General features: G+C 72.9%; 51 protein-coding genes and 2 pseudogenes (1 of these 53 cut by a window edge). 25 read left to right on the forward strand and 28 right to left on the reverse strand.

Going from position 1 to position 55588, the window contains the following annotated elements:
• The 3 genes from ACFP1Z_RS09590 to ACFP1Z_RS09600 all read right to left on the reverse strand — a co-directional run.
• Nucleotides 1-173: AAA family ATPase (locus ACFP1Z_RS09590; RefSeq protein ID WP_390315899.1), on the reverse strand; the 173-nt coding region annotated here is incomplete at its 3' end.
• Nucleotides 174-229: 56 nt separating this feature from the next.
• Nucleotides 230-1291 carry a FecCD family ABC transporter permease gene (locus ACFP1Z_RS09595; RefSeq protein WP_390315555.1) on the reverse strand — a complete coding sequence of 354 codons (1062 nt, stop codon included), beginning with the start codon at nucleotides 1289-1291 and terminating at the stop codon, nucleotides 230-232.
• The gene (locus tag ACFP1Z_RS09600; protein WP_390315556.1) at nucleotides 1288-2346 is read right to left on the reverse strand and encodes a FecCD family ABC transporter permease; all 1059 of its coding nucleotides are present in this window, start codon (nucleotides 2344-2346) and stop codon (nucleotides 1288-1290) included. The genes ACFP1Z_RS09595 and ACFP1Z_RS09600 overlap by 4 nt, the downstream gene beginning before the upstream one ends.
• A 169-nt stretch (nucleotides 2347-2515) precedes the next feature.
• Between ACFP1Z_RS09600 and ACFP1Z_RS09605 the strand changes: the two genes are divergently transcribed.
• From ACFP1Z_RS09605 to ACFP1Z_RS09620, 4 genes and pseudogenes are all read left to right on the forward strand, one after another.
• Nucleotides 2516-3547 carry an ABC transporter substrate-binding protein gene (locus tag ACFP1Z_RS09605; RefSeq protein ID WP_390315557.1) on the forward strand — a complete coding sequence of 344 codons (1032 nt, stop codon included), beginning with the start codon at nucleotides 2516-2518 and terminating at the stop codon, nucleotides 3545-3547.
• Between the two features lie 32 nt (nucleotides 3548-3579).
• Nucleotides 3580-4395, forward strand: coding sequence for a siderophore-interacting protein (locus ACFP1Z_RS09610; RefSeq protein WP_390315558.1), 816 nt, complete (start codon nucleotides 3580-3582; stop codon nucleotides 4393-4395).
• Between the two features lie 76 nt (nucleotides 4396-4471).
• Nucleotides 4472-4927: pseudogene (locus ACFP1Z_RS09615) on the forward strand (HAD family hydrolase); the annotation flags it as partial.
• Between the two features lie 186 nt (nucleotides 4928-5113).
• Nucleotides 5114-6544, forward strand: coding sequence for a M14 family zinc carboxypeptidase (locus ACFP1Z_RS09620; RefSeq protein WP_390315559.1), 1431 nt, complete (start codon nucleotides 5114-5116; stop codon nucleotides 6542-6544).
• Nucleotides 6545-6614: 70 nt separating this feature from the next.
• On the opposite strand, the gene ACFP1Z_RS09625 is transcribed toward ACFP1Z_RS09620, so the two are convergent.
• The 3 genes from ACFP1Z_RS09625 to ACFP1Z_RS09635 form a co-directional block, all read right to left on the reverse strand.
• Complete coding sequence (locus ACFP1Z_RS09625) at nucleotides 6615-7367, reverse strand: transglycosylase SLT domain-containing protein (protein ID WP_390315560.1); 753 nt, start codon at nucleotides 7365-7367, stop codon at nucleotides 6615-6617.
• A 313-nt stretch (nucleotides 7368-7680) separates the two neighbouring features.
• On the reverse strand, nucleotides 7681-10590 hold the full coding sequence (locus ACFP1Z_RS09630) for an FAD-binding and (Fe-S)-binding domain-containing protein (protein ID WP_390315561.1): 2910 nt from the start codon (nucleotides 10588-10590) through the stop codon (nucleotides 7681-7683).
• An 11-nt stretch (nucleotides 10591-10601) separates the two neighbouring features.
• Nucleotides 10602-11768, reverse strand: a complete 1167-nt coding sequence (locus ACFP1Z_RS09635; protein ID WP_390315562.1) for a pyridoxal-phosphate-dependent aminotransferase family protein — start codon at nucleotides 11766-11768, stop codon at nucleotides 10602-10604.
• A gap of 97 nt (nucleotides 11769-11865) precedes the next feature.
• Between ACFP1Z_RS09635 and ACFP1Z_RS09640 the strand changes: the two genes are divergently transcribed.
• The 10 genes from ACFP1Z_RS09640 (at nucleotide 11866) to ACFP1Z_RS09685 (ending at nucleotide 20420) form a co-directional block, all read left to right on the forward strand.
• Entirely contained in the window at nucleotides 11866-12609 is a 744-nt protein-coding gene (locus ACFP1Z_RS09640) for an IclR family transcriptional regulator (protein WP_390315563.1), read from the forward strand.
• A 155-nt stretch (nucleotides 12610-12764) separates the two neighbouring features.
• Nucleotides 12765-14498 carry an L-lactate permease gene (locus ACFP1Z_RS09645; protein WP_390315564.1) on the forward strand — a complete coding sequence of 578 codons (1734 nt, stop codon included), beginning with the start codon at nucleotides 12765-12767 and terminating at the stop codon, nucleotides 14496-14498.
• A 39-nt stretch (nucleotides 14499-14537) separates the two neighbouring features.
• The gene (locus ACFP1Z_RS09650; RefSeq protein ID WP_390315565.1) at nucleotides 14538-15107 is read left to right on the forward strand and encodes a TetR/AcrR family transcriptional regulator; all 570 of its coding nucleotides are present in this window, start codon (nucleotides 14538-14540) and stop codon (nucleotides 15105-15107) included.
• Between the two features lie 14 nt (nucleotides 15108-15121).
• Nucleotides 15122-15730 (forward strand): DUF4865 family protein, encoded by a 609-nt coding sequence (locus ACFP1Z_RS09655; RefSeq protein WP_390315567.1) that lies wholly within the window; start codon nucleotides 15122-15124, stop codon nucleotides 15728-15730.
• 139 nt (nucleotides 15731-15869) lie between these two features.
• On the forward strand, nucleotides 15870-16130 hold the full coding sequence (locus tag ACFP1Z_RS09660) for a Prokaryotic metallothionein (RefSeq protein ID WP_390315568.1): 261 nt from the start codon (nucleotides 15870-15872) through the stop codon (nucleotides 16128-16130).
• A gap of 30 nt (nucleotides 16131-16160) precedes the next feature.
• Nucleotides 16161-16733, forward strand: a complete 573-nt coding sequence (locus ACFP1Z_RS09665; protein WP_390315569.1) for a hypothetical protein — start codon at nucleotides 16161-16163, stop codon at nucleotides 16731-16733.
• Nucleotides 16730-17611: an MNIO family bufferin maturase gene (gene bufB / locus ACFP1Z_RS09670; RefSeq protein WP_390315570.1), complete on the forward strand. Its 882-nt coding sequence runs from the start codon at nucleotides 16730-16732 to the stop codon at nucleotides 17609-17611. Before ACFP1Z_RS09665 ends, bufB begins: the two co-directional genes overlap by 4 nt.
• Nucleotides 17604-18269 carry an HvfC/BufC N-terminal domain-containing protein gene (locus ACFP1Z_RS09675; protein WP_390315572.1) on the forward strand — a complete coding sequence of 222 codons (666 nt, stop codon included), beginning with the start codon at nucleotides 17604-17606 and terminating at the stop codon, nucleotides 18267-18269. The genes bufB and ACFP1Z_RS09675 overlap by 8 nt, the downstream gene beginning before the upstream one ends.
• Nucleotides 18270-18288: 19 nt before the next feature.
• Nucleotides 18289-19533 carry a ferritin-like domain-containing protein gene (locus ACFP1Z_RS09680; RefSeq protein ID WP_390315573.1) on the forward strand — a complete coding sequence of 415 codons (1245 nt, stop codon included), beginning with the start codon at nucleotides 18289-18291 and terminating at the stop codon, nucleotides 19531-19533.
• An 80-nt stretch (nucleotides 19534-19613) separates the two neighbouring features.
• On the forward strand, nucleotides 19614-20420 hold the full coding sequence (locus ACFP1Z_RS09685; protein ID WP_390315574.1) for a maleylpyruvate isomerase family mycothiol-dependent enzyme: 807 nt from the start codon (nucleotides 19614-19616) through the stop codon (nucleotides 20418-20420).
• Here ACFP1Z_RS09685 and ACFP1Z_RS09690 read toward each other — a convergent pair.
• The 10 genes and pseudogenes from ACFP1Z_RS09690 to ACFP1Z_RS09735 all read right to left on the reverse strand — a co-directional run bounded on the left by ACFP1Z_RS09690 (nucleotide 20398) and on the right by ACFP1Z_RS09735 (nucleotide 32465).
• Nucleotides 20398-21924 carry an ABC transporter ATP-binding protein gene (locus ACFP1Z_RS09690; RefSeq protein WP_390315575.1) on the reverse strand — a complete coding sequence of 509 codons (1527 nt, stop codon included), beginning with the start codon at nucleotides 21922-21924 and terminating at the stop codon, nucleotides 20398-20400. The two genes, ACFP1Z_RS09685 and ACFP1Z_RS09690, sit on opposite strands and share 23 nt — an antisense overlap.
• A complete protein-coding gene (locus tag ACFP1Z_RS09695; protein WP_390315576.1) occupies nucleotides 21921-22712 on the reverse strand; it encodes an ABC transporter permease in 792 nt (263 codons plus the stop codon). Before ACFP1Z_RS09695 ends, ACFP1Z_RS09690 begins: the two co-directional genes overlap by 4 nt.
• On the reverse strand, nucleotides 22709-23659 hold the full coding sequence (locus ACFP1Z_RS09700; protein WP_390315577.1) for an ABC transporter permease: 951 nt from the start codon (nucleotides 23657-23659) through the stop codon (nucleotides 22709-22711). The genes ACFP1Z_RS09695 and ACFP1Z_RS09700 overlap by 4 nt, the downstream gene beginning before the upstream one ends.
• The gene (locus ACFP1Z_RS09705; protein ID WP_390315578.1) at nucleotides 23656-25203 is read right to left on the reverse strand and encodes an ABC transporter substrate-binding protein; all 1548 of its coding nucleotides are present in this window, start codon (nucleotides 25201-25203) and stop codon (nucleotides 23656-23658) included. The genes ACFP1Z_RS09700 and ACFP1Z_RS09705 overlap by 4 nt, the downstream gene beginning before the upstream one ends.
• Before the next feature lie 125 nt (nucleotides 25204-25328).
• On the reverse strand, nucleotides 25329-26147 hold the full coding sequence (locus tag ACFP1Z_RS09710; RefSeq protein ID WP_390315579.1) for a class I SAM-dependent DNA methyltransferase: 819 nt from the start codon (nucleotides 26145-26147) through the stop codon (nucleotides 25329-25331).
• Nucleotides 26144-27442, reverse strand: a complete 1299-nt coding sequence (locus ACFP1Z_RS09715; protein ID WP_390315580.1) for an MFS transporter — start codon at nucleotides 27440-27442, stop codon at nucleotides 26144-26146. The genes ACFP1Z_RS09710 and ACFP1Z_RS09715 overlap by 4 nt, the downstream gene beginning before the upstream one ends.
• Complete coding sequence (locus ACFP1Z_RS09720; RefSeq protein ID WP_390315582.1) at nucleotides 27426-28577, reverse strand: dipeptide epimerase; 1152 nt, start codon at nucleotides 28575-28577, stop codon at nucleotides 27426-27428. Before ACFP1Z_RS09720 ends, ACFP1Z_RS09715 begins: the two co-directional genes overlap by 17 nt.
• 731 nt (nucleotides 28578-29308) lie before the next feature.
• Nucleotides 29309-30355 (reverse strand): annotated as a pseudogene (locus tag ACFP1Z_RS09725) (PLP-dependent cysteine synthase family protein); the annotation flags it as partial.
• Nucleotides 30352-31212 (reverse strand): Rossmann-like domain-containing protein, encoded by an 861-nt coding sequence (locus ACFP1Z_RS09730; protein ID WP_390315583.1) that lies wholly within the window; start codon nucleotides 31210-31212, stop codon nucleotides 30352-30354. The pseudogene ACFP1Z_RS09725 and the gene ACFP1Z_RS09730, both read right to left, overlap by 4 nt.
• Nucleotides 31209-32465 carry an ATP-grasp domain-containing protein gene (locus ACFP1Z_RS09735; protein WP_390315584.1) on the reverse strand — a complete coding sequence of 419 codons (1257 nt, stop codon included), beginning with the start codon at nucleotides 32463-32465 and terminating at the stop codon, nucleotides 31209-31211. The genes ACFP1Z_RS09730 and ACFP1Z_RS09735 overlap by 4 nt, the downstream gene beginning before the upstream one ends.
• 128 nt (nucleotides 32466-32593) lie before the next feature.
• On the opposite strand from ACFP1Z_RS09735, the gene ACFP1Z_RS09740 reads away from it, so the two are divergent.
• From ACFP1Z_RS09740 to ACFP1Z_RS09750, 3 genes are all read left to right on the forward strand, one after another.
• Entirely contained in the window at nucleotides 32594-33943 is a 1350-nt protein-coding gene (locus tag ACFP1Z_RS09740) for an alpha/beta fold hydrolase (RefSeq protein WP_390315585.1), read from the forward strand.
• A complete protein-coding gene (locus ACFP1Z_RS09745; RefSeq protein ID WP_390315900.1) occupies nucleotides 33829-34086 on the forward strand; it encodes an alpha/beta hydrolase in 258 nt (85 codons plus the stop codon). The genes ACFP1Z_RS09740 and ACFP1Z_RS09745 overlap by 115 nt, the downstream gene beginning before the upstream one ends.
• Nucleotides 34087-34172: 86 nt before the next feature.
• Nucleotides 34173-35621 (forward strand): purine-cytosine permease family protein, encoded by a 1449-nt coding sequence (locus ACFP1Z_RS09750; RefSeq protein ID WP_390315586.1) that lies wholly within the window; start codon nucleotides 34173-34175, stop codon nucleotides 35619-35621.
• Here the strand turns inward: ACFP1Z_RS09750 and ACFP1Z_RS09755 are convergent.
• From ACFP1Z_RS09755 to ACFP1Z_RS09775, 5 genes are all read right to left on the reverse strand, one after another.
• Nucleotides 35596-36096 carry a peptidylprolyl isomerase gene (locus tag ACFP1Z_RS09755; RefSeq protein ID WP_390315587.1) on the reverse strand — a complete coding sequence of 167 codons (501 nt, stop codon included), beginning with the start codon at nucleotides 36094-36096 and terminating at the stop codon, nucleotides 35596-35598. The genes ACFP1Z_RS09750 and ACFP1Z_RS09755 overlap by 26 nt on opposite strands.
• A gap of 115 nt (nucleotides 36097-36211) precedes the next feature.
• On the reverse strand, nucleotides 36212-36982 hold the full coding sequence (locus ACFP1Z_RS09760) for a dienelactone hydrolase family protein (protein WP_390315588.1): 771 nt from the start codon (nucleotides 36980-36982) through the stop codon (nucleotides 36212-36214).
• Nucleotides 36983-37069: 87 nt separating this feature from the next.
• Nucleotides 37070-37363 carry a hypothetical protein gene (locus ACFP1Z_RS09765; RefSeq protein WP_390315589.1) on the reverse strand — a complete coding sequence of 98 codons (294 nt, stop codon included), beginning with the start codon at nucleotides 37361-37363 and terminating at the stop codon, nucleotides 37070-37072.
• Between the two features lie 50 nt (nucleotides 37364-37413).
• Nucleotides 37414-39111: a cytochrome bc1 complex cytochrome b subunit gene (gene qcrB, locus ACFP1Z_RS09770; RefSeq protein ID WP_390315590.1), complete on the reverse strand. Its 1698-nt coding sequence runs from the start codon at nucleotides 39109-39111 to the stop codon at nucleotides 37414-37416.
• A 231-nt stretch (nucleotides 39112-39342) separates the two neighbouring features.
• A complete protein-coding gene (locus ACFP1Z_RS09775) occupies nucleotides 39343-40035 on the reverse strand; it encodes a transglycosylase SLT domain-containing protein (protein ID WP_390315591.1) in 693 nt (230 codons plus the stop codon).
• 533 nt (nucleotides 40036-40568) lie between these two features.
• On the opposite strand from ACFP1Z_RS09775, the gene ACFP1Z_RS09780 reads away from it, so the two are divergent.
• The 4 genes from ACFP1Z_RS09780 (at nucleotide 40569) to ACFP1Z_RS09795 (ending at nucleotide 43515) form a co-directional block, all read left to right on the forward strand.
• Nucleotides 40569-40730 (forward strand): lasso RiPP family leader peptide-containing protein, encoded by a 162-nt coding sequence (locus ACFP1Z_RS09780; RefSeq protein WP_390315592.1) that lies wholly within the window; start codon nucleotides 40569-40571, stop codon nucleotides 40728-40730.
• Nucleotides 40731-40899: 169 nt separating this feature from the next.
• Nucleotides 40900-42774: an asparagine synthase-related protein gene (locus ACFP1Z_RS09785; protein WP_390315593.1), complete on the forward strand. Its 1875-nt coding sequence runs from the start codon at nucleotides 40900-40902 to the stop codon at nucleotides 42772-42774.
• Entirely contained in the window at nucleotides 42755-43012 is a 258-nt protein-coding gene (locus ACFP1Z_RS09790; RefSeq protein WP_390315594.1) for a lasso peptide biosynthesis PqqD family chaperone, read from the forward strand. The genes ACFP1Z_RS09785 and ACFP1Z_RS09790 overlap by 20 nt, the downstream gene beginning before the upstream one ends.
• Nucleotides 43009-43515: a lasso peptide biosynthesis B2 protein gene (locus ACFP1Z_RS09795; RefSeq protein WP_390315595.1), complete on the forward strand. Its 507-nt coding sequence runs from the start codon at nucleotides 43009-43011 to the stop codon at nucleotides 43513-43515. The genes ACFP1Z_RS09790 and ACFP1Z_RS09795 overlap by 4 nt, the downstream gene beginning before the upstream one ends.
• On the opposite strand, the gene ACFP1Z_RS09800 is transcribed toward ACFP1Z_RS09795, so the two are convergent.
• From ACFP1Z_RS09800 to ACFP1Z_RS09810, 3 genes are all read right to left on the reverse strand, one after another.
• Entirely contained in the window at nucleotides 43422-43661 is a 240-nt protein-coding gene (locus ACFP1Z_RS09800; protein ID WP_390315596.1) for a hypothetical protein, read from the reverse strand. The two genes, ACFP1Z_RS09795 and ACFP1Z_RS09800, sit on opposite strands and share 94 nt — an antisense overlap.
• Nucleotides 43662-43740: 79 nt before the next feature.
• Nucleotides 43741-44421, reverse strand: a complete 681-nt coding sequence (locus ACFP1Z_RS09805; RefSeq protein WP_390315597.1) for a TNT domain-containing protein — start codon at nucleotides 44419-44421, stop codon at nucleotides 43741-43743.
• Between the two features lie 167 nt (nucleotides 44422-44588).
• Nucleotides 44589-45314, reverse strand: coding sequence for a Mut7-C RNAse domain-containing protein (locus ACFP1Z_RS09810; protein WP_390315598.1), 726 nt, complete (start codon nucleotides 45312-45314; stop codon nucleotides 44589-44591).
• 213 nt (nucleotides 45315-45527) lie between these two features.
• On the opposite strand from ACFP1Z_RS09810, the gene ACFP1Z_RS09815 reads away from it, so the two are divergent.
• Nucleotides 45528-47594, forward strand: a complete 2067-nt coding sequence (locus ACFP1Z_RS09815; protein WP_390315599.1) for a phosphocholine-specific phospholipase C — start codon at nucleotides 45528-45530, stop codon at nucleotides 47592-47594.
• 45 nt (nucleotides 47595-47639) lie between these two features.
• Here ACFP1Z_RS09815 and ACFP1Z_RS09820 read toward each other — a convergent pair whose 3' ends face one another.
• From ACFP1Z_RS09820 to ACFP1Z_RS09835, 4 genes are all read right to left on the reverse strand, one after another.
• Entirely contained in the window at nucleotides 47640-48650 is a 1011-nt protein-coding gene (locus ACFP1Z_RS09820) for an acetamidase/formamidase family protein (protein WP_390315600.1), read from the reverse strand.
• Nucleotides 48643-50145, reverse strand: a complete 1503-nt coding sequence (locus ACFP1Z_RS09825; RefSeq protein WP_390315601.1) for an APC family permease — start codon at nucleotides 50143-50145, stop codon at nucleotides 48643-48645. Before ACFP1Z_RS09825 ends, ACFP1Z_RS09820 begins: the two co-directional genes overlap by 8 nt.
• 133 nt (nucleotides 50146-50278) lie before the next feature.
• On the reverse strand, nucleotides 50279-51091 hold the full coding sequence (locus ACFP1Z_RS09830; protein ID WP_390315602.1) for a putative protein N(5)-glutamine methyltransferase: 813 nt from the start codon (nucleotides 51089-51091) through the stop codon (nucleotides 50279-50281).
• Nucleotides 51092-51306: 215 nt separating this feature from the next.
• On the reverse strand, nucleotides 51307-51696 hold the full coding sequence (locus ACFP1Z_RS09835) for a YunG family protein (RefSeq protein WP_390315603.1): 390 nt from the start codon (nucleotides 51694-51696) through the stop codon (nucleotides 51307-51309).
• A 138-nt stretch (nucleotides 51697-51834) separates the two neighbouring features.
• Here ACFP1Z_RS09835 and ACFP1Z_RS09840 point away from each other — a divergent pair, with 138 nt between their 5' ends.
• The 3 genes from ACFP1Z_RS09840 to ACFP1Z_RS09850 form a co-directional block, all read left to right on the forward strand.
• Nucleotides 51835-53517, forward strand: coding sequence for an FAD-binding oxidoreductase (locus ACFP1Z_RS09840; RefSeq protein ID WP_390315605.1), 1683 nt, complete (start codon nucleotides 51835-51837; stop codon nucleotides 53515-53517).
• Between the two features lie 217 nt (nucleotides 53518-53734).
• Nucleotides 53735-54340: a carbonic anhydrase gene (locus tag ACFP1Z_RS09845; protein ID WP_390315606.1), complete on the forward strand. Its 606-nt coding sequence runs from the start codon at nucleotides 53735-53737 to the stop codon at nucleotides 54338-54340.
• A gap of 177 nt (nucleotides 54341-54517) precedes the next feature.
• Nucleotides 54518-55588, forward strand: partial view of a terpene synthase family protein gene (locus ACFP1Z_RS09850; RefSeq protein WP_390315607.1) — the 5' portion only. It continues 9 nt past the right edge of the window; the window shows 1071 of its 1080 coding nt (coding positions 1-1071); the start codon lies at nucleotides 54518-54520; its stop codon lies beyond the right edge, outside the window.

Below are 55588 nucleotides of genomic sequence, written 5' to 3' on the forward strand. Positions count from 1 at the left end.
CGCGACAGCGCCCGCAACAGGGTCGACTTCCCGCACGCGTTGGGGCCGACGATCACGGTGAAGGAACGGTCGGGTATCGCGACACTCAGCCCTTCGGCGATGGTCCGCTGCTCGTAGGCGAGGGTGAGGTCCTGGCCGCTGAGCCGGGTCGCGCCGGGTGCGCCCTGTTCCATGGTGGGGGTTCCGTCCTGGTGTGGTGTCGGGTCGGTGGTGTGCGTGACGAAGTCGGTCATATGCGGCCCTTCTTCCGCTGTACGGCCATGAGCCACACCAGGCAGCCGCCGCCGAGGACGCCGGTGACGACGCCGACGGGCAGCTGGTGCCCGTCGATGGCGCGCTGCGCGGCCCAGTCGGCGGTCACGAGCAGGGCGGCGCCCGCGCACAGGGAGGGCAGGAGGTTGGGGCCGGGTGCCCCGGTCATGCGGCGGGCCAGCAGGGGCGCGGTGAGGGCGACGAAGGAGACGGGTCCGGCGGCGGCCGCCGCGAAGGCGGTCAGGACGACGGCGGTGAGCAGCAGGACGAGCCGCAGCCGTTCCACGCGCACCCCCAGCGCGCTGGCGGTGTCGTCGCCCATCTCCAGCTGGTGCAGGGGCCGTGCGCAGCCGAGGAGGACGACGGGCACGAGCACGGCGAGCGTGACGGCGAGGGGCAGGACGTTGTCCCAGCCGCGGCCGTCGAGGCTGCCGGTGAGCCACAGCAGGACGCGCGCGGCCTCCATGAGCTTGGCCTGGGTGAGGAGATAGCCGTTGACGCCGGTGAGGATGGTGGCGACGCCGATGCCGGTGAGGACGAGCCGGTAGCCGCCCGTGCCGTCGCGCCAGGCGAGTCCGTACACCAGCAGTCCCGTGAGCAGTCCGCCGACGACGGCGCCGCCGGCCAGTGCCCAGGTGCCGCCGCCGAGGACGACCACGGCGGTGAGGGCGCCGGTGGAGGCGCCGTGGGTGAAGCCGAGGACGTCGGGGCTGCCGAGGGGGTTGCGTACGAGCGTCTGGAAGAGGGTGCCGCCCAGGGCGAGCGCGGCTCCGACGAGCAGGGCGGTGGCGACGCGGGGCAGGCGCAGTTCCTCGACGATGAAGACTTCGGACGGGGTGCCGTCCCCGGTCAGGGTGCGGATGACGTCGGCGGGGCTCATCGGGTAGTCGCCGCTGCCGACGGAGACGACGGCCATGGTCAGGGCCGCGAGGAGGAGGACGGTGGTGGCGAGGAGGGTGCGGGGGCGGAAGCGCAGGGAGATGCCGCCGGGCGTGCGCAGGGTCCGTACAGCGGTGCCCATGGTCCGTACGGTGCTCATGCCCGCACCGCCTTCCGTCGTCGTACGAAGTGCAGGAACAGGGGTCCGCCCAGGACCGAGGTGACGATGCCGACCTGGAGTTCGCCGGGGCGTCCCAGGACGCGGCCGAGGACGTCCGCGCCGAGCAGCAGCACGGGCGCGAGCACGGCGCAGTACGGCAGCATCCAGCGCAGGTCGGGGCCGGTGAGGGCGCGGACGAGGTGCGGCACGATGAGTCCGACGAAGACGATCGGGCCGCAGGCGGCGGTGGCCGCGCCGCACAGCAGGGTGACCGCGAGCAGTCCCGCTGCACGGACGGCGGTGGGCCGGGCGCCGAGGGCCCGTGCCGAACTGTCGCCCAGCGCCAGGGCGTTGAGGGGACGAGCGAGGGCCAGCGCGAGGACGAGGCCCGCGGCGACGACGGGCGCGAAGCGCAGCACGGTCTCGCTCCGGGCGTCGGCGAGCGAACCCACCGTCCAGAAGCGCATCCTGTCCAGCGACGAGGTGTCGAGGAGCATCACCGCGCTCACGTAGGAGGTGAGCGTGGCGTTGAGGGCGGCCCCGGCGAGCGCGAGGCGCGCGGGCGTCGCGGTGCTGCCGCCGCCGACCGCGTACACGAGCACCGAGACGGCGGCGGCGCCGAGGAAGGCGAACCAGATCTGTCCGCTGTAGCCGGTCACGCCCAGGAACGACAGGGCGGAGACGACGGCTGCGGCGGCCCCGGCGTTGATGCCGAGCAGCCCGGGGTCGGCGAGCGGATTGCGCGTCAGGGCCTGCATGACGCCGCCGGCGAGACCGAGGGCGGCGCCGGCGAGCAGGCCGAGGAGGGTGCGCGGCAGCCGCATCTTGTGGACCTGTACGTACGAGGCGGAGCCGGCGTCGTACAGGCCGTGCCACACCTCGCCCAGGGACAGTTGCTTGGCGCCGACGGCGATGCTGAGGGCGCACACGGCCGCGAGGAGGAGCAGGGCGGCGAGCAGTCCGGCTGCGCGTGTGAGGGCGGGCCCGCCGGGCGGCCGGTCCCGTGACGAGGTGGCCGGTCTCTGCTCGTCCTGGACGGTGGGGGATGTGGGCACGTACGGGCTCCGGTGGGGGCCGGCAGCGGTGGGTACTGGGCGGCCGGCTGGACAGCTGGGACAAGTTTTTGGTTAGGCTAACCTAACAACTCCTTGGGGTCCGGCTGGACCCCGCACCCCACCACGGGCCCGGCTGCCGGGCCCCTTGCACGTACGGAAGCACTGCGCCATGCCCCACGCCGGATCCGCCCGCCTCTCCCGCCGCCGTCTCCTGACCGCCGGCGGTGCCCTCGGACTGGGCGCGCTGCTCACCGCCTGCGGCGGCAGCGGCGGTTCGAAGGACGCCGGCAAGGGCGGCAAGGGCGGCGCGTGGTCCTTCACCGACGACCGCAAGGAGACCGTGAGCGCGAAGAGCACCCCGCAGCGGATCGTCGCCTTCACCGGTACGGCGGGAGCGCTGCACGACTTCGGGCTCGACAAGCAGCTCGTCGGCGTCTTCGGCGAGACCAAGGGCAAGGACGGCAGGCCGGACCCGCAGGCCGGGACCCTCGACGTGGACAAGATCGAGATCATCGGCAACGCGTGGGGCGAGTTCAGCATCGAGAAGTACGCGGCGCTGAACCCGGACCTGCTCGTCACGCACATGTTCGACGAGGGTGCGCTGTGGTACGTCCCGGACGAGAGCAAGGACAAGATCCTCAAGCTCGCGCCGAGCGTCGCCGTCACCACCGCGCGGGTCCCCCTGCCCGAGCCCATCAAGCGCTACGCCGAGCTCGCCGCCTCCCTCGGCGCCGATCTGAACGACCGGCAGGTCACCGAGGCCAAGGCCCGCTTCGAGGCCGCGGCGGAGACGGTGCGCAAGGCCGCTCGGGACAACGGCGGCCTGAAGGTCATGGCGGCCTCCGGCAGCGCCGACCTCTTCTACGTCTCCAACCCCGAGGTCAACACCGACCTGATGTACTTCCGTGAACTCGGCGTCGATCTGATCGTGCCCGACTCCCCCGACAAGGGCGGCTACTTCGAGAGCCTCAGCTGGGAGAACTCCGGCAAGTACCGGGCCGACCTGATCCTCCTCGACAACCGTACGACGGCCCTGCAGCCCAAGGACCTGGCGTCGAAGCCGGGTTGGGCCGGGCTGCCCGCGGTCAAGGCCGGCCAGGTCACGACCTGGGACGCGGTCCCCCGCTTCAGCTGGGCGGGCTCCGCGCCGCTGCTGGAGAACCTGGCGAAGGCGGTCCAGGGCGCGAAGAAGCTCGGCTGACACGGCACGCACGACACCGGGGGACCCCGTTCATGACCTTCCGTTTCTTCCCCGCGCACGTGGTGCGCAGCGTCCGCCTGGGCCCGTCGATGGTGCGGATCACCTTCGGCGGCGAGGAGTTGGCCGGTTTCGCGAGCGGTGGCCGCGACCAGAGCTTCTCGCTGTTCCTGCCCCACCCCGGCCAGGAGGCCCCGGTCGTCCCCGTGGAGGAGGGCGACGGCTGGTTCACGGCCTGGCGGGCGCTGGATCCGGCGGTACGGGCGGTGATGCGCTCGTACACGGTGCGGGAGCAGCGGCGGCAACCGGACGAGCTGGACGTGGACTTCGTGCTGCACGGCGTCGGAACCGCCCACAGCGGCCCGGCCTCCCGCTGGGCGGCTCACGCCTCCCCCGGCGACCGGGTCCTCCTCCTCGGCCCGGCCGTCCCCGACAACAAGAGCGTCGGCTTCCGCCCTCCGGCGGACACGGACTGGGTCCTCCTGGCTGCCGACGAGACGGCACTGCCCGCCGCGGCCGCGATCCTGGACCAACTCCCGGAAGGCACACGCGCGAAGGCCTGGCTGGAGGTCCCGCACGAGGCCGACATCCAGCCCCTGCGCACGGATCCCGCCATCGAGGTCGTCTGGCTCCCCCGCGACCGTACGCCCGTCTCCCTCCCCGAAGCGATCCGCGCCGCCGCCCTGCCGCCCGGCACCCCGTACGCCTGGCTCGCCGGCGAATCCGGCACGGTCCGCGCGCTGCGCCGCCACCTCGTCAACGAGCGTGACACCGACCGGCGTCGGGTGACGTTCACGGGGTACTGGCGGCGGGGGGTGACGGAGGAGGAGCTGCGGGCGGAAGCCGGGTAGAGGCGACGGATGCCTGCTACGCCGGGCTGTGGCGCTGGGCTCGCATCACTGGCCCTGTTCTGAGGACAGCCCTACGATGTGCCGTGTGATCAAAGCGGTGGTCTTCGACGTCGGTGAGTGCTTGGTCGACGAAACACGTGAATACGGTACGTGGGCCGACTGGTTGGGCGTGCCACGTCACACCTTCGCGTCCGTGTTCGGAGCGGTCATCGCGCAAGGCCGCGACTATCGCGAGACGTTCCAGGTGTTCCGGCCGGGATTCAGTCTCTCCGAAGAACGTGACAGACGCGCCGCCGGAGGACAGCCGGAGCACTTCGGCGAGGAAGACCTCTAGCCCGATGTCCGCCCCACTTTCGCCCGGCTGCGGGCAGACGGTCTGTGGCTGGGGATCGCGGGCAACCAGACCGTGCGCGCCGGGGGCATCCTCCGTTCGCTGTTCACAGAAGACGTGGATCTGATCGGCACGTCCGACGACTGGGGCGCCAGCAAGCCTGATCCGGTGCACCTGTCACGGCAGCGGACCGCACCACCACCCCCGGAACACCCCCTTCCCTCCATGACATGGCCATGGCACCATGCCCCCGGTTGGTCCGACGGCATCAGCCAAGGCGCCCGGAGCGCCGAACGGTCCGGCATTCCGGGTGCCGCCGCGTGCGGGGCGCGCGCCGTGCCCCGCGTGCGGGCACGTGCCTGAAATCCCCCCACGGAAGGCCATCTCATGTCCCGGAAATCCCTGGCGGCCCTGGCCGCCGGAGCGACGGTCGTGGCGCTCGCGGCCATGTCCCCGCTGTCCCCGTCGGCGGCCGCCCGTAGCGCGCCGCAGGCGGAACGCGGGGACGGCGAGCGCACCGTGGTCGTCTACCGCGTCCCCACGCACGACCGGAGCGACGCGCAGAAGCTGATCTCCTCCGGGTACGACCTCGTCGAACGCCGCCAGGGCGACGACCTGTTCGTCATGGGCGACCCGTCGACGGCGGCCGGGCTGCGACGGCTCGGCTTCGCCCCCACGGTCGCCGAGACGATGAAGAAGCCCCTCCCCCACAAGCCGCCCACGGCCGCTCCCACGACAGGCGTGAACGCCGACACGTACTACGGCGGTTACCACACCGTGGACGGCCACTACGCGCACCTCGACCAAGTCGCCGCCCAGCACCCGGACATGGCGACGGTCGTCACCTACGGGCAGTCCTGGCTCAGACAGAACGGGCGCGGCGGCCACGACCTCAAAGCCATCTGCGTGACGAAGATGAAGCAGGGAGACTGCCGGCTCAGCCCCGACGCGACGAAGCCGCGCTTCTTCCTCATGAGCCAGATCCACGCCCGTGAGATCACGACGGGCGAGGTCTCCTGGCGCTGGATCGACACCCTCGTGGGCGGCTACGGCAAGGACCCGGACGTCACGGCATTGATGGACTCCACGGAGATGTGGGTGGTGCCCATCACCAACCCGGACGGCGTCGACATCGTCGCGTCCGGCGGCGACAACCCGATCCTGCAACGCAAGAACGCCGACGACGCCCAAGGCAGCAGCTGCGGTTGGACCGGTCAAACCGGTGTGGACCTCAACCGCAACGCGGGCACCCACTGGGGCGGCCTGGGGACCTCGACCCAGCCGTGCAGCGAGATCTACCTCGGGCCCGCCGCCGACTCCGAGCCGGAGAACTCCGCGCTGGAGGGCCTGTGGCGCAAGCTGTACCCGGCCGTGCGCACCGGTACGGGCGACAGCGACCCCGCGCCGGCCACCGCCAAGGGCCTGATGATCAGCCTCCACTCGGACGCGAGCATGGTCCTGCTGCCGTGGGAGGCCGACCACTCCCTCCACACGGGCAACGACGCGGCGCTGCGCGCGCTCGCGGGGAAGCTCGGGTCGATCACCGGCTATCAGTCCGGGCAGGCCGGTGAGATCCTCTACGACGCGTCGGGCGGTTCCGACGACTGGACGTACGACAAGCTCGGCCTGGCGAGCCTGACGATCGAGATCGGCGACAGCGACGGGCGCGGCTGCTCCGGGTTCACCCCGGCGTTCTCGTGCCAGGACAGCTACTTCTGGCCGAAGCTGAAGCCCGCGCTGGTGTACGCGGCGCAGCAGGCGGCGGCGCCGTACCGGACGACGGACGGGGACGACGACTCCGCGCACGCGCGGCACTGACGGCATGAAACGAGGGCGGTGGCACCCGGGTTCGGGTGCCACCGCCCTCGCGGTGGTTCAACGCCTCACATCAGTAGGCGGAGTTGACGTTGTCCATCGAGCCGTAGACCTTGGCCGCGTAGTTGCAGGCCGCGGTGATGTTGGCGACCGGGTCGTAGATGTCCCAGGAGGTGCCCTCGACGTGGTACGCCTTGAAGGTCGGGTCGATCACCTGGAGCAGGCCCTTGGACGGGATGCCGTTGACGGCGTTGACGTCCCAGCCGTTGATGGCCTGCGGGTTGCCGGTGGACTCGCGCATGATGTTGCGCTTGATGCCCTCGTAGGAGCCCGGGATGCCCTTGGCCTGCATGATGTCCATGGCCTCGCGGATCCAGCCGTCCAGGTTGTTGCCGTAGGACTTCGGAGCGGCGGGAGCGGCCGGGGCAGCCGGGGCGGCCTTGAGCTCGGCGCGCTCGGTGGACCGGCTCGCGGCCTCCTTGTCGGCGCGCTCCTTGTCCGCGCGCTCCTTCTCGGCCTTCTCCGCCTTCTTCGCGGCGGCGTCGGCGTCGGCCTTCGCGCGCTGCGCGGTCGTGTCGGCCTGGGCCTTGGCCTCGGCGGCAGCGGCGTCGGCGCGCTGCGCGAGCTCACCGGTCTGCGTCTCACCGAAGGAGTCCGCCTTCGCGGCCACCGTCTTCACACCGATCGACTGCGTCTCGCTCCCGGCGGCGTGCGCGGAGGGGACCACGGCGAACGCCACGGCGGCGGCGCCGGCGGCCGTGATACCGGCAGCGGAGATCATGTGGGCCTTGGACAGACGGGTATAACCGGAGCGGGTGGAACGCATGAGAAAGCAGAACCTTCCATTCGGGGAGTCGCGGTCAGCGGCCCCTGCACGAGACGCAGGGCGTGAAAGAAGCGCCGTGTCCGAACGCGGCGCTCAGCGACACCACGATTGTTAGCGGCGCCGAAAACCCCTGACAAGGTCTGTGACCTACTACCCGAAGCCGGAGAACCCGGACACCAAACACCCGGAAATATCCGAATTGCCCATGGGGTGGACTGCCCCTTCCCCCACTACCCCGCCTCGTATGTGATCTGGGCCGCATGCCCCACCTCACACGCCGGCCCCCTCGATGTCACCGCGCGCGGCCGCCCGGTCACAGCAGGGCCCGTACCAGCTGCACCGGATGCCAGGCCGTGCGCCCGGTTCCATGGCGGATCTGCTGGCGGCACGAGGTCCCGGAGGCGACGATCACGGTGTCCTCGGGTTCGGCGTCCACGGCCGGGAAGAGCCGGTCGGCGCCCACGGCCATGGACAGCGCGTAGTGCTCGGACTCGTAGCCGAAGGAACCGGCCAGCCCGCAGCAGCCCGCGTCGAGCTCGACGACCTCGGCGCCGGGCACGGCCCCGAGCAGGGCGACCGCGGCCCCTGTGCCGGTCCCGGCCTTCTCGTGGCAGTGCCCGTGGTAGAGCAGCCGCCGCCCGGCGGGCCAGGCGTCCTCGCACGGCCGGAGCCGGCCGTCGGCGACCGCGTCCAGCAGCAGCTCCTCGACCGGGCGGACCCGGCCGGCGATGTCCCGGACCACAGGGTCGTCGGGGTGCAGGGCGAGGTGTTCGTCGCGCAGGGTCATCAGGCAGGACGGTTCGCAGCCGGTCACCGGCGTGCCGGGCGCCGAGCCGGCCGCGATCCGGTGGGCGAGCGTACGGGCGTGCTCCCCGGCCGTGTCGAGCAGGCCCTTGGAGAGGGCGGCCCGGCCGCAGCAGCCCCCGCTCTCCAGATGGACCTCCCAGCCGCAGTGCTCCAGCAGCTCGACGGCCGCGCGGCCGATGTCCGGCTCGGTGTAGGGGGTGAAGGAGTCGGCGAGGAAGGTGAGCCGTCCCCGGGGGGCGGGCCGTACGCGGGTCTCCCGGCCGTGGAACCAGCGCACGAGGTCGTGCCGGACGTAGACCGGCAGCGGGCGGTGCGGGGTGATGCCGAGCGCGCGGTCCAGCAGTGCGCGCATGGGGCGGATGCGGCCGGGGAGGTTGGACAGGGGCGCGGTGGCCGAGCCGAGCCGGCCCAGCGTCCGGGCCGCCGCGAGTACCCGGGAGCGCGGGGGCACCCCGTGCTGGTCGTGGTGCTGGGCGAGGGCCTCCGCCTTGAGGGCGGCCATGTCGACGCCGAGGGGGCATTCACTCTGGCACGCCTTGCACATCAGGCACAGGTCGAGGACCTCGTGCAGGCGGCCGTCGCCGAGCGCGCGTCGCGGGTCCGGAGCGGACAGGGCCTGGACCAGGGCGGCGGCTCTGCCCCGGGTGGAGTCCTCCTCCTGCCGGGTGGCCATGTAGGAGGGGCACATGACGCCGGTGCCGGTCTTGCGGCACGCGCCGATGTTCATGCAGCGGTCGGCGGCGCCGCGCATGCCGCCGGTGGCCGCGAAGGAGAGCCGGGTGGGCAGGGGGACGGCGGGGGCGAGGGCGGCGTCGCGCAGGTGGTCGGTCATGGCCGGGGCGTCCACGATCTTGCCGGGGTTGAGCCGGTTGTCGGGGTCGAAGAGGTGTTTCACCTCGCGCATGGCCTGGTACAGCCGGGGCCCGAAGAGTTCGCTGTTGAACTCGCTGCGGGCGAGTCCGTCGCCGTGTTCACTGGAGTTGACGCCCCCGTACTCGGTGACGAGGTCCTTGATCTCCTCGGCGACGGCCCGCAGGGTGCGGATCTGCGCGGGGTCGGCGAGGTCGACGAAGGGCCGGATGTGCAGACAGCCGACCGAGCAGTGCCCGTAGAACCCGGCGGTGAGGCCGTGCCGTTCGAGGACGCGGCGGAAGCGCCGTGTGTACGCGGCGAGGTGGACGGGGTCCACGGCGGTGTCCTCGACGAAGGCCAGGGGCCGCCGGGTGCCCTCGCCCGCGGCCATCAGCAGGCCGAGCCCCGCCTTGCGGACCTTGAGCAGGGCCGCCTGTTTGCCGGGGGTGTCCGCCCGCAGGGTGCGGTAGCCGTGGCCGTTGCGGGCCCACAGCCTGCTCAACGCGTCCGCTCGGGACCGGAGTTCCTCCTCGTCGTCGCCGGTGAAGCCGACGAAGAGGAGCGCGCCGGGGTCGCCGTCGAGGAGGGTGCCGAGCTCGGCGTACTCGCGTCGGCGGCGGGAGAGTTCGAGGATCGTACGGTCCAGCAGCTCGACGGTGGCGGGCTCGCAGGCGAGGGCGTCCCCGGTGGCGGCGATCGCGGCGTCGACGTCGGTGAAGTGTCCCACCGCGACGGTGGTACGGGCGGGGGCGGGCACGAGGGCGACCTCGGCCCGCGTGGTGACGGCGAGGGTGCCCTCGGATCCGGTGACGAGGCGTGCGAGGTCGAAGGGCGCGCCCCCGGCCAGCCGGTCGAGCCGGTAGCCGCAGGCGCGCCGCCAGTACGGGGGGAAGTCCTCGGCGATCGCCCGGGAGTTGGCGGCGAGGAGACGCGGCAGCTCGCGGTGGATGCGGCCCTCCAGGGTCGGCAGGGCGGCGCGGCGGGCCCGTTCGGTCTCGGTGACGGGTGCGAGGCGGGCGGTGGTCGCGTCGGACAGGACGACGTCCAGGGCGCGGACGTGGTCGACGGTCATGCCGTGGCGCAGGGATCCGCTGCCGGCGGAGTTGTTGCCGATCATGCCGCCGATGGTGGCCCGGCTGCTGGTGGAGGTGTCGGGGCCGAACATCAGCCCGTGGGCGGCTGCGGCCCTGTTGAGCTGGTCCTGTACCGCTCCGGGTTCGACGACGGCCGTACGGGCGTCGGGGTCGAGCGTGAGGACGCGGCGCATGTGGCGGGAGAGGTCCAGGACGAGGCCGGGGCCGACGGTCTGTCCGGCGAGGCTGGTGCCGGCGCCGCGCGGCACCACGGACAGACCGTACTCGGCGGCCGCGGCCACGGCCGCCCGTACGTCGTCCGCGTGGCGGGGGAAGGCGACGCCGAGCGGGGTGATGGCGTACATGCTCGCGTCGCGGGAGTACAGGTGCCGGGTGAGGTCGTCGAAGCGGGCCTCGCCGTCGAGGTCGCGGCGCAGCCGGCGGGCGAGGGCATCCGCCTTTGTTCCGGGGGGAGTTCCGGTGTCGCGCACGGGTGTCTCCTTCAGGGGGCACGGAGCAGGTCCAGGGCGGCGTCGAGTCCGCCGGGGTCGATGGGGACGCCCGCCAGTCGCAGGCCCATCTGCACGCCGGCGAGGGTGCCGGCGAGCGTGAGGTCGCCGAGCCGGCCGAGGTGTCCGATGCGCAGGACCCGGCCGGTGAGCCTGCCCAGACCCGCGCCCAGCGACATCCCGAAGCGGTCCAGGACGAGCGCGCGGACGTGGTCGGCGTCGTGTCCGCCGGGCAGGACGACGGCGGTGAGGGTCGCGGAGTACTCGCGTGGGTCGGCGCACAGCACGTCGAGTCCCCAGCCGTGCACGGCCGCGCGGGTCGCGGCGCCGTGGCGGGCGTGCCGCGCGAAGACCTGCGGCAGGCCCTCGGCGTGCAGCAGGCGCAGTGCTTCCTCCAGCCCGTACAGCAGGTTGGTCGCGGGGGTGCTGGGGAAGAAGCCGTGCCGGTTGGCCTCGATGACGGGTGCCCAGTCCCAGAAGGACCTGGGCAGGCGGGCGGTGCGCGCGGCGCGCAGGGCCTTGTCGCTGACGGCGTTGAGGCCGAGGCCGGGCGGCAGCATGAGCCCTTTCTGGGATCCGGCGACGGTGACGTCGACGCCCCACGCGTCGTGGCGGTAGTCGGTGGAGGCGAGCGAGGAGACGGCGTCGACGAGCAGCAGCGCGGGGTGGCCGGTGGCGTCGAGGGCCTGCCGGATCGCGGGGACGCGGCTGGTCACGCCGGTCGAGGTCTCGTTGTGCACGACGCACACCGCTTTGATCAAGTGCTGTCGGTCGGCGGCGAGTTCGCGGTGGACGGCGTCCGGGTCGGCGCCGTGCCGCCAGTCGCCGGGCAGGAAGAGCACGTCGAGGCCGAGTGAACGGGCCATGCGCTGCCAGAGCGTGGCGAAGTGGCCGGTCTCGCAGAAGAGCACGCGGTCGCCGGGGCTGAGGGTGTTGACCAGGGCGGCCTCCCAGGCGCCGGTGCCGGAGGCGGGGTGGATCACGACGGGGCCGCCGGTGCCGAAGACGGGTTTGAGGGCGTCGAGGAGCCGGAGCGTGAGGGCCGCGAACCGGGGGCCGCGGTGGTCGATGGTGGGTGCCGCCATGGCGCGCAGCACGCTGTCGGGGACGTCGGTGGGTCCGGGGATCTGGAGGAAGGGGCGCCCGGTGCGGGAGGCCACGGCTGTCAACTCCCCGGGTATTGTGCCGTGTTGCGGCACGCCGTACCGTGATGAGGCATGCTGGAGCGTAGGCTCGGCGCGCGGAAGGAGTCAATGGATGCAGAACGTCCTCAACGCGCTCCGGACGCTGGAGGAGATCGCCGACCGTCAGCCGATCGGGGTCGCGGAGCTGGCCAGGGTGCTGGGGCTGCCCAAGAGTTCGGTGCAGCGCACCCTGGTGACGCTGTGTGCGGCGGGCTGGATCCGTCCCACCGGCGAGGCCGTGACCCGCTGGGCGGTCACGACGAAGGCCCTGCGCGTGGGCCGCCGCGCGACCGGGGAGCTGGGTCTGCGGGATGTCGCGATGCCGGTGCTGGAGGAGTTGCGGCGGCGCACGGACGAGACCGTGCATCTGACGGTGCCGGAGGGCGGCCGGGTCGTGCTCGTCGAGCGGCTGGAGACCTCGCAACCGGTCCGCATCGTCCTGCCGTTGGGGCAGCACCTGCCCCTGCACGCCTCCTCCAACGGCAAGGCGGTCCTGGCCGCGAGCCCGCCGGAGGCCGTCGAGCGCTTCCTGGCCGAGAGCCTGCCGCGCTACACGGACACCACGATCACCGATCCGGAGCGCCTGCGGGCGGAGCTGGCCGTGATCCGGGCACGCGGCTGGGCGGCCAACGGCGGCGAGTGGCGCTCGGACGTCTCCGCCGTCGCGGCGGCGGTCGTCGGCCGGGGCGGGCTGCCGGTGGCCGGCATCAGTGTCAATGTACCGACGAGCCGGATGACGTCCGCCGCGCGGGAGACGTACGGGGCGCTGGCCGCGGAGGCGGCGAAGACGCTGGGCAGCGTACTGGCCGACCGGTGAACGTCCGTGGCCCGCCCGCGCGGAGCGCCTCCCGTCTCACACGGCGGGCGTACGCGTTTCCGTGCCCCTCGGCGCACCGTGCGGGGGGTGCGGGCTCCAAGCCCCTTCAGCGCACCGGGGATTCCTCGCTCCACGGGAGAAAGCGAGACGCACTCGTGTTCCGGCCGGCCATCGATCCGCTCGGGCATCCCGCCCTCACCGCGCTCCTCGCCTCAGCCCCCCTGCTGGTGCTGCTGACCCTGCTCGGTGTGCTGCGCACGGCCTCGCACCGGGCGGCCCTCGGGGGCCTGGCGACGGCCGCGCTGATCGCCGTCGCCGTCTACGACATGCCGCCGGACCAGGTGGCCGACGGGGCGGCCGAAGGGGCGGCGTTCGGGCTGTTCCCCATTGTCTGGATCGTACTCAACGCCGTGTGGATCAATGAACTCCAGCGTGTCGGCGGCCACTTCGACCTGGTGGGCAGGGCGTTCTGCGCGCTCTCCGGGGACGTGCGGGTCCAGGCGGTTCTGGTGGCCTATTGTTTCGGCGCCCTGGTGGAGTCCCTGTCCGGGTTCGGCACGCCGATCGCGATCACCTCGCTGCTGCTGCTCGCTCTGGGGCTGCGGCCGTTGAAGGCGGCCGCGGTGGCCACGTTCGCCAACACCGCGCCGGCGGCCTTCGGTTCGGTCGGCAATCCCATCCAGGCGCTGGCCCGGGTGACCTCCTTCCCCGCGCACGACCTCGGCGCCATGGTGGGCCGGCAGTCCGCCGTCGTCGCGGCGCTCGTGCCGTTCGCGCTGCTGCTGATGCTCGACGGCCGCAGGGGCCTGCGGCAGGCGTGGCCGGCGGCGCTGACGGCGGGAGTGGGGTTCGGGGCGGGCCAGTTCCTGTGCTCGAACTTCTTCGCCTACCAACTCACCGACATCGTGGGGGCGTTGGCGTCGACGGCCGCGCTGGTCGTCCTGCTGCGGGTGTGGCGGCCGCGCGGCGGCTCCGCCGGGGAGGGCGCCCGGGCGCCCGGCCCGCGTGACGGGGCCGCGCCGCACCCGGCGGTCCACGGCGCGCCGGCGCGTACCGTCCCACCGCCGATGCCCCCGGCTGCCGACGCCGACGGCCGGACGACCGTCTCCCCCGCGCGTCCCCGGAGCCGTCCGGCCCCGCACCGTGCCGAGACCTTGCGTGCCTTCTCCCCCTACGCGCTCCTCGTCGTCCTCTTCGCGCTCACCTCGTACCACGGCCCCGTCCAGCGCTTCGTCGCCGCGCAGGGGGTCGCCTTCGCCTGGCCCGGCCTCCACGTCCTCGGCGCCGACGGGCACCCGGCCACGGTCACCGTCTTCGACTTCGGCTGGCTCGGCGCGGCGGGCACCCTGCTGCTCGCCGCCGGGGTGCTGACCGCGTGGATCCTGCGCGTACCGGTCCGGGTGGCGGTGCGCTGCTACGGGCGGACCCTGCGGCGGCTGCGCCGCGCCGCGTTCACCGTCGCCTGCGTCCTCGCCCTCTCGTATGTCATGAACCTGTCCGGCATGGCGGTGTCCCTCGGCACCTGGCTCGCGGGCCTGGGCAGCGCGTTCGCCCTGCTCTCCGGCTTCCTCGGCTGGTTCGGGGTGGCGCTGACCGGCTCCGACACCTCCTCCAACGCCCTGTTCGGCGCCATGCAGGTCTCCGCCGCCCGCCAGGCCGGACTCTCCCCGCTGCTCATGGCCGCCACCAACAGCACCGGCGGCGTGCAGGGCAAGGCCGTCGCCATGCAGAACCTGGTCATCGCCGCGAGCGCGCTGGGCATCCCCGGCCGCGAGGGCGAGATCCTGCGCAGGGTGCTCGGCTGGAGCCTCGGCGTCCTCGCCGTGCTGTGCCTGCTCGCCTGGCTGCAGTCCACCCCGGTGCTGGACTGGACGGTGCCGGGCAGCTGACGTGCGGTTCTGTACCTACTGGTATGTACACTCGGGGGTATGAGCAGCACTTCGGAACGCCTCGTCGAGAGCACCCGGGAGCTCCTGTGGGAGCGCGGGTACGTCGGGACCAGCCCCAAGGCCATCCAGCAGCGCTCGGGCGCCGGCCAGGGCAGCATGTACCACCACTTCAACGGCAAGCACGACCTGGCGCTGGCCGCGATCCGCCGCACCGCCGAGGAGATGCGCGCCAAGGCGGAGGAGCAGTTCTCCGGGCCGGGCACCGTGCTGGAGCGGATCGGCGCGTATCTGCTGCGCGAGCGCGACGTCCTCAAGGGCTGTCCGGTGGGACGGCTCACGCAGGACCCCGAGATCGTCGCGGACGCGGTGCTGCGCGAGCCGGTCGACGAGACCTTCGCGTGGCTGCGCGGCCGCCTGACCGAGCTCCTGGAGGAGGGGCGCACGCGCGGCGAACTGGCCCCGGGGCTCGACCCTGCCGCCACCGCCTCCGCGATGGTGGCCACGCTGCAGGGCGGCTACGTCCTGGCCCGCGCCGCCGGCAGCACGGAGCCGTTCCACCAGGCCGTGACCGGCATCCTCCAGCTCCTGGCCACCCACAGCACCAAGTGAAGGAACACCGCACCGTGTACGCCAAGCAGTACGAGATCACCCTGCCCGCCGACTACGACATGGGCATCATCCGCAAGCGCGTCGCCGACAACGGCCACGTCCTCGACGACCGGGCCGGTATGGCCCTCAAGGCCTACCTCGTCCGCGAACGCGGCGTGGACGGCTCGCCCGTCAACCAGTACGCGCCGTTCTATCTGTGGCACGACACCGCCGCGATGAGCCACTTCCTCGTCGGCGGGGGCGGCTTCCAGGGCATCGTCCGCGACTTCGGCCGTCCCGTCGTCCGCCACTGGGCGGGCGTGGCCACGCGGCGGGGCGCTGCGCGCACCGCCGTTCCCCGGGCCGCGTCCCGCCGTCTGACCGCGCTCCCGGAGGACGCCGACCCCACGGGCCTGGGCCTGACCGCCCTGGTCGAGCGGGAGACGGACCGGCTGCACGCCCTCGCCCGCCGCGACGACGTCCACTCCGCCGCCCTCGCCGTCGACCCCCACCACTGGCAGCTGCTCCGCTTCGTGCTGTGGGAGCGGGAGGTCCCGGCCGAGGAGGAGGCCACGGAGCGCTACGAGGTCCTGCACCTGTCGGTGCCGGGCATCGACGGGCTGCCCGACGGGCGGCACTGGTAGCACACCGCGTACCCGCACACAGCCCTGCGGGCCCCCTCTTTCGAGTGAGGGGCGCCGCGCATATGACCAGGGCAAGGCGCTCCCGGGACGGATCATTGCGAGGCGTATTCACGACGTCCGACTTCCCGGGAGCGACCCGATGGCGATCTGCAACACCTGCGGCAACGACTACTGGATGGCCTTCGAGATCAAAACGGTCACCGGTGAGACCCACACCTTCGACTGTTTCGAGTGCGCCATCACCCGCCTCGCCCCGAAGTGCGAGAAGTGCAGCGCCCGCATCATCGGCCACGGCGTCGAGGTGGAAGGGCGCTTCTTCTGTTGCGCGCACTGCGCGCGCGAAGGAGCGCACGGGCTGGGCGAGCAGATCCGCGACACGGTGGGCGCGCACCCGGGCTGAGCGCCGGACCTCACGGAAAGGAGAACGCACATGGGTGCACCGCAGCACAACGGCAACGGGCACAAGAAGCTGAGCGCCAGGGAAGTGGCGCTGCTCATCGAGGGCGGAAAGCTCGGGGCCGAGAAGCGGGCGGGGGCCCGGGAGGCCACCGTGCAGTTCATCGAGCCGCGCAAGTTGCAGAAGGAGGTCGAGCTCCATGTGTGCATGGGGCTCAACTCCTGCAAAGGACACGACATCCTGGGCACCGCGCCCATGGCCGGCATGGGGGAGTGCGCGACCGTCTTCCACGTCTGTCACGGCGACAACGAGTGCCGGGGACAAGGCGGTTGCGGCTACAGCGGCAGCGACGCGGAACAGGCCAAGCCCGGCAATCAGGAGTGCCGGTGGAACGGCAGCTGCGCCAGCCCCATCAACGAGATCCGTGTACACGCCGCCGGCCCCTACCGCGGCACCAGCGTGTGGAAACGGGCCCGGAAGATCTTCGAGGAGCGGATGTACGCGGCCGGGCGGCCCTTCGGGCCCTCGCCCGGTGAGGGTTTCCCGGACGACATGGTGCCCCGTTACGAGGAGAAGCGAGGGATTCCCAAGGAGTCCCGTGCATGAGCGGGTGCCGGAGCACTGCCGCACAGCATTCCCCGCCCCCCTTCCCGCTGCCCCCGAACGACCTCGGATTCGGTGTCGGCCTGCGCACCCCGCATCTGCGGTACGTCCTCGCGCACCGCCCGCCCGTCGACTGGTTCGAGGCCATCTCCGAGAACTTCATGGACTCGGGCGGATTCCCGCGCCACGCGCTGGACCGGATCGCCGAACGCCATCCGGTCGTCCTGCACGGCGTCTCGCTGTCCATCGGCAGCACCGATCCGCTCGACTTCGACTATCTGCGGCGACTGCGCCGCCTGGCCGACGGCATCGGAGCACGCTGGGTCTCCGACCACATCTGCTGGACGGGGGTGGCCGGACTCAACACGCACGACCTGCTGCCGGTCCCGTTCACCGAGGAGTCCCTGGCCCATATGGTCCGCCGCGTGCGGGCCGTACAGGAATTCCTGGAGCGCCCGCTGGTGCTGGAGAATCCCAGCAGCTACGCGGAGTTCACCGGCTCGGTGATGAGCGAGTGGGAATTCGTCTCCCGGCTCGCCGCCGAATCCGGCTGCGGACTGCTCCTGGACGTCAACAACGTCTACGTCTCCTCCGTCAACCACGGTTTCGACCCGGAGGAGTACGTCCGGGCGCTGCCGCACGAGCGCGTGGTGCAGATCCACCTCGCCGGCCACACCCACCTCGGCACGCACATCGTCGACACCCATGACCGGCCGGTGGCCGACCCGGTGTGGCGGCTGTACGAGCTGGCGGTCTCCCTGACCGGGCCGGTCGCCACGCTCCTGGAGTGGGACGACCGCATCCCGCCCTTCCCCGAACTCCTCGCCGAACTGGCCAAGGCGCGCCGGTACGCCGGGGCGGCGCGGGTGCTCTGTGGCTAGGACGCCCGCCACCCTCGCCGACACCCAGCGCTGGCTGCAGGACGCGATCCTCGCCCCCGACGGCCCGGACCTCCGGTCCGTCGGCCATGTGCTCACCCCTTCCGCCGCGTTGAGCGCGCGGCAGCGGCTCGACGTCTACCGGCGCGGCTACCGGCTGCGCCTGCTGGAGGCGATGCGCGGGCTGCACCCCGCCCTGCGCGCGCTGCTCGGCCCCGGGCTCTTCGACGACTTCGCGCTCGACTACCTCGACGCGCGCCCGTCGCGCTCGTACACCCTCTTCCAGCTGGACGTGTCCTTCGCCGAGCACCTGGCCGCGCACCGGCCCGACCGCGCATCGCTGGACGGCCGGCGGGAGGGCTGGGTGGACGTGCTCGTCGATCTCGTCCGCTACGAGCGGGCCTTCGCCGAGGTCCACGACGCGCCCGGGCCGGCGTCGGTCCCGTTCCTGCGGGTGCTGCGGGTGTGCGCGCCCGTGCACGTCTACCACGCGGGGGTCCTGCGCGGTCATTCCGCAAAGCCGCCTGTGGCGGGGCCACCCGTGCATCTCGCGCTGTCGCGGCGCGACTACACGGTCGTCACGCACGAACTGGAGCCGGACGCCTACCGGTTGCTGTGCGAGCGGTCCGCCGAAGGCCACACCACCGTCGAACTTCCGTGAACGAAAAGGAGCATCTCCCATGGCCACCACGACCTTCACCGAGGAGCTCGCACCACCGGTCATGTCCCTGTGGCCGGTGGATCCGCAGAGCGACCCGAGCGACGAGAAGCAGCTGATCAATCACCTGTGCCAGGCCGCGTATCTGGAGATGTCGACGGTCCCGATGTATCTGTACGCCGCGTTCTCCATCGAGACGCGCGGCTACTCGCAGTGGGACCCGGGGATGGGGGCCTTCCGGCTGATCCGCAGCATCGTGGTCGAGGAGATGCTGCATCTGTGCCTGGTGCGCAACATGCTGGTCGCGCTCGGCGCCCGGAAGAAGATCCGGTTCTACGACAAGGACTTCATGCCGAAGTATCCGTCGCTCATGCTGCACCGCTGGCCGGAGCTGATGCTCCATGTCGGGCCGTGCACCAGGGACTTGGTCAAGAACGTCTTCATGGAGTTCGAACTCCCGAGACAGGACGTGACCACCCTGGAAGCCATTCCCGACGGCTGGTACCGGACCATCGGCGAGTTCTACCAGTCGGTGGGCAAGCGGCTGGAGGCCCTCCACAACAAGACGAAGGGCAAGATCTGGGCCAAGAACGAGCCGCACTTCCAGTACGTCGACACGTACTGGAACAAGGACGGCGGGGCCGGTCCGGTCATCGTGCACGGGCTGAAGAGCGCACAGGACGCGATGAAGATCATCGTGGAGCAGGGCGAAGGCATCGACCCCAAGAACCCCTCGGTGCCGATCAACCCGCTGAAACCCATTCCCGGGCTCGACGAACTGCCGCACTACACGAAGTTCAAACGGATCGCCGACGGGATCGAGCCGCTGGGCTTCGTCCACAACGTGCCCACCGACCCGAAGTCCGGCATGTACGACCCGAAGGTCAATCCCGGGGCCCATGCCATCAACGAGCTGTTCAACGCGGCGTACTGCTACACGATGCACATGATCGACGTCATCTACGACACGTCGTGGAAGGACCTGGCCCCGAACAAGCCGAGCAAGCGCTACCACTTGGAGCGCACGTTCATCGCCCTCATGCAGGGTGTCCTGGTGACCGTGGCCGAGACGATGGTCGCCAGCACACTCGAAAGCGAACTCGGTGTCATCACGAATCCAGGTCCGACCTTCGAGTTCTACCAGCTGCCGCCAGCGGACAAGAAGGCCCACCTCATCGAGCTGTGCGAAGAGGCCATGCGCCACTTCCCGGAACTCGGCGGCGACAACAGCGTCCTGTGGCTGCTCCACAGGATGCCGGACGTCTGACCCCGGCGGCCCGGGCTGCGCGGGCGGACAGGCGGGGCACGCATCTGTCCGTCCGCGCGCGGCCGTGGCACAGTGCCGCCATGGACTTCCTCTCCGCGTTCCGGCGCGAGACCCAGGCGTTCGAGGCCGGCCTGCGGCAGGCCCTCGACGTGGAGACGGCCCCGCCGGTGCCGTCGTGTCCCGGCTGGTCGCTCTCCGATCTGGCGGGGCATCTCGGCGGCGTGCACCGTTTCGTCGCCCGCATCCTCCGGGACCGCCTCCAGGAGATGCCGGACATCTCCGATCTGTCGCTCTACGAGCTGCCGGCCGATCTCGACGGCTGGCCACGCCCGGAGAACGCGCCGAACCTCGGCCCGGTGCCCAAGGCCCTCGTCGACTGGTTCACGGACGGGGCCGCCGCTCTGGAAGCGCGGTTCCGCAACACCCCGCCGGACACCCCCGTCTGGACGTGGGCCCCGGAGCGGACCGCCGCGTTCTGGCTGCGCATCCAGGCCATCGAGGCCGCCGTGCACCGCTGGGACGCGCAGGGCGCGTTCGGCACCCCGCAGCCCGTCGACACGGATCTCGCGGTCGACGCGATCAGCCACAACTTCACGGTGATGGCCCCGTTCCGGCGTGCCCGCCGACAGGCCCCGCCGGGGGCCGGCGAGCGGTACGGGTTCCGGCGGACGGACGGCGCGGGCCGGTGGACGGTGACCTTCGAGGACGATGCCGTCCGGCTCGGCGAAGGGGCAGGGGAAGGGGAAGGGGAAGCCGATACCGAACTCGCCGGTACGGCCTCGGACTTGCTGCTGTTCCTGTGGCACCGCCTTCCCGCGGAACAGCTCGACGTGTCCGGCGACCAGGCCGTGCTGGACCGCTACTTCACCCTCGTCCCTCCCCTGTAGAGGCGTACGCATCGGCGAGAGCCCTGGTGAACGGGTGCGCCGGTGCGGCCAGGACCCTGGCGGCCGGGCCCTGTTCGACGATCGTGCCGCCGTCCAGGACCGCGATCCGGTCGGCGAGCCACGCCGCATCCGGGTCGTGGGTGATCAGGACGAGGGCGGGGCCGCCGGGCCCGGCGGCCAGATCGGTGAGGAGGCGCAGGACGCGGCGGCGGGTGGGCGCGTCGAGTCCTGAGGTGATCTCGTCGCAGAGCAGGACGCGCGGCCGCGCGAGCAGGGCCCGGGCCAGCGCGGCACGTTGGAGTTCGCCGCCGGACAGGGCCCCGGGGCGGCGGCGTACGAGCGTCTCGGGCAGTCCGGCCCGCGCCAGGAGCTCCAGGGCCTCCTCGCGGGCCCGCTCCGGTGCGGTGCCGCGCAGGCGGACGGCCGTACGGGCCACCTGGTCCAGGACCGGCCGGTGTTCGTCGAAGGCGGCGCGGGCGTCCTGGAACACGTACTGCACGGCCGCCAGCCGCTCCCGGTCCCGGTGGCGCACGCTGGGCGGGAGCGGCCGGCCGTCCAGGGTGACCGTGCCGCCGTAGCGGGAGTGGAGTCCGGACAGGCAGCGGGCCAGGGTGGTCTTGCCGCTGCCCGAGCGCCCGACGAGCGCGAGCCGCTCCCCCGCCCGTACCTCCAGGTCCGCGTCGCGCAGCACGGGCGGCGCGCCACGGTGGTACGCGGTCAGGCCGTGCGCCCGCAGGACCACCGGGCCCGGCTCGGCACGCGCTCCGCGCGTCTCCGCCCGCTCCGCGTCGAGGAGTTCGCGGGTCCCCGGGTGCCGGGGGCGCGCCCACAGCTCGTCCGGCGGCCCGGACTCGACGACGCGTCCGGCGCGCAGGACCACGACCTCGTCGGCGAGCGCGCGCACGACGGCGAGGTCGTGGCTGAGGAGGACGACGGCGATGCCCTGCCGGGCGAGGGCGGCCAGTTCCCCGGCGACCCGCTGCTTGATGAGCACGTCCAGGCCGGTGGTGGGCTCGTCGGCCACGACGACGCGGGTGCCGAGCAGCAGGGCCTGGGCGAGGACGAGGCGCTGCTGCTGGCCGCCGGACAGCTGGTGGGGGTAGCGGGACAGCGCGCTCGTGGCGTCGGGGAGTTGGGCGGCGGCCAGGGCCGCCCGTACGCGTTCGTCCACGGCCGCGCGGCGTCGCGCGCGGGGCAGGTCGCGTACCTGCCGGCGGGCGATGTCGCGCAGCAGCGCGCCCGCGCGGCGGGCCGGGTTGAGGACAGAGGCGGGGTGCTGCGGTACGTATCCGACCGGCCCCCGCGGTACGCGCACCTCGCCCGACACCCGGGCGTCCGGCGGGAGTTCGCCGAGCAGGGCCCGGCCGGTGGTCGTCTTGCCACTGCCGGAGGGGCCGACGAGGGCGGTGACGCGGCCGGGGAGTGCGGTGAGGTCCACTCCGTCGAGTACGGTCCGTCCGCCGATCGAGACGCGCAGCGCGCGCACGCGTACCGCGTCGGTCACTTGGGGTGGTCCTTTCTGTCGAGTGCGGCGTCGCACAGGAGGTTCGTGCCGACGGACAGGCCCAGGACCAGCAGCGCGGGCACGACGACGGCCCACGGTTGCAGGAAGAGGCCGGGCCGGTTGCGGTCGACCATCACCGCCCAGTCGGCGGCGTCCGGAGCGGCGCCCACGCCGAGGAACGCGGCCGTGGCGACGAGGTAGAGCACGCCGGTGAGCCGGATGCCGAGGTCGGCGGCGAGCGTACGGGCCGTGCAGCGCGTCACGTAGCCGACGGCGATCCGCCACCAGGACTCGCCCTGGGTGCGCAGGGCTTCCACCACCGGGCGGGAGGCCGCCTCGGTGGCGCTCGCACGGACGGTGCGGGCCGCGTCGGGGACGGTCACGAGCGCCGCCAGCAGCGTCAGCCCCGCTCTGCCCGGCGGGTGGACGGAGGCCACCAGCAGGATCAGCAGCAGGGAGGGCACGGCCAGCAGGACGTCCAGTGGACGCGTCAGCGTCTCCTCCAGCCAGGTGCGGTGGGTGAGCGCGGCCGCGAGGCCCAGCGGGAGGGCGACGGCGTAGGCGAGGGCGGTGGCGGCGAGCGCGACGGTGACGACGGACTGCCCGCCGAGCAGGACCTGACGCCAGACGTCGCGGCCCGCGAAGTCGGTGCCGAGCCAGTGCCCTTCGCCGCCGGTGAAGGACGTGCCGCGCGGGCCCGCGTCTCCCGCGAGCCACGGACCGGCCAGGGCGAGGAGGAGCGGGATCCCGGCGAGCAGTGCCCCCGGCAGGTAGCGTGCCTTGCTCATGCGGCCGCTTCCGCGCGCGGGGCGAGACGGTACGCGACCGCGTCCGCGCCCAGGTTGAGGACGACGGCGGTCAGCCCGAAGAGCAGCGCGAGACCCTGCACCACGGGCAGGTCGCGGGCGGCGACCGCGTTCACGAGGACCGTGCCGAGGCCGGGCACCGCGAACAGCGCCTCGACGACGACCACTCCGCACAGCAGCCAGTCGACGGTACGGGCGAGGTGCTGCGCGGCGGGCGCGAGCGCGTTGGGCAGGGCGTGCGCGAAGCGGACGCGTGCGGGCGGCAGTCCGCAGCGGCGGGCGTGGACGGACCAGGGCGCGGCGAGCGCGTCGGCCATTCCGGCGCGGACGAGCCGGCCGAGCGAGCACACCGGGCGGGCCAGCAGGACGAGGACGGGCAGGACGAGCACGGCCGGCCGCGCGAGGAGGTTGTCGACACCGACGGCCGTCGGGGGCAGCAGCGGCAGCCACAGCGCGAGGACGGCCGTGAGCAGTACGCCGAGGACGAACTCCGGTACGGCGTACACCCCGAGGGCCGCCGTGCTCAGCAGCCGGTCGAGGAGGCCGCCCGCGCGGTGGGCCGCGAGGACGCCGAGTCCGACCCCGGCGGGCACGAGCAGCGTCACCGTGAGCACGGCCAGCGTCAGCGTGGGCGGGAACGCCTCGGCGAGGAGGCCGGCGACGGGGCGGCCGGAGGCCAGGGAGGTGCCGAGGTCGCCGTGGAGCAGTCCGGCCGCCCACTGCGCGAGCCGTTCGTGGACGGGCCGGTCCAGGTGCAGGGCCTGGCGGATCGCCGCGATACGGGCCGGGTCCGGGTCGTCGCCCGCGAGCGCGACCGCCGCGTCGCCCGGCAGGGCCTCGGTGAGCGCGAGGACGAGGACGACGACGGCGGCGGTCTGCGCGAGGCCGGTGAGGAGCCGGCGCAGGATCCAGGGCCGGAAGGAGGTCATGCGAGCCACACGGTGTCGAAGCGGGCCCAGTCCAGGGTGTTGGCGGGCGCGTCCGTGGCGACGCCGCGCACGCGCGGGGAGGTTCCGACGATCCAGTCGGCGAACCCCCAGACGAGGAAGCCGCCTTCGGTGTGGAGCTGCCGCTGCATGCGCTCGTACAGCGCGGAGCGCCCGGCGGTGTCCTTGGTGGACTGCATCTGCTGGTAGAGGGCGTCGAAGTCCTTGCGCCGCCAGTGGGTGGCATTGGTGGTGGAGCCGCTGAGCAGGCGCTGGGAGATGTGGGCCTCGATGGGCATGGCGCCGGAGCGGTAGCCGGCGAGGGTGCCGGAGTCGAGGATGTCCTTCCAGTAACTGTCCTTGTTGCCGGTGCGGATGTCGATGGTCACGCCCGCCCTGGCCGCCTGGTCGCGGAAGATACCGGCGGCCTCGACGAAGCCGGGGGCGACGGGAGAGGTGTCGAGGGTGACGCGCAGTCCTTCAGCCCCGGCCGCCTTCAGGAGAGTCCGGGCCCGGTCGAGGTCCTGCCGGCGCTGCGGGATGTCGTCGGCGTAGTACTCGTATCCCTTGCCGAACAGGTCGTTGCCGACGGTACCGGCGCCGGAGAGGGCTCCCTTGACGAGTTCCTCGCGGTCGGCGATGAGGAAGAACGCCTGGCGGACGCGCGGGTCGTCGAAGGGCGGCCGGTCCGTCTTCATCACGAAGCCCTGCATGGCGCTGTTGCGCAGCCGGACGATCGTGACGCGTCCGCCGTGTTCGTGGGCGCGAGCGGTACTGGGGCTCAGCTCGTGCGCGTAGTCGACCTGTCCGGCGAGCAGGGCGTTGAGCCGTGCCGACTCCTCGTCGGCCACGACGATGTCGAGCGCGTCGAGATGCGGGGCCCCGTCCCAGTAGGCGTCGTTGCGGGTGAAGCGCGCGCTGCGGCCCGGCGTGAAGGAGACGAAACGGAACGGGCCGGAGCCGACGGGTTTGTCGAAGCGATCGGTTCCGTCGGGGACGATGTACGCGCCGAACGCGGCGAGCACGTTGGGAAATTCGGCGGTCGGCCGCTTGAGCCGGAACTCCACGGTCCGGGGGCCGGTGGCGCGGCTCGCTTCCAGGTCGACGGGCTCCAGGGAGGCTTTCGCGCGGTAGGCCTTCTTCGGGTCGGTGATGCGGCGGTAGCTGTAGAGGATGTCGGCGGCGCTCACGGGCCTGCCGTCGTGGAACTCGGCCTCGCGCAGGGTCACGGTCCAGCGGTCGAGCGCGTCGTTCGGCTCCCAGCGTTCGGCGAGACGGGGGCGGGCGGTCATGTCGGAGCCGTAGTCGGCGAGTTTGTCGTAGAGCGCCTTGGCACGGGCGGCGTCGGCGAACAGATTGCTCAGGTGCGGGTCGAGCGTCTCGGCGGCCCCACCACCGGCGAAGGCGGCACGGAGGTGACCGCCACGTTTCGGCTGGCCGCCGGATGAACCAGGTGCGGATGCGGGTGAGTTGGAGCAGCCGGGGAGGGCGAGGGAGGCGGTGAGGGCGGCGGTGGCGGTGAGGAGGGTGCGGCGGGTTGGGTGCATGGGGGGCTCCTTGAAATTCAGCCTGTCCGGCGTTTGAGGACGAGCGGCGCAGCCGCGACACGGGGTCTGGGGCGGAGCCCCAGTTGTGGGAAGGGGCGGGTAGGGGAAAGACACCCCGTCACGGCCTAACCCGCACCCACCAGCCGCGCGACCACATGCAACCGATCCCCGTCCGCCACCGCCCCACCCGAAGGCATCCCCTCCCGCCACACCGGCTCCGTCCGCGGCCCCGGCCCGTCATGCAGCAACAGCACCCCGAAGCCATGCGCGGCCAGCGCATACCGCAACTCCTGCGGGAACAGCAGCCGCCACGCGGAGTGCTGTTCGACCGGCGCGGAGCCGTCGTCCGCCGTCCAGACACGGCGACGGCACAACAACTGCGCGGCACGGTCCACGCGGAGCGTGGTCATGGCCGTGTACGTGGTGTCCCGCCAGGTGAAGCGGCTCCACGCGGGAGCGTCCAGCAGGCGCGTCCTGCCCAGGAAGTAGGCCCCGTTGCGCATTTCCGCGACGAGCAGTCCTCCTGGCCGCAGCGCCCGCCGGCAGGAGGCGAGCATGCCGTCGAGTTCCGGGTTGGTGTGGCAGTACAGCAGGGAGCTGTCGAGGCAGACGACCGCGTCGAAGGTGTTCTCGCCGAGGTCGAAGCCGCGCAGGTCGGCGTGGACGTAGTGGGGTCCGGGGTGGTGGGTGCGGGCGTGGGTGAGCATGGGTTCGGAGGTGTCGGCGCCGGTGACGGTCCGGCCGGCGCGGTGCAGCCAGGCGGCGTCGCGGCCGGTGCCGCAGCCGAGGTCGAGGACGCGCGGTCCGGCGCCGTGGGCGCGCAGGAGGTCCTCGGTCCAGCGGGCCGCCAGCCGGACGGGGTCGGGGAAGCGGGCCTCGTAGAGCTCGGGGTGGTCGGTGAGGAGGTTGCCGTGGTCGGGGACGGGTTCGCGGGTGTGGGTCATCGGGGCTCTCGCTGGGGGGAGTTCGCGGGGGTACGGGCCGGGGGTGCCGCTGCGGTGCCGGCGGGCTCGGGCAGGGCGTGGCGCCGGTGCAGGTGGGCGACGCCGGCGGCCGAGGCGAGGCCGAGCGCGGCCGCGCAGGCCCAGGGCAGCCATTGGGTGCCGCCGTGGGCGCCGGTGTCCATGGCCCAGCCGACGGCCGTGTTCCCGGCGGCGGAGGCGAGGCCGGAGACGACGTAGAAGATCCCGAAGCAGGTGCCGGTGAGTTCGGGGCGGGCGAAGGCGGGGACGAGTTCCATGACGAAGGGCTGGGCCGCCATGACGCCGAGGGACAGCAGCAGTGCTCCGGCGAGTACGGGCAGGACGGCGAGGGCGGCCGTGCCCCAGCCGCGCCCTGATCCGTCGACTGCCGTCGTGGCCATGGGTGGCAGGAATCCGAGGCCCATCAGTGCGAGGCCGACGGCGATCCATTCGGGCCGGCTGCGCCGCCGCTTCAGGGCGCGGGTGACGCGCAGTTGGAGCGCGAGGTTGGCGAGGGTGACGGTGAGGAGGACGAGTCCGGGGGCGCCCTGCCAGCCGGTGGCGCGGCGTGCCCCGTCGGGCAGCAGCAGGTAGAGCTGGTTCTCCAGGGTGAACATGCCGACCATGGCGAGGGAGAACGCCAGAAAGGCGCGGTTGGCGAGGACTTCGCGCCAGTCGGCGAGGACGCTGCCTCCGGTGGGGGCGACGTCGCGGGCGGGCAGGACGGCGGCCTGGGCGAGCGTGAGCACGGCGAAGATCGCGGCGGCGGTGAGCGCGGAGAGCCGGAAGTCGACGAGCAGCAGGGCGCTGCCGAGGAGCGGGCCGACGAGGGCGCCGGTCGTGGCGAAGACGTTGAACAGCGCGAACGCCTCGGCCTTGCGCTCCCCCGCCTCCTGGGCGAGGTAGGCGCGCACGGCCGGGTTGAACAGGGCGCCGGCGAGGCCGCTGAGGACCGAGGCGCCCAGCAGGACGGGCAGGTTGTCGCCGAGGGCGAACAGGGCGAAGCCGACGGTGCGCAGGGCGCAGCCCGTGATGATGACGCCGCGTGCCCCGAGCCGGTCGGCGGCCGAGCCGCCGAGCAGGAACAGGCCTTGCTGGCTGAGGTTGCGTACGCCCAGCACGATGCCGATGACGGCGGCGGACATGCCGAGGTCCTGGCCGAGGTGGGTGGCGAGGTAGGGGATCAGGAGGTAGAAGCCGGTGTTGACGCCGAGCTGGTTGACCAGCAGGAGGCGGATCGCGAGCGGGTAGCCGCGTATCTCACGCCAAGTCCGCACGGTGGTCCTTTCCTTGGGTCGGTACGGGCGCGGGGTCGGGGGCGGGAGCGGGGGCGGCGCCGGGGGCGTACGGGCGGGCGAGCGGTGACGCGGAGGCGAGGGCGGGGCGCAGGCCCAGGCCGGGGCGGCCGGAGACGCGGACGGTGCCGTCGGTGCCGCCGATGCCCTGCCAGGGGTCGTGCGCGAGCAGCAGGTGTCCGTCGAGGTCGAGCCAGCGGGCGCGGTCGGCGAGGTGCACGGCGGGGGCGATGCCGAGCGAACTGGCCGTCAGACACCCGAGCATGAGGTCCGTGCCGCTGCCGGTGAGCAGTCGCGCGATGCGCAGGGCGGCGTGGGCGCCGCCGCACTTGGCGAGTTTGACGTTCACGCCGTGGACGCGGCCGGCGAGGCGGCGCACGTCGTCGATGCCGACGGCGTCCTCGTCGGCGATGACCGGCAGCGGTGCGGTGCGCGCGAGGCGGGCGAGGGCGTCCGGGTCGCCGGGGGCGATGGGCTGTTCGACGGCTTCGACGCCGATGTCCCGGAACCGGGGCAGGAGTCGGCGGGCCTCGTGAGGGGTCCAGGCGCCGTTGGGGTCGAGCAGCAGCCGGGCGCGGGGGGCGGCGTCGCGTACGGCCCGGACGCGGTCGAGGTCGTCCTGGGGGTCGGGTGTACCTGCCTTGATCTTCACGGTGGTGAAGCCGAGTTCGGCCAGGCGGCGGGCGTGGGCGGCGGCCTGCCGGGGTGAGGTGATGCCGATGGTGCGGGCGGTGGCGGCGGCCGGGGGTGTGGCGGTGCCGAGGAGTCGGTGGGCGGGGGTTCCGGTGTGTTTGCCGGCGAGGTCGAGGAGGGCGGCGTCGACGGCGGCGGTGATCGCGGGGACGGTGTCGGCGGGCAGGAGTTCCCCGGCGCGGGCGGCGTCGAGGGCGCTCTCGGGGGTGGCGAACCGGCCGAGTTCGAGGGCGGCGCGGCGCAGCAGCCGGTGCGCGGTCGCGGCGTCGAGCCCGTAGTAGGCGCTGGTGACGGCCTCGCCGTGGCCCCGGGCGCCGTCGTGCTCGACGGACAGCCACACGGCGTCGCGGGCGGCCATGACGGAGCGCGAGATCCGCAACGGCTCGGCGAGCCGCAGTCGCGCGGTGCGCAGGGTGGTTCTCACCGGTGACCTCCTGGAGGCGGTACGGGTCGCGGGCCGCGGGCGGGGGCACGACGGGCACCGGGGTGCGGGTGCCCGCTGCGCGGGCCGGGGTCGTGCGGTTCCCCGGCCCGCGGCCGGTCGCCAGCCGGACGTGACGCGGGCACACCACGCGGGCCCTCGCCCGCTCCGGCGAACTCCGCCTCAGCGGCGGACGGTTGCCCGGCAGCGTCACGCACAACCCCCGCCCCCGGCACCGCCACCCCACGCGGGCCCTCGCCCGCACCGGCGAACTCCTCCCCGTCACCAGGCCGTTGCCCGGCCGGGCCACGCAAGCGCTCCGGGTCCCACCGTGGCCCGCACACGGCCCCCGCCGTACCGGCACCCCGTACCGCGGCGCCACCGGCACTCGGCTGATCCGGCGTCGGCGCACCGCGCGGGCCGTCACTCACCCCGACGGGCTCCGCCTCGGCGGCGGGCTGCTGCCCGGCCGGGCCATGCAGGGGCACTGGCCCCGGCACCGACACCCCACGCGGGCCCTCGCCCGCCCCGGCGGCCGACGGTTGCCCGGCAGCGTCACGCACAACCCCCGCCCCCGGCACCGACACCCCACGCGGGCCCTCGCCCGCCCCGGCGAACTCCTCCCCGTTACCGGACCGTTGTCCGGCGGGGCCACGCTGGGGCACCGGGTCCCGCCGCGGCCCCCACACGGCCCCCGCCGTACCGGCGCCCCGTGCCGCCGCCCCGTCGGCGTTCAGCGGGTCCATGACCCGGGCGCAGCGGGTCCAGCCCGTGGCCTCCGCCGCGCGTGGGTGCGGGATTTCTTGCGGGGTTGTGCGGGGCGGGGTGTGGTGCAGGCCGTGGTGGGCGGTCCAGGTGTCGTCGTAGAGCGTGCCCAGGTAGCGGTGCGGGCCGTCGGGGAAGATCGTGGCGACCGTCGCTCGGGGGTGGGTGCGGGCGGCCCACGCGGCGACGAGGGCGACGGCGCCCGTGCTCCAGCCGCCGGTGACGTAGTCGGTGCGGGCGAGCCGGCGGCAGGCGTCGGCGGCCTCGGCGGCGCCGACCCAGTGGACTTCGTCGAAGGCGTCGTGGGCGACGTTGCGCGGGTGGATGCTGCTGCCGAGGCCGCGCATGAGCCGGGGTCGCGCGGGCTGGCCGAAGATCGTCGAGCCGGTGGCGTCGACGCCGACGAGCCGCATCCCGGGCCAGCGGCGGCGCAGCGGGCCGGCGAGTCCGGCGCTGTGTCCGCCCGTACCGACGCTGCACACGAGCACGTCGACGCGGTCGAGCCCGTCGGCGAGTTCGGCGGCCAGGGAGGCGTAGCCGGCCACGTTGTCGGGGTTGTTGTACTGGTCGGGCCAGTACGCGCCGGGGTGCGCGGCGAGGATCTCGCGCAGCCGGGTCAGGCGGGCGGCCTGCCAGCCGCCCTCGGCGGCGGGCCGGTCGACGAGTTCGAGGCGGACGCCGTGGGCGCGCAGCAACGCCCGCATGGAGGTTTCGAGTTCGCTGTCGCCGACGAGGACGACGGGGTGGCCGAGGGCCTGCCCCGCGAAGGCGAGGCCGAGGCCGAGGGTGCCGGAGGTGGACTCGACGACGGTCGCGCCGGGGCGGAGTTCGCCGCGGCGGGCGGCACCCCGGAGCATGGCGACGGCGGCGCGGGCCTTCATCCCGCCGGCGCCGAGCCCTTCGAGCTTGGCCCAGAATCCCGGGTGCGGCAGGGGCAGTTCGGCGGTGATCCGGGCCAGCGGGGTGCGGCCGAGGAGGCGCAGGAGGTGGGGGTTGGGGCGGGGTGCGCGGGTCATCGGGCACCGCCCGGGCGGTGGAGGTAGCGGTGGACGACGCCGGGGCCGCCGTCGAGCCAGAAGAACGGGTACGGTTCGGCGCACACCGCGTCGACACCGGAGCCGAGCAGCCGGGGCAGGATCGCGCTGCCGGTCTGCGCGAACATCACGAGGCGGGTGCCGGTGCGGGCGGCGTGGGCGCGCAGTGGTTCGAAGGTGCCGTTGGCGAGGGTCATGCCGGAGGCCAGTACGGCGTCGCAGCGCCCGAGTTCGGCGTGGGCGTCGGTGCGGATGGTCTCGCCCCACTCGGTGGTGCCGCCCTTGAGGTCGCAGGGGATGCAGTGGTTGCCGCGCTCGCGGAGGGCTTCGAGGAGGGAGTTGACGACGCCGATGACGAGGACGCGCTCGCCGGGCGCGGCCCGCAGCAGGTCGGCCACGGCGCGGGCGCGGGCCCGTGACTTGCGCAGGGAGTCCCCGGCGGGCAGCGGCCAGGGGCTCGCTCCGTGGGTGGTGCTGTGCGGGGCGGTGTGCATGAGGTAGGCGTCGAGCGCGGCGATACGGATGGGGAGGACCGGGTGCCGCAGCAGCGTGGCGACGTCGGCGCCGGCGCACTGCTCGGCGGTCCGGGCGGGGAGGGTGCCGGGTTCGACGGCGCAGGAGCCGACGGCGGCGCCGACGCGGAGGCTGAGCACCTCGTTGCGGTAGCCGCCGCGGCGGCCGGTGTGGTGTACGGCCTGGCTGGTGGTGAAGGCGACGGAGGCGCGCAGGGTGTGCGGCGCGGGCCCGTACTGGCCGTCGTGGACGCGCTGTTGGAGGTCGGCGAGGGAGACGGCGCGGGGCGGGCGGTGCACGGCGGGGGCCGGTGTCGCGGGGGTCACCGGGTCACCATCCGGGGGCGCAGGCCGGCGAGGATGTCCTCGGCGCGGCGGCGGGCGCCAGGGCCGTCGGGGTCGGCGGTCATGACGTGGCCGAGGTAGTCGTTGTTGCTGCCGGAGGCCCGTACGGCGGTGCCGGGCCGGCTGAACTGTGCTTCGAGGACGCCGGGTTGTCCGTCGAGTCCGGTGGTGCCGTCGACGCGGTCGAGGATGCCGGGGGTCTCGGGGAGCAGGAAGCCGATGGCGGCGCTGCGCAGTCCGGTGGTCCTGGCGGTGAGGTCGGGGGCGCGGCCGAGGGCGAGGTCGACGCAGGCGGCGGCGAGGTCGACGCCGGTGACGTGGCGGACGAGTTCGGTGATGCGGTTGCCGGCGGGGCGCGGGTTGACCTCGACGACGCGCGGCCCGTCGGGGGTGAGCTTGATCTCGGTGTGGGCGACGGCGTTGTCGAGGCCGAGGGCCTCCAGGGCGCGTACGGCCGTCGTGGTGGCGGCTTCGCGCTGCGCGGCGTCGAGGGCGGCCGGGAACATATGGCCCGTCTCGACGAACGCGGGGGCGCCGCCGACGCTCTTGTCAGTGACGCCGACGACATGGGTGGTGCCGGCGAACGTGACGGTCTCGACGCTGACTTCGGGTCCGTGCAGGACTTCTTCGAGCAGGACGCGCGGGTCGCGGCGCTGGCCGCGCGCGTTGACGGGGAAGCCGGCGAGGGCGCGGTGCGCTGCGGCGAGTTCGTTCTCGTCGGCGACGGCCCGTACGTACATCCCGGCGCACAGGTCGACCGGTTTGAGGACGAGCGGGAAGCCGAGTTCGCGGGCGGCCTCGGTGGCGGAGGCCAGGTCGGCGCGGACGGCGAAGCGGGGGCCGGGCAGTCCGGCCGCGTCGAGGACGCGGCGGGTGGCGTCCTTGCGGCAGGCATCGGTGACGGCGCGGACCGGGGGGCCGGGCAGGCCGAGGCGGGCGGCGACGCGGGCGGCGGTGGGCAGGTAGTAGTCGCAGGAGGTCAGCACGCCGTCGAAGCGCAGGGCGCGGTGCAGTTCCGCGATGTGCGGCAGGAGGGTGTCGGGGTCGTTGGTGTCGGCGGTGAGGACGCCGCGGGCGGCGAGCAGCGGGTGGTCGGTGCCTTCGGGGGCGGAGCGCAGGTAGTGGTGGAGATCACGGGTGAGGAAGGTGAATTCGTGGCCCTGGTCGCGGATGGCGCTGGGCAGCAGCCTGCTCATCGATCCGACCCAGCTCTCGATCATCAGCAAATGTCCCACGGGTCTCCTCGTTTCGACGATCGGTTCGGTGGTCGCGGCGGTTGACCGTGCACAGACACTAATCGATAATGATTTTCATTGCCAATTGAGCAGCTGAGCCGCCCCTGCCCGCGACCGATTGCGAACCCATGCGCCCTCCCCTCCTCCGCCCCGCCGCCGCGCTGTGCGCCCTGGCCGCCGTGGCCGCCTCCCTCGCGGCCGCGCCGCCGCCGGCGTCCGCGACCCCGCCGGCCCCCGCCTTCGGCCCCTGCCCCGCGTCCGTACCGGCGCCGCCCGCGCCCGACCGCGTCGAGTGCGCGACCGTCACCGTCCCCCTCGACCACGCCGACCCCCACGGCCCGAAGCTGGACATCGCCGTCTCGCGCGTCCCCGCGAGCGGCACCCCCGCCGAGCGCCGCGGGATCCTCCTCGTCGACCCCGGCGGCCCCGGCGGGCCGGGCCTGGCCTACGCGGTCACCAAGCGCGCCAGACTGCCCGAGCGCGTCCGGCGCGCGTACGACGTCATCGGCTTCGACCCGCGCGGCACCGGCCGCAGCGCCCCCGCCGACTGCGGGGCGATGGGCGGGCTGTTCGCCGCGCCCGCCGCCGATCCCGTGCCCCACGGCCGGGCAGCCGAGCGCGCGCACCTCGCCGGGCTGCGCCGGCTCGCCGACGACTGCGCGCGCGGCGTCGGCGAGGCCGTCCTCCCCCACCTCTCGACCGGGGCCACGGCCCGCGACATGGACGCGATCCGCGCCGCGCTCGGCACGCCGCGCCTGACCTTCCTCGGTGTCTCGTACGGCAGTTACCTGGGCGCGGCCTACGCGGCGCTGTTCCCCCACCGCACCGGGGCGATGGTGCTCGACAGCGTCGTCGGCCCCGGCGACTGGTACGACTTCGACCTCCGGCAGGCCCGCGCCCTGCTGCGGCAGCGCTCCACCCTGTTCCGGTGGCTGGCCGCGCACGACGAACGGTTCGGTCTCGGCCGTACCGCGGGCGGAGTGCGGGCAGCGTACGAGCGGGTACGGGCCGGGCTCGCCGTACGGCCCGTCGAGGGCGTCGGCGCCGCGGAGTTCGACCGGTCCGTCTACCGGGCCCTCGGCCGCACCGAGCGCTGGGCGCCCCTCGGTGACGGTCTGCGCACGTACCTGCGCGACGGCACCGTCGACGGGCTGCGGCCCGCCGCCCCCTTCGACGGCCCGGACTCGCGCACGTACGAGGCCGCGAACCGCACCGTCAAGTGCGCGGACGGGCCCGGCCCCACGCCGTCACGCGTCACCGCCGACCTGCGCCGGCTGCGGCGCCTCGACCCGCTGCCCGTCGTCACCGGCATCGAGGTTCGGCCTGCGCGTTCTGGCACCACCGCCCCACGCACCGCACTCCCCTGGGCGGCCCGGACACACCGCCGGTACTCCTCGTGGCGTCCGCCCACGACCCCGTCACACCCGTCGAGGGCGCCCGGCGCCTGCGCGAACTCCTCCCCGGCTCACGGCTGGTGACGCTCGACGACGACTACTCGCACGGCGTGTTCGCCAGCCGGGGCAACGCGTGCGTGGACGGAACGGTCGCGGCGTACCTGGTGGACGGGGCGGTGCCGGGGACGGACGTACGGTGCCCGGGGCCGGGACTGCCCAAGCCGTGAACGGCGCGCACGGGACCCACGGCGTGAACGCGCCCCTCCAACCAGCCTATTGACGCCGGTTTTTCCCGCATGCGAGATTCTGCGCCGTGGAGCAGCGCACGATCGAGGTCGTCCCCGACGCGGAACGCCACGGCACGCCGGGCAGCCAGTTCACGCTGTGGTTCGGCGCGAGCATGCAGATCACGGCGATCGTCGACGGCGCGCTGGCGGTCGTCTTCGGCGCCGACGCGCTGTGGGCGATCCCCGCGCTGCTCGTCGGCAATGTCGTCGGCGGCGCCGTGATGGCCCTGCACGCGGCGCAGGGCCCGCGCCTCGGCGTCCCGCAAATGCTGGCCAGCCGGGCGCAGTTCGGGGTGCGCGGGGCCGTACTGCCGCTCGTCCTGGTGATCCTGATGTACCTGGGTTTCGCCGCGACCGGCAGTGTGCTGGCGGGGCAGGCCGTGAGCAGAGTGCTGGGCCTGCCGGGCACGGCACCCGGCATCGTCGTCTTCGGGGCGCTGACGGCGGTGGTCGCCGTGACCGGCTACCGGCTGATCCACGCCGTGGGGCGCGTGGCGACCGCCGCCGGGATCGCGGGCCTCGGCTGGCTGCTGATCTCCGTGTTCGTGCGCTACGACGTGCCCGCCCACCTCGGCAACAAGCCCTTCGACGCCGCGAAGTTCCTGCTGGCGGTGTCGCTCGGCGCGGGCTGGCAGCTGACCTTCGGACCGTACGTGGCCGACTACTCCCGCTATCTGCCCCGGACGACCGATGCCCGCGCCGTCTTCCGGGCCACGTTCGCGGGGACCGTCCTCGGCGCGCAGTGGGCGATGACCCTGGGGGCGCTCGTCGCGGCCGTCGCCGGGGACGCGTTCCTCGCCGACCAGGTCGGCTTCGTCGGCCGTCTGGCCGGACCGCCGGCTGCGGCCTTCCTGACGTACCTGGTGGTCGTGACCGGCAAACTGACCGTGAACTGCCTCAACGCGTACGGCGGTTTCATGTCGGTCGTCACGACCGTGACCGCCTTCGACGGCCGCTCCCGGATAGCGCCGCGTGCGCGTGCCGTTGCCATCGTGGCCTTCACGGCGACAGCCGTCGTGATCGCGATCGCGGCGAGCGCGGACTTCCTGGACAACTTCAAGAACTTCGTGCTGCTGCTCCTGATGGTCTTCACCCCGTGGAGCGCGATCAATCTGATCGACTACTACCTGATCTCGCGGGAACACGTCGACGTTCCCGCGCTCTACGACCCCCAGGGCCGGTACGGCCGCTGGAACGCGGCGGCTCTCGTCGGCTACGCCGTCGGCGTCCTCGCCCAAGTCCCCTTCCTGGCACAGAAGCTGTACACGGGACCGCTCACCCGGCAGCTCGGCGGGGCCGACATCTCGTGGCTCGTGGGCCTGGTGGTGACGGGTGTCGTGTACTACGCGTGGGCGGGACGGGACGCCCGGGCGCGTACGGGCGCACGCACCCGCCCCGGCCGGTGTCCACCGGCCGGGGCGGGGCGAGGTGCGGCGGCCGCGGGGCCGGTCAGGCCTCGCGCGCGGCGCTCTTGATGACCACGTCGTCCTTCGGGACGTCCTGGTGGAAGCCGCGCGTACCGGTCTTCACGCCCTTGATGGTGTCGACGACGTTCTGGCCCTCGACGACCTCGCCGAAGACCGCGTAGCCCCAGCCCTGGGGGGACTTCGACGAGAAGTTGAGGAAGTCGTTGTCGTTGACGTTGATGAAGAACTGGGCGGTCGCCGAGTGCGGGTCGTTGGTACGGGCCATGGCAACGCTGTACGCCGTGTTCTTCAGACCGTTGTCGGCCTCGTTCTGGATCGGCGCGTTGGTCTTCTTCTCCTTCATGCCGGGCTCGAAGCCGCCGCCCTGGATCATGAAGCCGGGGATGACCCGGTGGAAGACGGTGTTGTTGTAGTGGCCGGCGTCGACGTACGAGAGGAAGTTCTGAACCGTCTTGGGCGCCTTCTCCTCGTTGAGCGCCAGCACGATGTCACCGTGGTTGGTGGTCAGCCGGACCTTGGTCATGACGTGTACTCCGTGGGTTTGCTGGTGCGCGTTTGCGCACCGTGCGGACACAAGTGGTCACGAGTCTGTCACAGGCGGGTCGGCGGGTGTCCAAGCGGGCGGGGCGTGGCGGGCGTCACCGCCCGGCGGCCAGGGTGCGGCCGAGGAGGTCCAGGAGGCGCTGCCAGTGCCGCTCCTCGGCGGCGGGCTCGTAGGAAGCCGTGTCGGACATGGTGTAGCCGTGGGGCGCGCCGGCGTAGACCTCGGCCGTGAACCGGACCCCGGCGGCACTGAGGGCCTTCTCGAAGGTGTCGATGTTCTCGGCGGTCATGGTGGGGTCGTCGTCGGCGTAGCCGTAGTAGAGCTCCGCCGTGATGCGCGGGGCGAGCAGGTGCGGGCTGTCCGGCCCGTCGGTGACGAGGAACCCGGGGTGGAAACCGGCCGCCGCCGCGACCCGCTGCCCGCCCTCCGCCGCCGTGCGCAGCGCCAGGAACCCGCCCATGCAGTAGCCGGTGACCCCGGCCGGCCCGGTCCGTACCTCCGGCTGCGCGTCGAGGAAGTCGAGGTAGGCGCGGGCGTCCCGGACGATGCGCTCGGGGGTGTGCGCCTGCATCACCGGCCTGATGCGGCCGATGAGCTGCTCCCGGTTCTCCGGCACCTTCAGGTCGGGCAGTTCGAACACGGGCGCCCGGCCGTGCCGGTAGAAGACGTTGGGCGCGAGGACGTAGTAGCCGTGCGAGGCGAGCCGCTCGGCCATCGTCCGGATCACGGGGCGCAGCCCTATGGCATCCATGTACAGCAGAACGGCGGGGAAGGGGCCGTCGCCCTCGGGGTGGGCGACGTAGGCGTCGGCGGTGCCGTCGGGGGTGGGGACGTCCACAGTCCTGAATACGGTGCGGGTCGGCATCTGTTGCTGCTCCCTTGTCCTCGGTCCGTGCACGGGTCCGTGCGGTGACGGGGGACACGCTACGGGGTGCGGGTCCGGGGCCGGCGATCACCTCGTACCGGCGGGCGAGGTCCACTCGTTCACGAGGCGTCGGGCTCGTGAGACGTCCTCGACGAAGACCAGTACCTGGAAGCGCCACCGCCGCCGGGCGGCCGGCTCGCGCCGCCGCCGTGAGCAGGGGGCTGTGGTGGACCGGATCCCGCAGGTGTCGAGGAACTCCCGGATCTCGGCGGCGGCGGCCGCCGTGGCCACGCTCGCGACCGGCATGAGCAGTCCGTACGGATAGGGACGGCGGCATCTCCGCAGCGCCAGTGAACGGATGCTCGCGGTCCAGCCACGCACGCCCACGGTCACTCCACCTCCGGCGCGACGGGATTCGGCGTGCTGACGGATCAGCGGTGGCCCTCAGCGACCTGTTGTTCCTCGACGGCCGGTGGCATTTCCGCGCCGTGGTGGGCTTCGAGGGCCTGCCGGTACTCCTCCGCTGTCGGCTTGCGGATCCGGCCCTCTTCGCTGAAGTAGGCCGCGGACAGGCGGGCGCGGATTCTCTCCGCCCAGGTGATCTTCCGCGGGACGCCGTTCTCGTCCACTTCCGCCGGGAGCTCGTACGGTGCCGGCTGCTCGTGCGCGGTGTAGAAGTACAGGTCTTCCTGTGACAGCGGTTCGTGGACCTCGACGAACTCGCCGTGCGGGTAACGCATGATGACGCCGGACTCGCGCCCGTGCAGCACCTTCTCCTTGTCGCGGCGCTGGAGGCCGAGGCAGAACCTCTTGGTCAGCACGAAGACCAGGACGGGCAGTACGAAGAAGCCGATCCGGCATGTCCAGGTGATCGCGTTGAGCGACAGATGGAAGTGCGTTGCGACAAGGTCGTTGCCGCCGGCGGCCAGCAGCAGCACGTACTCGGAGATCCAGGCCGCGCCGAAAGCGGTGCGCGTCGGGTTGTTGCGGGGGCGTTCGGCGATGTGGTGTTCGCGCTTGTCCCCGGTGAGCCAGGCCTCGAAGAACGGATAGCCCCACAGGGCGATCAGCACCAGCGGAAAGACCATCAGCGGGATGAGCACTCCGAGTACCAGGGTGTGGCCCCAGAGGTTGATCTCCCAGCCCGGCATGATGCGGATCAGGCCTTCGGAGAAGCCCATGTACCAGTCGGGTTGCGCGTCGGTGGTCACCTCGTCGGGCCGGTAGGGTCCGTATGCCCAGATCGGGTTGACCTGGGCGATGCCGGCGCAGAGGGCCAGCACGCCGGAGACGAGGAAGAAGAAGCCGCCGGCCTTGGCCATGTAGACCGGCAACAGGGGCAGTCCGACGACGTTGTTGTTGTTCCTGCCCGCGTGGATTCCCTGGGTGTGCTTGTGGTACATGACCAGGATCAGGTGGGCCACGAGCAGACCCGCCATGATGCCGGGGATCAGCAGCACATGGACGGTGAACAGCCGTGGCACCCAGATGTGGCCGGGATACTGCCCGCCGAAAATGAACATCACCAGGTACGTGCCGACGATCGGTACGGACAGGATCGCGCCCTCCATGAACCGCATACCGGTCCCGGACAGCAGGTCGTCGGGGAGCGAGTAGCCCATGAAGCCGTCGAACATGCCGAGGATCAACAGCCCTGCTCCGAAGAGCCAGTTGAGTTCCCGCGGCTTTCGGAACGCGCCGGTGAAGAAGACCCGCATCATGTGCACCAGCATGGCGACGACGAAGACCAGGGCGCCCCAGTGGTGCACCTGACGGAGCAGCAGGCCGCCGCGGACGTCGAAACTGATGTCGAGCGTCGACTTGAACGCGTCGGACATGCGGATGCCGTCCAGCGGCGTGTAGGTGCCGTGATAAACGACTTCGTTCATGCTGGGTTTGAAGAACAGCGTCAGATAGACGCCCGTCAGGATGATGACGACGAAGGAGTAGAGGGCGACCTCCCCGAGCATGAAGGACCAGTGGTCGGGGAAGATCTTCCTGAGGTTCGCCTTGGCGAGCGTGAACAGGCCGACACGGCCGTCCGCCCAGTCCGCGAGCTTCTCACCTTTGGACGCGGTGACTGTTCCGCCCGTGCCCCCTGCGGCCTGCGGCCGATGTTCGTTCGACATGTCGTCCCGGCTACTCGTACGTGTTGGCAAGTGACAGCAGAAATAGCCATGTTTGTCACCGCTGCCACATCTTCCACATGTTCACGGAAGAACGAGGTATTTATCGGGGAGTGTCGGGGAATCGCCCGTTCGGGCGCGCATTCGGGGGCATCGCCTTCGGCCGACCGCGAAAAGGGCGGTGGCACCCGGGTTCCGGGTGCCACCGCCCTCGCGGTGGTTCAACTCCTGGGATCAGTAGGCGGAGTTGACGTTGTCCATCGAGCCGTAGGTCTTGGCCGCGTAGTTGCAGGAGGCGACGATGTTGGCGACCGGGTCGTAGATGTCCCAGGACGTGCCGTCGACGTGGAACGCCTTGAAGGTCGGGTCGATGATCTGCAGCAGGCCCTTGGAGGGGACGCCGTTGACGGCGTTGACGTCCCAGTCGTTGATGGCCTGCGGGTTGCCGGTGGACTCGCGCATGATGTTGCGCTTGATGCCCTCGTAGGAGCCCGGGATGCCCTTGGCCTGCATGACGTCCAGGGCCTCGCGGATCCAGCCGTCCAGGTTGTCGCCGTAGGACTGCTTCGGGGCGGCGGCAGCCGGGGCGGCCTTGAGCTCGGCGCGGTCGGTGGAGCGGCTCGCGGCCTGCTTGTCCGCGCGGGCCTTCTGCGCGGTGGCGTCCGCGCGCTGGGCGGCGGCGTCGGCCTGGGCCTTCGCGTCCGTGGCGGCGGCGTCCGAGCGCTGGGTCAGCTCACCGGTCTGCGTCTGGCCGAAGGCGTCCGTCTTGGCGGCCACCGTCTTCACACCGAGCGACTGCGTGTCGGCGGCGTGCGCGGTCGGGACGACCGCGAGGGCCACGGCGGCGGCGCCGAGCGCCGCGATGCCGGCGGCGGCGACGGTGTGGACCTTGGACAGACGGGTATGGCCGGAAGCGGTGGAGCGCATGGGTGAGCTGAACCTTCCAATCGGGGAGTCGCGTCTCGACGGCCCGTAAAGGGCGTGAAAGAAGCGCCGTGTCCGAACGCGGCGCTCAGCGACACCACGATTGTTAGCGGCGCGGAAAACCCCTGACAAGGCCTGTGACCTACTACCCGAACACGGACATAAGGCGTAAAACATCGCCCCGTATGTCCGTTTTATCCGGACGGGCGGCCGCCACCCTCCCCACTACCCCGCCTCGTATGTGATCTGGGCCGCATGCCCCACCTCACACCCCGCACCCCCCGATGTCACCACGGGTCACCGCGCCGACACGCCCCGCCGATACCAGCGGGACGCATGATCGATGAGCATCCCTGTGCCCCTTTTTCGGGTCTGGGCCGAGTTATGCCTGTTCGGGCCCCACTAGTACCCGAAAGCGGACGATCGGCCACTCACAGGAGTGGTCGCGGGCGGCAGGCCCTCGCGTGCCCCGGCGCCCGGGTGTCTCACTGGAGGGGCGCGGGCGGAGGGTCCGCCCGTGCCGGGAGGTGATGTGCGTGAGCGAGACGCCGGAGACCGAACCGTCCGGGCCCGGACGGCCCGAGCCCTGCGACGTGTACGAGCCGCCGATGCTCGCCGAGGTCGGTGACTTCGCCGATCTCACCCGCGGCTCGCGCGGGGACGTCTCCGAGGGGATCCTCAGCTTCACCCTCGGCTGACGGGCGGCAGCTCACGCCTTTCGGGGGGCGGCCGGACCCCGACCCGTACCGGACCGCCCCCTGCCCCCCCACACACCGGCCCGGCGGTCCCGCCACCGGCCACAGCAATCCCGCGCCCGCCCCCACCGCGCGCCGGGCGCCCCGCGCTCATCCCCTGGAGACGTACCGCATGGGCGAGACCCCCAGCTGGTTCGTGACGCTGCCGGACTGTCCGTGCCCGCCCCTCCTGCTCCGGCGGCTGCGCCAGTACGCCCGCTACGGCGTCGCGCACCCCTCCGGCCGGCCCTGGCTGCTCGGTTCCTGGCCCGCCGACCGGATGGGGCTCGCGTGGGGCGACACGGCCCGGCTCGCCGTCGCGGGGACGTGCGCGATCGGCCCCGCCGGGCTCGCGGACCGCCTCCGGCACGTGCGGGGGCTCGCGGACGTCGAGACCGCGGTGCGGGACGTACCGGGCAGCTTCCATGTCGCTGCCGCCGTCGACGGCTGTACCTACGTGCGCGGGAGCCTGTCCGGCGAGCGGCGGGTGTACTGGACGACCGTCGACGGGTTCACGGTGTGCGCCGACCGCGCCCGTACGCTCGCGTGGCTGACCCGTGCCCGGCTGGACACCGCGCAGCTCGCCGCGCGCCTGGTGACCCCGTACCTGCCGTATCCGCTCGCGGGCGGGGCGATGTGGCGGGGGATCCACGGGCTGCCGCCGGGGCAGGCGCTGCGGGTGGAGCCGGACGGCGCCTGTCACACGAGTACGTGGTGGCGGCCGCCGGACAGCGAGCTGCCCCTGCCCGAGGCCGCGTCGGGGCTGCGCACGGCGCTGCGGGAGGCGGTGGCGGTGCGGGTGCGGCCCGGTGAGGTGCTGGGGGCCGACCTGTCGGGCGGCATGGACTCCACGTCGCTGTGCTTCCTCGCCGCCGAGGCGGGCGCGAAGCTGGTGACGGCGACCTTCCACTGGGGCGCGCCCGGCAACGAGGACCCGCTCTACGCGCGCCACGCGTCCGGCCGACTCCCGCACCTGGCACGCCTGGTGCTGCCCCCGCAGTCGGTGCCCGCCCTCTTCTCCGGGCTGCGCGAGCGCCACGACGCGCCGGACGAGCCGTCCGCCGCGCTGCGCGACCGGCTGCAACAGCGGTACATCGCGGGCTCGATGCGCGCGTACGGGGCCGTGCGGCGGCTGACCGGCCACGGGGGCGACCACCTGGTGCGGCCCCCCGACGCCTATGTGCACACGCTGCTGCGGCGGGCCCCGCTGGAGGGGCTGCGGCACGCGGCGGCGCTGCGGGCGCACCGGCGCTGGCCGCTGGGGGCCACGGTGCGGATGCTGCTCGACTCCCGCCCGTACGCGGCCCATTTGGCGGGCGCGGCCGCGATGCTGCGGGACGGGGTGGGGCGCGGGCCCGTGCCGGAGGGCTGGGGTCCGTGGCCGTGTCTGCCGCCGTGGGCGAGCGACGAGGCGTTCGGGATGGTCGAGGAGTTGCTGGGCGCGGCCAGCGGGGAGCCGCTGGCGGCGGACCGGGGCCGGCACGCGTGGCTCCAGCAGGCCCAGCAGGCGGGCCGGATCGCCGCGCTCATCACGCACGAGACGACGGCCGCCGGGCTGCCCGCGCACAGTCCGTTCTGCGACGACGCCGTCATCTCCGCTTGTCTGGCGGCCAGTCCGCGCGAGACGGGCGGGCCGTGGGTGTACAAGCCGCTGCTGGCGGCCGCGATGGAGGGCATCGTGCCCGAGCGCGTGCTGCGCCGGACGACCAAGGACCACTGCGGCCAGGAGTGGCAGCTGGGGATGCGGCTGCACCGCAGGGAGCTGGCCGCCTGGGCCGAGGAGTCGCATCTGGTGGCGGCGGGCGTCGTCGACGCGGAGCCGCTGCGGCGGGCCCTGCTCTCGCCGGGGCTGCTGGGAGGGGGCGCCGCCGACCTGGAGTTCACGCTGGGGGCCGAGGAGTGGCTGCGCGATCTGGCCGCGCGGCCGGCCCCGGCCTGTCTGAGCCGTGAGACCCCCGTTCCGCGAACCGAGCCCGAGGGAGTGCCTGTTGAGCCGACTGCGCGCTGATGTGACCACTTGTTCCCTGGACGACGGCATGGTGCTCCTCGACGAACGCACCGGACGCTACTGGCAGCTCAACGGCACCGGCGCGCTCGTGGTCCGGGCGCTGCTGCACGGGGCGACGCCGGAGCAGATCAGTGAACGGCTCGCGGACACCCGGCCGGTGAGCCGGGAGCGCGCGGCGGCCGACGTGGCCGTGCTCATCGACCGGCTCACGCGCGCGAAGCTGCTGATCGCGCCGTGAGCCAGGTCCTCCGGGCGGCCGGGCCCCGGCCGCCGCTGCGCCGCCGGATCGCCGCACGGACGGCCGTCGCGGCCGCGCGGTGTCTGGCGCGGCTGCGGCCGCGACGGCTGCGGGCCGTGCTTGAGTTCGTGCGCCGCGGCGCGGTGCCGGCGGGGTTCGCGCGGACGCTGCGGGCCCGGCAGGACGTGACGGCGGTGAGCACGCTGTGCGCGGGCACCTACTGTCTCCAACGGTCGCTGGCCACGGCCCTGTTGTGCCGGATGGGCGGGGCGTGGCCCACGTGGTGCGCGGGGGTGCGGTCGGCGCCGTTCGCGGCGCACGCGTGGGTCGAGAGCGGGGGCCGGCGGGTCGGCGAGCCCGCGGGGACGGCGGGTTTCCGTGTCCTGATCGCGGTGCCGCCCCCGCGCCGTCAGCGGCCCCGCAGCACCTCCCGCAGCAGGTGGGCGCAGGCCGCCGCCTCGTCGGTGAAGCGGGCGGTCACGTCGTGGTGGCCGCGCTCGTAGAAGCCGCTCTCCCACGTGCCGTCGCGGTGGCGGAGGAAGTGGTAGTCGGTGGGGGGCGGGAAGGGTTCGTGGATGCCCTCGATGCGGTAGAGGCCGTCGGGGACTTGTGCTGTGCGCAGTGCCTCGCGTACTTCGTGCCGGTTCATGGGGTGCCCCCCGGGCAGGCTTGGGTCTTGGGGTCCGGGGCGGGGTCCGTCGCAGGCGGCCCCGCCCCGGCCCGTCAGGTTACGCGCGTGCCAGGAACTTCTTCTCCACCAGCCATGCCACGCTCAGCCGCTCCCCCGGGCCGACCGGCTGGAGCTTGGGGTCGAGCAGGATCTGCTGGCCGCCGCCGGCCTGCTCGAACCAGGGGGCTATGCCGCCCTGCCACACCTTGAAGGGCTTGAGCACCTTGTAGGTGTGGTAGTTGCAGGGGGACTTGGGGTCCTGCGTGTTGAGGTTGTTCGGGGGCAGGGCGCGCGCGCCGTACTTCGCCCCGGCCGGGGCCAGGAACGTTCCGCCTTCCCCGCCGAAACGATCCAGCAGCTGGCCGGCCTTCAAAGTCGTCTCATTCTTGTCGATCTTGCCGCCCTTGGTGGCGAAGCCGTCGTTGGGCGGGTACTTCCAGCCCTTGCCGGGCTCCTCGTACTTCTTGAGGAAGTCGGCCGACGAGAGCTTGCCGGTGCGCTGGTAGCCCACCAGCAGCGGGCCGACCGGCTTCTCCTCCGCCTTGGGCAGGGTGTTCGTCTCCGGGCCGAGCAGCGGGTTGCCCTCGAAGGCCCCCGTGCACGCTCCCGCCGTCGCCGCCGTGCTCCTGGCGGGGGCCGTGAGGCCCTTGTCCTCCGCCGCCGCGGCCGGTCCGACGAGCACCGTACCCGTCAGCGCCGCTCCGCTCACCGTCACCAGCACACGCTTGATCGCGCTCACACGTCACCTCGTGGTTGTCCGTCAGTGGGTGCCGTACGAGCGCAGGGCGACGCCTCGCGGGACGCCACGGCGCCCCGTCGGCCTCTGCATGCTCAGGTACGGCACCCGTCACGGAACAGGGCGACTGCCGGCCGACCGATCACTTTCGGCTGAGTTCTGGGTACGGATTACGCGGCGAATTCGCGCATCGCCTCGTCGACGAACGCCTGGAGCCGCTCGTGGTGCGCCCCGCGCCAGTACACGCGGCCGCAGGCGGCGCACTGGGCGAAGACGTCGTACGTGCGCCGCGTGCCGTGCTCCAGCCGGTCCTCGACCGTCTCCTTCTCGGCGTCCTGGAGCGGCCCGTTGCAGGCGGTGCAGCGCGTCCACGGCGCGAGCGGCGGCGCGAACCGGCCCAGGACGTCGCGTACTTGCTCGTCGGGCCGGTCGCTGTAGACGTACGCGCCCGCCCACAGCTCGCGCCGCCGCAGCAGCCCCCGGTCGCGGGAGAGCAGGACGCGGCGTTCGGCGGCGGAGAGCTGGGCGAGGGCGGCGTCGCCGATGTCCTCGCTCTCGTAGGCGGCGTCGACGCCGAGCAGCCGCAACCGCCGCGCGAGCGTGCCGAGGTGGACGTCGAGGAGGAAGCGCAGCGGCGCCCCGGGCACCCGCTGCGGCCGCTCGACCGGGAGCACCTCGACCGTCTCGCCAGGGCCCGGCACATGCGAGGGGGGAACGTCGCGGCCGTCGACGAGGAGCCGGCCGGCCTCGGTGAGCGGGATGCCCAGGGACTCGACGACGTGGCCGAGGCTGGAGGACCCGTCGGTGAGCAGGGGAGCGTTCCGCGTCCGGTACGCGGCGGCGACGAAGAGCCGCAGTCCGGGGGCGATGCTCAGGTGGATCTCGGGTCCGTTCACCCGGTCAAGGATGCCATCCCGCCCCGCCGGGGCTCCGCGTGGGCCGTCGCCGTGCCGGGGTCCGTCCGGAATCGCCCGTACCGGCGGGGGCGTTCGCCACGTGTACCGCGGCCCGAAACCCGTGGGTCACCGTGTCTTCCCCGGCGCTCGTTCCCCTTGGAACACTCGACGGACTCCCGTCCCCGCTCCCCGCACCCCAAGAGGTCACCGCTGATGTCCGAGACCCCCCGTCAACTCAACAGACGCCGCTTCCTGCAGATCGCCGGCGCGGGCGCCGGATTCACCGCGCTCGCCGGGAGCATCGAGCGGGCCGCCGCGATCCCCGCGCGGCGGCGTTCCGGCAGTATCGAGGACGTCGAGCACATCGTGGTGCTCATGCAGGAGAACCGTTCCTTCGACCACTACTTCGGCTCGCTCAAGGGGGTGCGCGGCTTCGGTGACCCGCGGCCGGCGGCACCGACGGGCACCAGGACGGTGTGGCAGCAGTCCGACGGCGGCAGGGACGTCCTGCCGTACCGCCCGGACGCCGAGGACCTGGGCATGCAGTTCATCGCCGGCCTCAACCACGACTGGGCGGGCGGGCACCGGGCGTGGAACCAGGGCCGCTACGACCGCTGGATCCCCGCCAAGGGCACGGGCACGATGGCCTACCTCACGCGCGAGGACATCCCCTTCCACTACGCGCTCGCCGACGCGTTCACCGTGTGCGACGCCTACCACTGCTCGTTCATCGGCGCCACCGACCCCAACCGCTACTACCTGTGGACGGGCCACACCGGCAACGACGGCAAGGGCGGCGGCCCCGTCCTCGGCAACGAGGAGGCGGGCTACGGCTGGACGACGTATCCGGAGCGGCTGGAGCGGGCCGGCGTCTCGTGGAAGATCTACCAGGACACGGGCGACGGGCTGGACAAGGCCGGCTCCTGGGGCTGGACGAACGACGCCTACCGGGGCAACTACGGCGACAACTCCCTGCTGTACTTCACCACCTACCGCGATGCCGCGCCGGGTGACCCGCTGTACGAGAAGGCCCGCACCGGCACGACCGCGAAGAACGGCGACGGCTACTTCGACGTCCTGCGCGCGGACGTACGGGCCGGGAGGCTGCCGCAGATCTCGTGGATCGCCGCGCCCGAGGCGTTCTCCGAGCACCCCAACTGGCCCGCGAACTACGGCGCCTGGTACGTCTCCCAGGTCCTCGACGCGCTCACCTCGGATCCCGAGGTGTGGAGCCGTACGGTGCTGTTCCTCACCTACGACGAGAACGACGGCTACTTCGACCACGTCGTGCCGCCCTTCCCGCCGGCCTCCGCCGCCCGGGGTGCCTCCACGGTCGATGTCGCCTCCGAGTTGTTCGCGGGCAACGCGGGGTACGCGGCGGGCCCGTACGGGCTCGGGCAGCGCGTGCCGATGCTCGTGCTCTCGCCGTGGAGCACGGGCGGATACGTGTGCTCGGAGGTCTTCGACCACACGTCGGTGCTGCGGTTCATGGAGCGGCGCTTCGGGGTGCGCGAGCCGAACATCTCCCCGTGGCGGCGCGCGATCTGCGGCGATCTGACCTCGGCGTTCGACTTCCGGCTGAAGGACACCGGGCGGGCCGAACTCCCGGACACCGACGGCTACCGGCCCAAGGACCGCGACCGGCACCCCAGTTACGTGCCCGAGCCGCCCGCCTCCCCCGCGCTGCCGCAGCAGGAGCCGGGGACACGGCCCACGCGCCCGCTGCCGTACGCGCCGCTGGTGGACGCGGCCGTCACCCCGTCGACGGGGCGCGTCACGCTCACCTTCGGCTCGGGCGCGGCGGCGGGCGCCTGCTTCCTGGTGACGTCCGCGAACCGTACGGACGGCCCGTGGACGTACACCACCGAGGACCGCAAGACGCTCTCCGACACCTGGAACACCGCGTACTCGCAGGGCGTCTACGACCTGACGGTGCACGGTCCGAACGGTTTCCTGCGGGCTTTCAAGGGGTCCGGCACCGCGCCCGGTCCCGAGGTCACCGCGCGCCATCTGCCCGACGGGCGGCTGGAGCTGACCCTGGCGAACTCCGGCAAGGACGCCGCCACCCTGACGGTCACCGACTCCTACGGCGGGCGGCGCGAGAGCTTCCGGGTGGGCGCGGGGCAGCGCGTGACGCACACGCTGGACCTGCGGCGCGGCAAGCGCTGGTACGACCTGGGGGTCGTCGCGGACACCGACGCGGGCTGGCTGCGGCGGCTGGCCGGGCACGTGGAGAACGGCGAACCCGGGGTGAGCGACCCGGCGTTGGCGGCCCGGTGAGGTGTGCGGCCCGCCGGGGAGCGTCCCGGCGGGCCGCCCGGCGGGTCAGGTCAGCAGCCGGGCCGACGCGCGCAGCCGCCGGTGCAGATCGCGGTGGGCCGTGCCCGTCGGCAGCCACTCCTTGCGGAGCCTGGCCACGCACGTGTAGTTGGCGTCGCACACGTTGGCCAGCGGGGACTCCGCGGTCTGGGTGACGAACTGGTAGGCGTCGAGGCGGGAGAGCCCGTAGTCGCGGTGCAGCCAGTCCACCAGGTCGGCCTGGGCGATGCGGAAGGCGTCCTCCAAGGGGCGTGCGGAGCCGGTGGAGATGATGTGCGTGTCGGACTCCAGGCGCGGCCACGGTGTCGTGACGCCCTTGAGGAGTTCGACGATCACGACGGTGTTCATGGCGCACTCGACCGCGACCCCGCAGGTCTCGCCCTCGCCCTGGCGGGCGTGCCCGTCGCCGAGGCTCAGCAGGGCGCCGTCGACGTTGACGCCGAGGAAGCAGGTCACGCCTGCGCGCATTTCGGGGGTGTCCATGTTGCCGCCGTGCGCGTCGGGGACGAGCGCCGAGCGGACCTCCAGTCCGGCGGGGGCGACGCCGACCGTGCCGTGCATGGGGTCCATGGGCAGGTCGACGGCGAAGTCGCTGTCATGTGCGCTGAATCGGCACGTGCGGCGCTCGCGGTCGAGCTGCCACATCCACACGCGTTCGGGGAGCGGCTCCTGGAGGGAGGCGGTGGCGTGGGTGGAGGTGAGGGCGCCGAACAGGGGGACGGTCGTGGACGCGGCCCAGTCGCGGGCCGGTTCGACGGAGACGAAGTGGACGGCGACCGTGTCGCCGGGCTCGGCGCCCTCGATGTGGAAGGGCCCGGTCTGCGGATTGAGGAACGGGAACGCGCACACGCGCGAGACCAGGTCCTTCTCCGAACGGACGCGGCCGCCGAAGCAGTCCTCCGTGTACAGGTCGAGGACGGTGCCGGGCCTGATGCGGGCGATCGGCGGGGCGCCGCCGAACGTCCAGGCGTACTCGCCCTCTTGGGGCCTGACCTTCAGGACGGTGGGTTCACTCACGGGGCTGCGGCTCCGATTCTTCTTCCGCTGGGACGGTGCGCTGTGCCGGGGGTTCGTGGTGGATCCGGCCGATCTCCGCGAGGCGCTCGGGGTGCCGACGGCGCAGGACGAGCAGGACGGCCAGGCCGAGCGCCAGCCAGACGCCGACGACCGCCCCCGCGTAGGAGACCGGCGCGACGAGCCGGGTGACGAACGGGAAGACGGGCAGTCCGGCGGCGGTCAGCAGGGCGGGGACGAACGCGGCGCTGCCGAGGAGGGGCACGAGCAGGTGCCGTACGGGCCGGAAGCGCTCGCGTCTTCTGCGCCAGAAGTAGCCGGTGCAGGCGCAGTTGACGACGATGTACACGCCGGTCTCGACGGTGACGAGGACCGTGGCGACGAGGTAGTAGGCGGTCGTGGGCCCGAAGCCGAGACCGAGGCCCAGGACGACGGCCACCGCCAGGACGCTCTGGACCGCGACGGCCACGACCGGGGAGCGGTGGCGCGGGTGGACGACGGCCAGGGGGCGCGGCAGCACTCCGGCGCGGCCCAGGGCGAAGGCGGTGCGGGTGGCGATGGTCACGCCCGCGTTGGCGTTGGCGACACAGGAGTTGACCACGGCGAGGAAGACCAGGACCCAGAACAGGCCGTAGGTGGAGCGGGCCACTCCGCTCCAGGAGGCGGCGCCCTCGGTGCCGAAGCCCGCGAGGCGGTCCGGCCCGTAGAACACGGCCATGGCGTAGGTGGTCACCAGATACACGAGGCCTACGCCGAGCGCCGCCCCGGGCACGGCGCGGCGGACCGTGTCCCGGGGTCTGCGGGCCTCCTCCGCGAGCGGGGCGGCGGCCTCGAAGCCGCCGAAGGCGAGCACGCAGTAGACCGAGCCCGCGAACACCCCGCCGATGCCGGGGTGTTCGGCGGGGGTGTGCTGCGTGGTGAACACCGACAGGGTGTTGCCGCCGCCCGCGCGGACGATCAGCAGGGCGGCGAGAGCGAGGAAGACGGCCGTCTCGAAGACGCCCAGCACGGTCCCCAGCCGGGTGGAGGCGCGGATGTCCCGCACGCCCGCCACGGTGATGACGGCGGCTCCGGCGAGCGCCCACGGCCACCACAGGTCCGCCGGGTGGCCGGACCATTCGGCGTGCAGGGTGCCGGCGGTGGTGAAGCCGAGCTGGAGCAGCAGCATGGGGGCGATGAGCGCTTCGACGAACACGTACGCCCAGGCGACGAGGAAGCCGATCGCGGGGTGCAGCCCCTGGGTGCTGTAGGTGGCGAGCGAGCCGGCGGCGGGCAGTTCGCGGGCGAGTTCCCCGACGCACCAGGCGGCGAACAGGGCACCGGCGAGGGCGATCAGTACGCCCAGCGGCAGGCTGCCGCCCGCGAACGGCGCGCCGCCGGGGATCGAGGCGGCGACGGCCGCTCCGGGCGCCATGGCGGTGACGCTCTGGAACAGCACCTCGCGCGGGCCCACGGCGTCACGCCGCAGGCCCGTTCCGGCGGACGTGCCTCTCGCCATCTCCCGCCTCCCAGGCGTGCGTTCGACGGTCCATCGCAGGGGTGAGCGCGTGTGCGGGTGCGCGGGTGTCAGGGTACGGGCGGGGCGGGTGCGGCGGTAGACGACCGTAGCGGCCGGGGCGGGGCCCGCCGGGTCAGGGGTTGCGGCCGACGATCACCGTGGCGTCGAGGTCGTCGCAGGTCACCACCTGTGGCAGCAGCCCTGCCGCGCGGAAGATCCCGACGGCGCGCGGTGCTTGGCGTTCGCTGGTCTCGACGAGGAGGTGTCCGCCGGGCGCGAGCCAGCGCGGTGCCGCGGCGGTGACGCGGCGCAGGACGTCGAGTCCGTCCGCGCCGCCGTCGAGAGCCGTGCGGGCCTCGTGCAGCCGGGCTTCCTGAGGCAGCAGGGGGATGTCCTCGGTGGGTATGTAGGGCACGTTGGCGACGAGGACGTCGACGCGGGACCGCAGGGACAGGGGCAGGGGCGCGTAGAGGTCGCCGGTGTGGACGCGGCCGGTGCCGACGGCGGCCAGATTGCGGCGGGCGCAGCGCACGGCCGCCGGGTCGAGGTCGGCGGCGTGCAGGTCGAGCCGGCCGTGAAGTCCCGTGGCGAGGGCGGCTCCGACGGCGCCGGTGCCGCAGCACAGGTCGACGACGACGGGGCGGGCGCCGCCGTCCGCCCGGGCCCGGGCCCGCGCGAGGGCGGTGCGGGCGAGGAACTCGGTGCGGCGGCGGGGCACGAAGACGCCGGCGTCGACGGCGACGCGCAGTCCGCAGAACTCGGCCCAGCCCAGGACGTGTTCGAGGGGCTGTCCCTCGGTGCGCCGCCGCACCATGGCGGCGAGCTCGTCGGGGGTACGGGCGGTGGAAAGGAGCAGCGCGGCTTCGTCCTCGGCGAAGACACAGCCCGCGGCGCGGAGAGTGGAGACGATGCCGGCGCGGGAGAGCGGCGGCCGGGGTACGGACATGGAGAGAGCGAGCCTTCCGGGGGATCCGAAGGGCGCTCCCGCGGTCACCCGTCCCGGCGGAACCGTACGGCCGTGACGTGAGAGCACCCCACCTGGACAGCGGTAATGGGTCTCACCTCCTCGGTCGTCGTCCGACTGCTGGGACGGGGACGCTACCGGAGAGCGGGGCGGGCGCGCAAACGGTCACCGTGCGGGGGGTATCCGCGCGTCGGGTCTCACGGGCCGCCGCGGCCCAGCCTTTCCAGGACCCGGCGGCGCAGCAGCTCGTACTCCTCACGGAGCCGGTGGATCTCGGGCGGGCGGGGTATGACGACGCCTCCGGTCACGGTCTCCCCCGGGCCGAACTGCTCCCGGGTGAGGTCGATGTCGACGCCCTCGCCGAGCCTGTTCCACCAGTGGTAGTCGACGCGCTCACCGCCGGCGATCACCTCGCCTCGGATCAGCTGCCCGCCGAGCAGGTCGTTCAGGACGAGCGCGGTCACCCCGCACTGGTCGCGCGCCGGATGCTCCGGACGCCAGTGGGGGCGGTGGTCCGGGGTGCAGGTGTCGGCGCCCCAACTGGCGCGTACGGCACGTTCGATGTCGGTCAGCAGCAGCGGTTCCATGCGCTCATCGTGGCAGCGGCCACTGACAGCCGTGCCGGGGCGAGCCGTTCGCCGCCCGGGTCCTCGATTGGTCTGAACCACTCTGTTTGTGATCACATCTGAGGGCACGTCCGCACGATCCCAGGGGGGAACGCAAGCATGAGCAAGTCCGGCCGTACGTCGTCCGGGGCGCACACTTCGGCCATCGGGCGCCGCAGCCTGCTGACGGGCGGGGCGGCCGTCGTCGGTGGGGCGGCGGTCACGGCGGCGGTGCCGACGGCTGTCGCGCAGGCCGCGCCGCAGGGGGTGCCGGCGCCGGGGGCGGTCACCGTGCGGCCCGGTGACGGCCGTTACCCGGATCTGGTGCGCGGGGTCAACCAGCGCTGGTGCGGGGCGCCGGAGTACGTCCGGCTGGTGACCTCGACCGAGCACGTCGTGGCGGCGGTGCAGGAGGCCGTGGACGCGGGCAAGCGCGTCGCGGTGCGCAGCGGCGGGCACTGCTACGAGAACTTCGTCTACCACCAGGATGTGCAGGTCGTCATCGACATGTCCGCGATGGCGGACGTCTACTTCGACCCGGCCCGCCACGCGTTCGCCGTGGAGGCGGGGGCCTCGAACCTCAATGTGTACGAGGCGCTGTACAAGCTGTGGGGCGTGGCCCTGCCCGCCGGCTCCTGCTACTCGGTGAGCGCGGGCGGCCACATATCCGGCGGCGGCTACGGGCTGCTGTCGCGGCTGCACGGCCTGACGGTCGATCATCTCTACGGTGTCGAGGTCGTCGTGGTCGGCAAGGACGGCACCGCGCGGGCGGTCGTGGCGACGCGCGAGGCGGACGACCCCAACCGCGAGCTGTGGTGGGCGCACACGGGCGCCGGCGGCGGCAACTTCGGGGTGATCACCCGGTATTGGCTGCGCTCGCCGGGGGCGAAGGGCAGCGATCCCTCGGAGCTGCTGCCGAAGCCGCCGTCGGAGGTGTTCGTCCACGCGACCGCGCTGAAGTGGGACGACGTCGACGAGGCCGCCTTCGCCCGGCTGCTGCGCAACTGGGGCACCTGGCACGAGCGCAACAGCGCACCGGACTCCCCGTACAACTCCCTGTTCGGTCTGCTGAAGCTGACGCACCGTTCGTCCGGGCAGATCGGACTGGTGACGCAGATGGACGCGACCGTGCCGGACGCGCAGCGGCTGCTGAACGACTATCTGGCGGCGGTCCACGACGGGGTGAGCCACCGGCGGCAGGCGCTGTCGCGGCGCATGGGCGAGCACGCGCCGATGCCGGAGTTCGCTGCGCCCAGGCGGCTGCCGTGGTTCATCGCGACGGACTCCCTCAGCGGCGCGCTGCCGGCCCACCGCGCCAAGTACAAGTCGGCGTACATGCGCAAGGGCTTCACGGACGCGCAGATCAGCGCGCTGTACAAGCACCTGACGCGGGAGGACTACGCCAACCCGGACGCCCTGGTGCAGATCGACTCCTACGGCGGCCGCATCAACGCGGTCGCGCCGGGCGACACGGCGGTGGCGCAGCGGGACTCGGTGCTCAAGCTCCAGTACCAGACGTACTGGACGGACCCGGCCGAGGACGAGCGCCACCTGTCCTGGATCCGGGAGCTGTACCGGGACGTGTACGCGACGAGCGGCGGCGTGCCGGTGCCGGACGGCGTCAACGACGGCTGCTACATCAACTATCCCGACACCGATCTCGGCGACCCCGCCTGGAACACCTCGGACACGCCGTGGACGCGGCTGTACTACAAGGACAACTACGCGCGTCTGCAGCGCGTGAAGGCGGACTGGGACCCGCGCGACGTCTTCCGGCACGCGCAGTCCGTACGGCTGCCGTAGGGGTCCGGGGCCGCGCGCCGGGCGTTCCTCCGTCCGGCGCGCTGTGGGCCGGCGCGCCTTCCCCCGGCGCGCGTGCGCCGCGCGCAACCGGCGCGCCGCCGGACCACGCATACCCGCCGCACGGCCCGGGCAGCCCGTATGTACCGCATCGGGCGCGGTTCGTAAAGGGGACCTTCCGGCCCCTTCCGCCCCGCGCGGGCGCGGAGGGGGATCCCGTATGCAGCCCTTCATAGAGCACGCCCGGACCCTGGAGCGGCGCATCGCCCGCAGCGGGCGGCGGCGCGCGGAGTTCGGGCGGCTCGCCGCCGGGCAGTCCCCGGCGGCCCTGTTCGTGACCTGCTCGGACTCCCGGGTCGTGCCCTCGCTGATCACCGGCGCCCGGCCGGGCGATCTGTTCGAGCTGCGGACGGCCGGCAACGCGGTCCCCTGCTACGACGAGCGGCGGCCCAGCGGCGAGTCGGCGACCATCGAGTACGCGGTGGATGTCCTGGGGGTGCCGGACATCGTGGTGTGCGGGCACTCGCACTGCGGGGCCGTCGGCGCCCGGGCGCGCGGCGAGGACCTGACGGGCATGCCCGCCGTCGCGGGCTGGCTGCGCGCCCAACTGCCCGACGGGCTCGACGCGTTCGGCACCGACGATCCGGGGGTGCACGCGGCGGTGCAGCGCAATGTGCGCGTGCAGTTGGAGCGGCTGCGTGTCTATCCGTGCGTCCGGCAGCGGCTGGCGGAGGGGCGGCTGCGGCTGCACGGCTGGTTCTACGGGGTGGACACCGGGCTGGTGCTCGCCCATGACGCGGAGCTCGACGCGTTCCTGCCCTTGTGACCGTCCCCGCTCCTGTCGTTCCTGTCGTTCCTGTCGTTCCTAAAGAAACGTGTAGTCACGGGCTCTAAACGAACGCGTAGTACCGTGCGTTCCCCAAGAGCCCGAACGCGTGAGCCACGGGCCCCGGGGTGCGTGCCGTGGGTCACGGCCGGAGCGGACTTGGATATCAACTCCGCCATGACCCACGATTACGTCACCCGCGAATACGACACTCCGGATTACGTCGCCCACGATTACCCGGCCCGCGATTCCCATGTCGTCCAGGAACTGCGTTTCAGGTGCCCGGGCGTCGGCGAACTGCGGATTCCCGAGATCTGTTATCCGGCCCCCTTGCGCTTCAACCGGCACTATCTGACCGTCAAGGACGCCCACGAGGCGTGGTACATGTCCTTCGGCACCTGCGAGGACCCGGAGCGCGAGCGCGCCGACCTCCGCCAGGGGCTGGCCGCGATGTGCGCGCTGGCCTATCCGAGTTGTCCCGCCGAGCGGCTGCGGCTGCTCGCGGACTACTCGGCGGCCATCGCCCTGCGGGACGGGCGGTTCGGCGATTCCGTGAGGACCGGGAAGGGGGCGCTGTTCGCGGCGGTGCGCAATTCCTTCGCCCGGGGGAACGTCGAGGACACCTCGTCGTGGGGGCGCATGTTCCAGCATGCCGACACGCGTTTCGTGACGGCGCTGTCCGCCGGTCAACGCAGCCGTTGGGAAGCACACTTGGCCGCCTGCCGGGACGGGGCCGACGGCGAGTTCGCGGATCTCGCGGACGTGAGCGTGGAGCACTACATGCGCTGCCGGCGGCGCGGGGTGGGCCGGCTCGTGGATGTGAGTTTCGTCGAGTACGCGCTGGGCACCGGGGATCTCTCCGACACCGTGATGACGGGACTGCCGGCGACCCGGCTGATCGACCGCCATATCGAAGTGGTCTGGCTCATGCAGGAACTGATCTCGTGCGAGCCGGAGTTGTGCACGGGCAGTGAGCAGAACCTGGTGCGCCGGATCGCCGCCGAGCACGGCTGCACCCTGCAGCAGGCCATCGACGCCGCCGACCGGCTGCTGCGCGACAGCGTCGCCCGCTGGGTGGAACTGCGCCGGCTGGTGCTGCGCACGGAGCCGGCGCTGGCCGGTTTCGTCGCCGGGCTGGACGCCTTCACGGTCGGCTGGTGCGAGTGGAGCCGCTGGTCGTCACGCTACTGGTCGCGCTACGGCACGCGGCCGCGCAGCGTGGACTGGTACGCGCGGTACGGGCACTAC

The organism is Streptomyces gamaensis (assembly GCF_042656465.1).
Taxonomy (GTDB): domain Bacteria; phylum Actinomycetota; class Actinomycetes; order Streptomycetales; family Streptomycetaceae; genus Streptomyces; species Streptomyces gamaensis.

Excerpts from the sequence above, each read along its gene's own strand:
- ACFP1Z_RS09595 (WP_390315555.1), bottom strand. The coding sequence starts at position 1,291 with ATGAGCACCGTACGGACCATGGGCACCGCTGTACGGACCCTGCGCACG.
- ACFP1Z_RS09605 (WP_390315557.1), top strand. The coding sequence starts at position 2,516 with ATGCCCCACGCCGGATCCGCCCGCCTCTCCCGCCGCCGTCTCCTGACC.
- ACFP1Z_RS09610 (WP_390315558.1), top strand. The coding sequence starts at position 3,580 with ATGACCTTCCGTTTCTTCCCCGCGCACGTGGTGCGCAGCGTCCGCCTG.
- ACFP1Z_RS09620 (WP_390315559.1), top strand. The coding sequence starts at position 5,114 with ATGTCCCGGAAATCCCTGGCGGCCCTGGCCGCCGGAGCGACGGTCGTG.
- ACFP1Z_RS09625 (WP_390315560.1), bottom strand. The coding sequence starts at position 7,367 with ATGCGTTCCACCCGCTCCGGTTATACCCGTCTGTCCAAGGCCCACATG.
- ACFP1Z_RS09640 (WP_390315563.1), top strand. The coding sequence starts at position 11,866 with ATGCAGAACGTCCTCAACGCGCTCCGGACGCTGGAGGAGATCGCCGAC.
- ACFP1Z_RS09650 (WP_390315565.1), top strand. The coding sequence starts at position 14,538 with ATGAGCAGCACTTCGGAACGCCTCGTCGAGAGCACCCGGGAGCTCCTG.
- ACFP1Z_RS09660 (WP_390315568.1), top strand. The coding sequence starts at position 15,870 with ATGGCGATCTGCAACACCTGCGGCAACGACTACTGGATGGCCTTCGAG.
- ACFP1Z_RS09665 (WP_390315569.1), top strand. The coding sequence starts at position 16,161 with ATGGGTGCACCGCAGCACAACGGCAACGGGCACAAGAAGCTGAGCGCC.
- bufB (WP_390315570.1), top strand. The coding sequence starts at position 16,730 with ATGAGCGGGTGCCGGAGCACTGCCGCACAGCATTCCCCGCCCCCCTTC.
- ACFP1Z_RS09680 (WP_390315573.1), top strand. The coding sequence starts at position 18,289 with ATGGCCACCACGACCTTCACCGAGGAGCTCGCACCACCGGTCATGTCC.
- ACFP1Z_RS09685 (WP_390315574.1), top strand. The coding sequence starts at position 19,614 with ATGGACTTCCTCTCCGCGTTCCGGCGCGAGACCCAGGCGTTCGAGGCC.
- ACFP1Z_RS09695 (WP_390315576.1), bottom strand. The coding sequence starts at position 22,712 with ATGAGCAAGGCACGCTACCTGCCGGGGGCACTGCTCGCCGGGATCCCG.
- ACFP1Z_RS09700 (WP_390315577.1), bottom strand. The coding sequence starts at position 23,659 with ATGACCTCCTTCCGGCCCTGGATCCTGCGCCGGCTCCTCACCGGCCTC.
- ACFP1Z_RS09705 (WP_390315578.1), bottom strand. The coding sequence starts at position 25,203 with ATGCACCCAACCCGCCGCACCCTCCTCACCGCCACCGCCGCCCTCACC.
- ACFP1Z_RS09710 (WP_390315579.1), bottom strand. The coding sequence starts at position 26,147 with ATGACCCACACCCGCGAACCCGTCCCCGACCACGGCAACCTCCTCACC.
- ACFP1Z_RS09740 (WP_390315585.1), top strand. The coding sequence starts at position 32,594 with ATGCGCCCTCCCCTCCTCCGCCCCGCCGCCGCGCTGTGCGCCCTGGCC.
- ACFP1Z_RS09755 (WP_390315587.1), bottom strand. The coding sequence starts at position 36,096 with ATGACCAAGGTCCGGCTGACCACCAACCACGGTGACATCGTGCTGGCG.
- ACFP1Z_RS09760 (WP_390315588.1), bottom strand. The coding sequence starts at position 36,982 with ATGCCGACCCGCACCGTATTCAGGACTGTGGACGTCCCCACCCCCGAC.
- qcrB (WP_390315590.1), bottom strand. The coding sequence starts at position 39,111 with ATGTCGAACGAACATCGGCCGCAGGCCGCAGGGGGCACGGGCGGAACA.
- ACFP1Z_RS09775 (WP_390315591.1), bottom strand. The coding sequence starts at position 40,035 with ATGCGCTCCACCGCTTCCGGCCATACCCGTCTGTCCAAGGTCCACACC.
- ACFP1Z_RS09785 (WP_390315593.1), top strand. The coding sequence starts at position 40,900 with ATGGGCGAGACCCCCAGCTGGTTCGTGACGCTGCCGGACTGTCCGTGC.
- ACFP1Z_RS09800 (WP_390315596.1), bottom strand. The coding sequence starts at position 43,661 with ATGAACCGGCACGAAGTACGCGAGGCACTGCGCACAGCACAAGTCCCC.
- ACFP1Z_RS09815 (WP_390315599.1), top strand. The coding sequence starts at position 45,528 with ATGTCCGAGACCCCCCGTCAACTCAACAGACGCCGCTTCCTGCAGATC.
- ACFP1Z_RS09825 (WP_390315601.1), bottom strand. The coding sequence starts at position 50,145 with ATGGCGAGAGGCACGTCCGCCGGAACGGGCCTGCGGCGTGACGCCGTG.
- ACFP1Z_RS09830 (WP_390315602.1), bottom strand. The coding sequence starts at position 51,091 with ATGTCCGTACCCCGGCCGCCGCTCTCCCGCGCCGGCATCGTCTCCACT.
- ACFP1Z_RS09835 (WP_390315603.1), bottom strand. The coding sequence starts at position 51,696 with ATGGAACCGCTGCTGCTGACCGACATCGAACGTGCCGTACGCGCCAGT.
- ACFP1Z_RS09840 (WP_390315605.1), top strand. The coding sequence starts at position 51,835 with ATGAGCAAGTCCGGCCGTACGTCGTCCGGGGCGCACACTTCGGCCATC.
- ACFP1Z_RS09845 (WP_390315606.1), top strand. The coding sequence starts at position 53,735 with ATGCAGCCCTTCATAGAGCACGCCCGGACCCTGGAGCGGCGCATCGCC.